The organism is Paenibacillus mesotrionivorans (assembly GCF_046098205.1).
Taxonomy (GTDB): Bacteria; Bacillota; Bacilli; order Paenibacillales; family NBRC-103111; genus Paenibacillus_AR; species Paenibacillus_AR mesotrionivorans.
This window is the reverse complement of sequence record NZ_JBJURJ010000016.1, coordinates 173,015-215,107: the sequence shown is the minus strand read 5'-3', so window position 1 is coordinate 215,107 and position 42,093 is coordinate 173,015. Positions and strand designations below refer to the sequence as shown.

Annotated in this window: 41 protein-coding genes (1 of these 41 running past the window's edge); 28 read left to right on the top strand and 13 right to left on the bottom strand. The window is 55.1% G+C overall.

The genetic code is table 11. The features are described 5' to 3' along the window. Positions 1–77: 77 nt before the first annotated feature. From ACI1P1_RS22875 to ACI1P1_RS22855, 5 genes are all read right to left on the bottom strand, one after another. Positions 78–788 carry an ABC transporter ATP-binding protein gene (locus ACI1P1_RS22875; RefSeq protein WP_416218761.1) on the bottom strand — a complete coding sequence of 237 codons (711 nt, stop codon included), beginning with the start codon at positions 786–788 and terminating at the stop codon, positions 78–80. After that, a complete protein-coding gene (locus ACI1P1_RS22870) occupies positions 785–1,900 on the bottom strand; it encodes an ABC transporter permease (RefSeq protein WP_416218760.1) in 1,116 nt (371 codons plus the stop codon). Before ACI1P1_RS22870 ends, ACI1P1_RS22875 begins: the two co-directional genes overlap by 4 nt. Before the next feature lie 77 nt (positions 1,901–1,977). Continuing rightward, positions 1,978–3,357, bottom strand: coding sequence for a sensor histidine kinase (locus ACI1P1_RS22865; protein ID WP_416218759.1), 1,380 nt, complete (start codon positions 3,355–3,357; stop codon positions 1,978–1,980). Beyond that, complete coding sequence (locus ACI1P1_RS22860) at positions 3,354–4,034, bottom strand: response regulator transcription factor (RefSeq protein ID WP_416218758.1); 681 nt, start codon at positions 4,032–4,034, stop codon at positions 3,354–3,356. The genes ACI1P1_RS22865 and ACI1P1_RS22860 overlap by 4 nt, the downstream gene beginning before the upstream one ends. Positions 4,035–4,085: 51 nt before the next feature. After that, a complete protein-coding gene (locus ACI1P1_RS22855; protein ID WP_416218757.1) occupies positions 4,086–4,934 on the bottom strand; it encodes an AraC family transcriptional regulator in 849 nt (282 codons plus the stop codon). Between the two features lie 173 nt (positions 4,935–5,107). On the opposite strand from ACI1P1_RS22855, the gene ACI1P1_RS22850 reads away from it, so the two are divergent. The 4 genes from ACI1P1_RS22850 to thrS all read left to right on the top strand — a co-directional run bounded on the left by ACI1P1_RS22850 (position 5,108) and on the right by thrS (position 9,022). Further along, entirely contained in the window at positions 5,108–5,794 is a 687-nt protein-coding gene (locus tag ACI1P1_RS22850) for a ThuA domain-containing protein (protein WP_416218774.1), read from the top strand. After that, on the top strand, positions 5,782–6,891 hold the full coding sequence (locus ACI1P1_RS22845) for a Gfo/Idh/MocA family protein (protein WP_416218756.1): 1,110 nt from the start codon (positions 5,782–5,784) through the stop codon (positions 6,889–6,891). The genes ACI1P1_RS22850 and ACI1P1_RS22845 overlap by 13 nt, the downstream gene beginning before the upstream one ends. Positions 6,892–6,936: 45 nt before the next feature. Further along, positions 6,937–7,182, top strand: a complete 246-nt coding sequence (locus ACI1P1_RS22840; protein WP_416218755.1) for a hypothetical protein — start codon at positions 6,937–6,939, stop codon at positions 7,180–7,182. 112 nt (positions 7,183–7,294) lie between these two features. Next, positions 7,295–9,022 (top strand): threonine--tRNA ligase, encoded by a 1,728-nt coding sequence (gene thrS / locus ACI1P1_RS22835; RefSeq protein WP_416218754.1) that lies wholly within the window; start codon positions 7,295–7,297, stop codon positions 9,020–9,022. 106 nt (positions 9,023–9,128) lie between these two features. Here the strand turns inward: thrS and ACI1P1_RS22830 are convergent, their stop codons facing one another. Then, positions 9,129–9,815, bottom strand: a complete 687-nt coding sequence (locus tag ACI1P1_RS22830; protein ID WP_416218753.1) for an NAD(P)-dependent oxidoreductase — start codon at positions 9,813–9,815, stop codon at positions 9,129–9,131. Between the two features lie 175 nt (positions 9,816–9,990). Between ACI1P1_RS22830 and ACI1P1_RS22825 the strand changes: the two genes are divergently transcribed. After that, positions 9,991–10,548 (top strand): TetR/AcrR family transcriptional regulator, encoded by a 558-nt coding sequence (locus tag ACI1P1_RS22825; protein WP_416218752.1) that lies wholly within the window; start codon positions 9,991–9,993, stop codon positions 10,546–10,548. Positions 10,549–10,653: 105 nt separating this feature from the next. Here ACI1P1_RS22825 and ACI1P1_RS22820 read toward each other — a convergent pair whose 3' ends face one another. From ACI1P1_RS22820 to ACI1P1_RS22810, 3 genes are all read right to left on the bottom strand, one after another. Then, a complete protein-coding gene (locus ACI1P1_RS22820; RefSeq protein ID WP_416218751.1) occupies positions 10,654–11,814 on the bottom strand; it encodes an ABC transporter substrate-binding protein in 1,161 nt (386 codons plus the stop codon). Positions 11,815–12,341: 527 nt separating this feature from the next. Further along, positions 12,342–13,169: an ABC transporter ATP-binding protein gene (locus tag ACI1P1_RS22815; protein ID WP_416218750.1), complete on the bottom strand. Its 828-nt coding sequence runs from the start codon at positions 13,167–13,169 to the stop codon at positions 12,342–12,344. Further along, complete coding sequence (locus tag ACI1P1_RS22810) at positions 13,166–14,185, bottom strand: FecCD family ABC transporter permease (RefSeq protein ID WP_416218749.1); 1,020 nt, start codon at positions 14,183–14,185, stop codon at positions 13,166–13,168. Before ACI1P1_RS22810 ends, ACI1P1_RS22815 begins: the two co-directional genes overlap by 4 nt. Before the next feature lie 202 nt (positions 14,186–14,387). On the opposite strand from ACI1P1_RS22810, the gene ACI1P1_RS22805 reads away from it, so the two are divergent. Genes ACI1P1_RS22805 through ACI1P1_RS22785 form a run of 5 tightly spaced genes read left to right on the top strand, consistent with a single transcriptional unit; the run spans position 14,388 to position 18,153 of the window. Further along, positions 14,388–15,083, top strand: a complete 696-nt coding sequence (locus ACI1P1_RS22805; protein WP_416218748.1) for a GTP-binding protein — start codon at positions 14,388–14,390, stop codon at positions 15,081–15,083. Next, positions 15,080–16,096: an ATP-binding cassette domain-containing protein gene (locus tag ACI1P1_RS22800; RefSeq protein WP_416218747.1), complete on the top strand. Its 1,017-nt coding sequence runs from the start codon at positions 15,080–15,082 to the stop codon at positions 16,094–16,096. Before ACI1P1_RS22805 ends, ACI1P1_RS22800 begins: the two co-directional genes overlap by 4 nt. Next, the gene (locus ACI1P1_RS22795; protein WP_416218746.1) at positions 16,097–16,876 is read left to right on the top strand and encodes a Rossmann-like domain-containing protein; all 780 of its coding nucleotides are present in this window, start codon (positions 16,097–16,099) and stop codon (positions 16,874–16,876) included. Between the two features lie 12 nt (positions 16,877–16,888). After that, positions 16,889–17,608: a class I SAM-dependent methyltransferase gene (locus ACI1P1_RS22790; protein WP_416218745.1), complete on the top strand. Its 720-nt coding sequence runs from the start codon at positions 16,889–16,891 to the stop codon at positions 17,606–17,608. After that, complete coding sequence (locus tag ACI1P1_RS22785) at positions 17,593–18,153, top strand: nucleoside-triphosphatase (protein WP_416218744.1); 561 nt, start codon at positions 17,593–17,595, stop codon at positions 18,151–18,153. The genes ACI1P1_RS22790 and ACI1P1_RS22785 overlap by 16 nt, the downstream gene beginning before the upstream one ends. Here the strand turns inward: ACI1P1_RS22785 and ACI1P1_RS22780 are convergent. Continuing rightward, positions 18,119–18,679 carry a helix-turn-helix domain-containing protein gene (locus ACI1P1_RS22780; protein ID WP_416218743.1) on the bottom strand — a complete coding sequence of 187 codons (561 nt, stop codon included), beginning with the start codon at positions 18,677–18,679 and terminating at the stop codon, positions 18,119–18,121. The two genes, ACI1P1_RS22785 and ACI1P1_RS22780, sit on opposite strands and share 35 nt — an antisense overlap. Positions 18,680–18,787: 108 nt before the next feature. On the opposite strand from ACI1P1_RS22780, the gene ACI1P1_RS22775 reads away from it, so the two are divergent. Next, positions 18,788–19,366, top strand: a complete 579-nt coding sequence (locus tag ACI1P1_RS22775; protein WP_416218742.1) for a LysE family transporter — start codon at positions 18,788–18,790, stop codon at positions 19,364–19,366. On the opposite strand, the gene ACI1P1_RS22770 is transcribed toward ACI1P1_RS22775, so the two are convergent. Next, on the bottom strand, positions 19,357–20,064 hold the full coding sequence (locus tag ACI1P1_RS22770) for a Crp/Fnr family transcriptional regulator (RefSeq protein ID WP_416218741.1): 708 nt from the start codon (positions 20,062–20,064) through the stop codon (positions 19,357–19,359). The two genes, ACI1P1_RS22775 and ACI1P1_RS22770, sit on opposite strands and share 10 nt — an antisense overlap. 171 nt (positions 20,065–20,235) lie before the next feature. Between ACI1P1_RS22770 and ACI1P1_RS22765 the strand changes: the two genes are divergently transcribed. The 6 genes from ACI1P1_RS22765 to ACI1P1_RS22740 all read left to right on the top strand — a co-directional run bounded on the left by ACI1P1_RS22765 (position 20,236) and on the right by ACI1P1_RS22740 (position 25,688). Beyond that, a complete protein-coding gene (locus tag ACI1P1_RS22765) occupies positions 20,236–20,682 on the top strand; it encodes a V4R domain-containing protein (RefSeq protein WP_416218740.1) in 447 nt (148 codons plus the stop codon). 246 nt (positions 20,683–20,928) lie between these two features. Next, complete coding sequence (locus ACI1P1_RS22760) at positions 20,929–21,495, top strand: MarR family winged helix-turn-helix transcriptional regulator (protein ID WP_416218739.1); 567 nt, start codon at positions 20,929–20,931, stop codon at positions 21,493–21,495. A gap of 37 nt (positions 21,496–21,532) precedes the next feature. Beyond that, the gene (locus ACI1P1_RS22755; protein ID WP_416218738.1) at positions 21,533–22,978 is read left to right on the top strand and encodes an aryl-sulfate sulfotransferase; all 1,446 of its coding nucleotides are present in this window, start codon (positions 21,533–21,535) and stop codon (positions 22,976–22,978) included. After that, positions 22,978–24,072, top strand: a complete 1,095-nt coding sequence (locus ACI1P1_RS22750) for an ABC transporter substrate-binding protein (RefSeq protein WP_416218737.1) — start codon at positions 22,978–22,980, stop codon at positions 24,070–24,072. Before ACI1P1_RS22755 ends, ACI1P1_RS22750 begins: the two co-directional genes overlap by 1 nt. Positions 24,073–24,093: 21 nt before the next feature. After that, on the top strand, positions 24,094–24,870 hold the full coding sequence (locus tag ACI1P1_RS22745) for an ABC transporter ATP-binding protein (protein WP_416218736.1): 777 nt from the start codon (positions 24,094–24,096) through the stop codon (positions 24,868–24,870). Between the two features lie 26 nt (positions 24,871–24,896). Then, on the top strand, positions 24,897–25,688 hold the full coding sequence (locus tag ACI1P1_RS22740; protein WP_416218735.1) for an ABC transporter permease: 792 nt from the start codon (positions 24,897–24,899) through the stop codon (positions 25,686–25,688). A gap of 68 nt (positions 25,689–25,756) precedes the next feature. On the opposite strand, the gene ACI1P1_RS22735 is transcribed toward ACI1P1_RS22740, so the two are convergent. After that, positions 25,757–26,290: a type 1 glutamine amidotransferase domain-containing protein gene (locus tag ACI1P1_RS22735; RefSeq protein WP_416218734.1), complete on the bottom strand. Its 534-nt coding sequence runs from the start codon at positions 26,288–26,290 to the stop codon at positions 25,757–25,759. 203 nt (positions 26,291–26,493) lie between these two features. On the opposite strand from ACI1P1_RS22735, the gene ACI1P1_RS22730 reads away from it, so the two are divergent. Genes ACI1P1_RS22730 through ACI1P1_RS22720 form a run of 3 tightly spaced genes read left to right on the top strand, consistent with a single transcriptional unit; the run spans position 26,494 to position 28,187 of the window. Further along, complete coding sequence (locus ACI1P1_RS22730) at positions 26,494–26,925, top strand: DMT family transporter (protein ID WP_416218733.1); 432 nt, start codon at positions 26,494–26,496, stop codon at positions 26,923–26,925. A gap of 51 nt (positions 26,926–26,976) precedes the next feature. Then, the gene (locus tag ACI1P1_RS22725; protein WP_416218732.1) at positions 26,977–27,684 is read left to right on the top strand and encodes a Crp/Fnr family transcriptional regulator; all 708 of its coding nucleotides are present in this window, start codon (positions 26,977–26,979) and stop codon (positions 27,682–27,684) included. 5 nt (positions 27,685–27,689) lie between these two features. Next, positions 27,690–28,187 carry a DMT family transporter gene (locus tag ACI1P1_RS22720; protein ID WP_416218731.1) on the top strand — a complete coding sequence of 166 codons (498 nt, stop codon included), beginning with the start codon at positions 27,690–27,692 and terminating at the stop codon, positions 28,185–28,187. 261 nt (positions 28,188–28,448) lie between these two features. On the opposite strand, the gene ACI1P1_RS22715 is transcribed toward ACI1P1_RS22720, so the two are convergent. Further along, entirely contained in the window at positions 28,449–28,607 is a 159-nt protein-coding gene (locus ACI1P1_RS22715; protein WP_416218730.1) for a hypothetical protein, read from the bottom strand. A 269-nt stretch (positions 28,608–28,876) separates the two neighbouring features. On the opposite strand from ACI1P1_RS22715, the gene ACI1P1_RS22710 reads away from it, so the two are divergent. The 8 genes from ACI1P1_RS22710 to ACI1P1_RS22675 form a co-directional block, all read left to right on the top strand. Continuing rightward, complete coding sequence (locus ACI1P1_RS22710; protein ID WP_416218729.1) at positions 28,877–30,652, top strand: hypothetical protein; 1,776 nt, start codon at positions 28,877–28,879, stop codon at positions 30,650–30,652. After that, positions 30,649–31,776: a glycoside hydrolase family 88 protein gene (locus ACI1P1_RS22705; protein ID WP_416218728.1), complete on the top strand. Its 1,128-nt coding sequence runs from the start codon at positions 30,649–30,651 to the stop codon at positions 31,774–31,776. Before ACI1P1_RS22710 ends, ACI1P1_RS22705 begins: the two co-directional genes overlap by 4 nt. A gap of 211 nt (positions 31,777–31,987) precedes the next feature. Beyond that, on the top strand, positions 31,988–32,896 hold the full coding sequence (locus ACI1P1_RS22700) for an ABC transporter permease (protein WP_416218773.1): 909 nt from the start codon (positions 31,988–31,990) through the stop codon (positions 32,894–32,896). Between the two features lie 16 nt (positions 32,897–32,912). Further along, complete coding sequence (locus tag ACI1P1_RS22695; RefSeq protein ID WP_416218727.1) at positions 32,913–33,788, top strand: carbohydrate ABC transporter permease; 876 nt, start codon at positions 32,913–32,915, stop codon at positions 33,786–33,788. A 34-nt stretch (positions 33,789–33,822) separates the two neighbouring features. Beyond that, positions 33,823–35,376, top strand: coding sequence for an extracellular solute-binding protein (locus ACI1P1_RS22690; RefSeq protein ID WP_416218726.1), 1,554 nt, complete (start codon positions 33,823–33,825; stop codon positions 35,374–35,376). Between the two features lie 119 nt (positions 35,377–35,495). Then, positions 35,496–37,775, top strand: a complete 2,280-nt coding sequence (locus ACI1P1_RS22685) for a helix-turn-helix domain-containing protein (protein WP_416218725.1) — start codon at positions 35,496–35,498, stop codon at positions 37,773–37,775. A gap of 273 nt (positions 37,776–38,048) precedes the next feature. Next, positions 38,049–41,177, top strand: a complete 3,129-nt coding sequence (locus ACI1P1_RS22680; RefSeq protein ID WP_416218724.1) for a sugar-binding protein — start codon at positions 38,049–38,051, stop codon at positions 41,175–41,177. Between the two features lie 115 nt (positions 41,178–41,292). After that, on the top strand, positions 41,293–42,093 hold the 5' portion of the coding sequence (locus ACI1P1_RS22675) for a glycosyl hydrolase family 28-related protein (protein WP_416218723.1). Its footprint extends 657 nt past the window's final position; only the first 801 of its 1,458 coding nucleotides appear in the window; the start codon lies at positions 41,293–41,295; its stop codon lies off the right edge, out of view.

The following is a 42,093-nucleotide window of genomic DNA, read 5'->3' as shown; positions in this document are numbered from 1 at the left end:
AGCAACAACCTGGAAAACACAAAAAAACTGCCATCCGTCACCGGACAGGCAGTTTTTGTTTTTGAGCCGAAGACATTTTATCCGAGCTGTCGTTTCTCCCGCTGTACAGGGGGAATCTCCGTCAGCTTCCCGTTTTCAAGACGCAGCACACGGTCGCACAAAGGCAGCATCCGTTGGTCATGAGTGACCAGCACGGCACTTTTGCCTGCGGCCTTCACTTGCTCGGCCATCAGGCTGACCACCTCATAGCCCCGTTCGGCGTCCAAGCTGGCTGTAGGCTCATCCGCCAGGAGAACAGAAGGATCATTCATCAGTGCCCGTGCAATGGCAGCCCGCTGGCGTTCGCCGCCGGAGAGCTTCTCCGGGTAAGCCTGGCTCCGGTGGGCAAGACCGAGAGTGCGAAGAAGGGTATCCGCCCGTTTCGCCGCCTGGTTTTTGTCCTGTCCTGCCAGCTTGGCCACCAGCAGCAGCTGTTCTCTAACCTTCAGATAAGGAACCAGATGGGCACTCTGGAAGATAAAGCCCAGCTTGTGCAGGCGCAAGGCGGCCAGCTCCCGTTCGGTTTGGTTGCGGATGGCCTGGCCCTCCACCAGCACCTGGCCGCTGGTGGGTGCCAGCAAGGCGCCTGCAATGGACAGGAAGGTGCTTTTCCCTGAGCCGGAAGGACCCGTAACAGCCACCAGTTCGCCTTTTGCCACCTGAAGATTCAGCCGGTCTAAGATATGCCGTTCCGCACCGCCGTCCTGAAAGGTACGGGTAATGTTTTGAAGCTCTAATTGAATGTTCATGCCGCAGCCCTCCCAATGGCGTCCAACGCGTCGATTTTGGCAACCTTCCATACGGAAACCAGTGATCCAGCCAGGGAAATAACCAGAAAGGCCAAGCAAGTCAACACCAGGGTGGAGGTATTCAGCAGGAAAGGCATGGACCCAGGCAAAGCGGCTTCAAACAGTTTAACCAAAGCAGTACTGATAACAAGGCTTCCTGCGGACAGCACAAGGACCTGGAGGGCCACGCTTTGAGCCAAGTACCGGGTCCTGGCGCCCACAGCCTTCAGGATGCCGAATTGAACGGTTTTTTGGATGGTAATGACATAGAAGAAAACCGCCAGCACAAACGCCGAAATGATATACAGGAAGGCAATCATCATCAAGAGGGAGCCCTGCTCCTCCTTATACCCCGGAATCGCGGATACGGCATCGCTTTTGGTGATGACATCCGTCCCGGGCAAAGCCTGGGCCAGCTTCTCCGCCGTTGCTCCCGACCCTTGAATGGCAATGGCGTTATATGACCCATCCTTAGCCGTCATAACGCCTGCAGACCGGGCATTCAGCTCCGTCCAAGCTGCTGTGGGCAGGAAAACAACCGGCGTATGGCTGAAGGATTCATGCTTCACAAACCCGCGTACCGTCCAAGTGAGGCCGGAGGCCTGGTCCCTGAGCACCGATCCCAGCTGTACACCCGATTCCTTCAAGCTGTCATCGGCTATAATCCCACCCGCAGACAAGGCAGCAGGGGAGAGCCCCTCTGTGGTGTCAGGCGCCAGCCAGCCGTTCAGATCCACAGCAAACAGCGTAACATCAAGCTTGACGGAATCGCCCTCCGGAACCAGTGTCGTCATTCTGAGGCTTAGCGGGGTGGAATTCCCGGTTCCGGCAATCTGCCGCGCCGTTTCCAGTGCCTCGTCCCCGATCTGTGACCGGGTGAACCGGTTATCCGAATGCTCCTCCAGTATAAAATGCGTGGCTTTCATATTCTTGACAGCGGCAGCGCTGTCGTAGGCCAACCCCTGGGCCAGTCCGGTGACGAACAGCACCAGAAACGCCACCAGCACCATAATAACGGCGATCAGGGCATAGCGGGCCTTGGCGTGCCGGAGCTCACGTATCGCTAAAAACATCTCGCTTCCCTCCTCGTCATGAATCAGATCATGAACCCAGTATAGGAAGCCAAAATGAACGCCGTGTGAACGCCGGATTACAAATTGGGCAGAGTGATCGTGAACAAGGTTCCTTCCGGACTGCTGGAGACCTCAATGGTCCCGTTGTGGAGGCGTACGATCTTAGCGGCTATGGACAGCCCAAGCCCCGTCCCGCCAGAATCGCGTTCACGGGCGGCGTCGGCTTTATAGAAGCGGTCGAACAAAAAGGGAAGATGCTCCGGAGCAATTCCGTCCCCGTTATCCCGAATCAATACCCGGCACCCGCCGCCGGCCATTTGCTCTGCACGGATATCCACGGTGCTCCCTGCAGGAATATACTTGACCGCATTGCCGATCAGATTGGTCCAAACCTGCATAAACAGCACTTCGTCCCCGTGCAGATGGACCGCCTCCGGTACCGACAGCTTAACAAGCAGCGCCTTTTCTTCAATTTGCCATTGGAATACCTGGACGGCTTGGCGGATTTGGGTTTTGAGGGAAAAGAGATTCCGCTGCAGCGCCTCCCGGCCCTGCTCCAGAGTGGAGAGCAGCAGCAGCTGCTTGCCCAGAACCGACAGGCGGCGGCTTTCGTCACCAATAATGCCTGCATAATGGGCTCTTTCGTCAGGGGAAAGCTCCTGCTCGGACAGTATTTTGGCAAAACCCTGAATAAGAGTGAGAGGGGACTGAAATTCATGGGAGACATTGGCCACAAACTGGCGCCGGCCTTCATCCACCCGCTCCAGCTCCTTGCCCATCAGCCGGAAATTACGCGACAGCTCCCCGATTTCATCCCTCCGTGAAACGGGAAGCTCCATCTGGTAATGCCCCTGGGCGATCCTTCTTGTCGCTGCAGACAGCCGGGTGATGGGCTTCACCACGTAGCGGGTGCTCACCAGGAAGAGCAGAATGCTGATGGCGACAGCGAATACACCCATCAGACCGAAGAAAATACGCAGCTCCCCAAACTGCAGAATTACGTCCGGCCGCAGAAACAGGGCATATTGCCGTTCCTGAAAGCGGAGGGGGACACCCACCGAATTGCTCAGCGCATTCTCAAAAAATCCGGAGATAAACGCCTGATTGGGATAATCCGCAACGCCATGATAAGGAGTACCCTCCAAAACCTGCTCCTTGATGCTGCTGTCCAGCTCCCGCTCCCGGAATTCCCTCCCGTAATAACGGTCATCCCCGCGGTTGTCCGTCAGATAAATCTGGTACCCCAGCGCGGCGGCATTATGCAGGTAGCTGTCCACATCCGTGCCCTCCCGCTCCGCATACGACTGGAGCTGCTCTGCGATACCGATCAGCTTCGTATCATTATAAGGCTTCAGCTTGGTATGGTAGTAGATATTGGACCCGAGAAAACCCAGGATGCAGCTTAGGAGGATTACTCCCAGCGCAACCAGACACACCCGAGAATATAAGGATTTCATCCGTTGCCCCCCAGTTCCAGTTTGTAGCCGATGCCGCGGACTGTCTTGATGTTGAAATCTGCGGTGTAGTCTGCAAAACGCTGCCGCAGCCGCTTGATATGCACATCCACGGTCCGGTCATCCCCCTGGTAATCCGCTCCCCACACCAGCGTAATCAGCTCGTCGCGGGAGAAGAGGCGTCCGGGGAACTGGGCCAGCTGGGACAGGAGTTCGAACTCCTTCAACGGCAGGAAAAATTCCGTTTCGCCGTCGGTCACCTCCACATTCTGCCGGTCGATGACAATCCGGTTCAGCCGGAGCCGGTCACTGGCCGTACGGGTATAACGCCTGAATAACGCCTTCACCCGGAACACCAGCTCCGCAGGCTCGAAGGGTTTGGTCAAATAGTCGTCGGTCCCCCGGTCATAGCCCTTTTCCTTATCCTCCAGCTGGTCCCGGGCGGTAAGCATAATCACCGGAATATCCGCATGCTGCCGGATCCAGCCGCACAGCTCATAACCGTCCGTGCCCGGCATCATAATATCGATAACGGCCAAGTCCACGGCGGTTTCCTCCAGCAGCCGGATAGCCTCCAAGCCGTCGCGGGCTTCAAGGACCCGGTAACCTTCCTTGGTCAATACATACCGGAGCAGCGTCCGGATATTGGCGTCGTCATCCGCCACAAGCAGATTTTTCATGAGAGGTAACCTCCGTATGAATGAAGTAAAGCGATGCTGTTGCATTCCGGTTCAGCCTTGCCGCAGCCGGGTGGGCGGGATGCCATGGAACTGGCGGAACACGCGGTTAAAGGTTCGCACATTGCTGAAGCCGCATTCCAGTGCAATGTCCAGCATCGTCCGGTTGGTGTTGCGGATCAATTCCTCCGCCCGACTGACGCGGATGGAGTTCAGATAGGCGGGAAAGCTCATGCCCGTCATCCCCCGGAAGAACCGGGAGAAATAGAAGGGGCTCATCTGCGCGGCTTGGGCCGCCTGCTCCATGGTAATATCCCCGGCATAACCCTGCTCCAGGAAATCCAGCACCCGCTGCATCACCCGCATATTGGCCACCCGCCGTTTGGCATTGCCCTCATCCGCCGGCTCCAGCTCCATATGGCGAACGGCATAACCGCACATTTCGTGCAGGATGCCGGTAATGATCTGCTCATGGCAGGGACCTGCCTGCTGCCATTCCTCCTGGGCACGGTTCATAAACGACTCTATGGAAGGGGCAAGGGTGCAATAATCCTCAGGTGAACGGGCCCCGGAGCTTCTGGTCAAAAAAGGGGAAACGAGCCGCACATCCTGGGGCCAGCCTCCCGGCAATCCGATGAGTCCGGGATGAAAGATCTGGATAAGAAGGGCGGAGGGTTCCTCCTTGCTGTCATAGAAATGGATGTCCCCGCTTGCGCAAAAGGCAAAATCCCCTTGCTCCAGCCTGCGCACCTCGCGGTTTATGCCCATCCAGATGGCGCCTTCCTTGACATAAACCAACTCGACCTCTTGATGCCAATGAGCCAGAAAATGGATATTGCGTGTCACAAAGGATTGGAAGCGGAGATTGGTCCGGTACTGCCTGTTCTCGTGAAAGGCTCTCATGCTGTTGCCCCTTTGCCTGGTTTCATGTTAACTCGCTAATGTGATAAATATAGCAAAAAATGTCCATATCCTCAATGAAAATGGCGAGAAAACCAACCGGCTGGGGCGTACAATGAAAGCGAATCAACTGATCTGCACGAGGCAGAAAGGATGGCGAACTGAGGATGACACAGATAAAGCAGGCGTTAATTGTAAAAGGTGGCTGGGACGGGCATGAGCCTGATCAGGTTTCCCGGATTTTTGCGGATATATTGGAGCAGGAAGGATTCCAGGTGGAGATTTCCGATACACTGGACAGCTTCCTTGACCAGGAAAAGCTGCTGGGTCTGGATTTGATTGTACCCGTCTGGACCATGGGTGAAATCAAAAAGGAGCAGCTGGAGCCGGTGATGAAGGCAGTGGAATCCGGCGTGGGTCTGGCAGGCTGCCACGGCGGGATGTGTGACGCCTTCCGCTCCAGCACAGAATGGCAATTTATGACCGGGTCCCAATGGGTAGCCCATCCGTTGAACGACGGAGTGGAATACCGGGTGAACATAGTGGCTTCCTCCTCCAGCCCGATTGTAGAGGGTATCAAGGATTTTACAGTCGTATCCGAGCAATATTACCTGCATGTGGACCCGGCGGTACAGGTGCTGGCTACCACTACGTTTCCGGTAACGGAGGGGGCCCATTCCGCCAATGGCAGCATAGTGATGCCGGTGGTATATACCAAACGTTGGGGCAAGGGCAAGGTTTTCTACAATGCCTTGGGTCACCATGCGGATGTGTTTGATATTCCCGAAGCCAGGGAATTCATGCGCCGCGGCTTCTTGTGGGCAGCCCGGAGGGGGGAAGGAGAGCAAGCATGGACAAGATAAACATCGGTATTATTGGCTGCGGCAACATCAGCGGCATCTATCTCACAAACTTGACCCAAATCTTCGCCAATACCCGGGTGGTGGCTTGCTCCGACCTGGATTTGGACAGGGCTGCCGCCGCCGCGGAGCAGTATGGCATTCCCCATGTACTTGGCACCAGCGAGTTGCTGGCCCGGGAGGATATCCAAATCGTGGTCAATCTGACCACGCCCAAGCAACATTACGAGGTGTCCAAACAGGCGCTTCTGGCCGGCAAGCATGTATACGTGGAGAAGCCGCTTACTCTGTCTCTTGAGGAAGGGAAGGCTTTGGTGCAGCTGGCCAAGGAGAAGGGGCTGATGCTGGGCTGCGCTCCGGATACCTTCCTGGGCGCCGGACTGCAGCTCTGTCGCAAGCTCATCGACGACGGATACATCGGCAGACCGGTGGCGGCAACGGCCTTTATGGCCTGCCACGGCCATGAGAGCTGGCATCCTGCGCCAGAGTTCTATTACCAGGGCGGCGGCGGTCCGATGTTCGATATGGGACCGTATTATCTGACAGCGCTGGCTTCTTTGTTGGGACCGGCGAAGACCGTTTGCGGCATGACCGCCTCAGCGTATGAAGAGCGGACCATTACAAGTGCGCCTAAGTTTGGCCAAAAGATCCCGGTGGAGGTCCCTACCCATGTAGCTGGAACCATCCTCTACCAAAACGGTGCCGTTGCCACCATGATTACCAGCTTTGACGTCTGGAGCAGCAAGCTCCCGCGGATCGAAATTTACGGAACGGGAGGCACCCTGTACGTTCCCGATCCCAATACCTTCGGCGGACCTGTTCTGCTGCAGCCTGCCGGACGCAAGGAGGCGCTGGAGATTCCGATGATTCATGCCTATGATGAGAACAGCAGAGGGATTGCCGTAGCGGATATGGCCCGGTCCCTCATCACCGGGGATACCCACCGTGCCAATGGAGAGCTGGCCTTGCATGTGCTGGAGCTGATGCATGCTTTCCATACAAGCGCCGATAGCGCACAGTACGTGCAGCTGCAAACCTCCTGCGACCGTCCGGCGCCGCTTGCTCCTGGGCTGGTGAAGGGATATCTGGACCCGGCTTAATTGGGGGAGAGTGCCTCTTGACTTTTGGTGTCGGGCGCTGGTAATATGAGTTCAATTCATATTGCAATGCGCTTGACCAAAGACATGACCGCCATTGACGGGCCGTTCAGAGAGAGAAGCCACCGGCTGAAAGCTTCTCCGGCTAACGGATGTGCAGGTTACCCCTTTGGAGCAGTACCGGTGAACCCCGGGCCTCTGTGGCTGCGGCAGTATCCGGTACCGGCCGGTCTTCCGTTAACGGACTCCTTCAAGGACCTGAATTCTGCTCCGGCTTCCCCGTATGGAAGCTGACGCGGGCCAGGTTGAACCAGGGTGGAACCACGAGCTGAACGCACTCGTCCCTTTTAGGGACAGTGCGTTTTTTTGATTTTTCATCCACTAAGAAAAATTGGAGGAGTCCAAAATGGAAAATAATAACATGTTGTCAATCATACGCCAAACTGCCGCTTATGTACTGGCCCAGGCTGTTAAGCAGCTGTACGGGGCGGAGCAGGTGAAATTAGGTGTTGGCTCGGTTACCGAGGATGGTTTTTATTACGATTTTGATGTGGAAAAACCCTTTGTTGTCGAGGATCTTGCTGCATTGGAGAAGGAAATGGAGCGGATTATCCGGGAGGACCGCCCCATTGCCAGCCGGCTGGTCAGCCGGGAGGATGCGGCCCTGCTGCTCCGCCGGGAGCCGTATAAGCTGGAGCTGTTGGCAGGTTTGCCTCTGCAGGAGGACGGCAAGCTTTCCCTTTATGCCCAGGGGGAATTTCTGGATTTTCAGGAGGGGGCAATGCTTTCGTCCACTGGCGGCATTAAGGCGGTAAAGCTGCTTCATGCGGCAGGCGCTTATTGGCAGGGGGATGCCGGCAACCGGATGCTGCAGCGGGTGTACGGGACTGCCTTCGCCAAGAAGGCCCACCTGAAGGAGCATCTGCATCTGCTGGAGGAAGCGCAGAAGCGGGACCACCGGAAGCTGGGCAGGGAGCTGGAGCTGTTTATGTTTTCCGAGGAAGCGCCGGGAATGCCCTTTTATCTGCCTAATGGGTTTGTGGTCCGTTCGGAACTGGAAAACTTCCTGCGTGATGTCCAGAGCCGCCAGGGCTACCGGGAGGTGCGCTCTCCCTTAATGATGAACCGGCGTTTGTGGGAGCATTCCGGCCATTGGGACCACTACAAGGACAACATGTATTTCACTCAGGTGGATGAGGATGCGTTTGCTTTGAAGCCCATGAATTGCCCCGGCCATATGCTGGTGTTTAAAAACAGCCAGCATTCCTACCGGGAGCTGCCCATACGGCTGGCCGAGTTCGGCCAGGTGCACCGCCATGAATTTTCCGGCGCCTTAAACGGGATGATGCGGGTCCGCACCTTCTGCCAGGATGACGCTCATCTGTTTGTGCGGCCGGAGCAAATCGAAGAGGAGATTGCCCGGGTGATTGCATTGATCGGGCAGGTGTATGGCGTGTTCGGCTTCTCCTACCAGGTGGAGCTGTCCACCAGACCGGAGGATTCCATGGGATCGCCGGAGCTGTGGGAGGCGGCGGAGAACGCGCTGCGCAATGTTCTGGAGAAGGAAGGGCTACCGTACCGGACTAATGAAGGGGATGGAGCCTTTTACGGACCGAAAATCGACTTCCACATCCGGGATGCGCTGAAAAGGAGCTGGCAGTGCGGCACCATTCAGCTGGATTTTCAGATGCCGCAGAAGTTCGGACTGTCCTATGTAGGGGAGGATGGCGGCAAACATTGTCCGGTGGTGATCCACCGTGCGGTGTACGGCTCCATCGACCGGTTTATGGGCATCCTGACCGAACATTACGCAGGAGCATTCCCGGCTTGGCTGGCCCCGGTGCAGGTGAAGGTATTGGCGGTGTCGGATGCCCATGTGGATTATGCGCTGTCGGTGCGCGATGCTCTCCAGCAGGAGGGGATCCGGGTAGAGGCGGATCTGCGCCGGGAGAAGCTGGGCTACAAAATCCGCCAGGCTCAAATGGAAAAGGTCCCGTACATGCTGGTGGTGGGGGACGCGGAGGCGGAAGGGGCCGTGGTTGCCGTCCGCAAGCGGGAAGCCGGGGATTTGGGGAGCATGGCCTTGGAGGAATTGCTCGGACTGGTCCGGCAGGATATCGCAGGCAGGAAATAAGTTTAGCCGCAAAAAAGCAGTCCCTACCGTTGATGGCGGCGGGGACTGCTTTTTGCATCTCCATTTTTGTTCATTTGCCTTAGTACAGATTTTGGGAGTGTTATCGTTACCGGCCCACATTCACAATCTTCCTCACCCATGTCGGTTCACTGGCAGCCGCCCGAACAAGACTGTCGGCGCAGTCCGCGAAGGAAATCTGCTGGAATGCAGCGATCCGTGCCCATGGTCCTGCGGTGTAGGTTCGTGTCGCGGGGCCTTCTTTCATACCCGGTGGTCGTACGATGACCCATTCCAGACTACTCCTTTGCACCTCACTCTCCGCAATTGCCTTATCCTTGACCGCCTTCGTGAAGATGCGGCGGTGCACGCTTAACGTCAATCGGTTACTGAAAGATAATTCCTTCCCGTCGCTCAGACCAATTCCGCTTTGCATCACTAACCGTTTCACTCCGGCGCGTTGACAGGCTGCTAATACATTTGGAATCCCTAAGGACATAACGCTACCAGGGGAGAGGTTCGCTGCAACGGCATTCAGGACTCCCTTCGAATTGCCGGCACCCTGGGCGAAGGTGCTGGTTGGGCCGATGCAGGTGATGACTGCCTCTGCACCGGCAATGGCTTTGGCCACACTATCAATGTTCATGACATCGCCCTTCCGGGAGGTAAGGCGTGCTGCAGCTGAAATGAGCTCCGGCCGGCGGGCCACAGCTATAACCTCATGTCCCAATTCAAGTGCCCGTTCTACCACTTTCGTTCCTGTTGCACCGGTTGCACCTATTACCGCAATTTTCATAAAATCCTACCCTTCATTTTTGAATATAATGCACACTAGTATAATAAGAAACATCTATGTATAATTGTAAGCAGACAATTGAAAATCTACAATTATTAAAAAAGATGATTCCGTGTATTAGTTCACACATATTGGATTATTGTGAAATAGCTAAGGGGAAGCGGGTGATATACACGTGCTGAAGCTCGATCGAAGGATACGCAAATCGCAGCATGCTATAAAAACGGCAGTTATTGAATTGATGATGGAAAAGGATTTTGATCAGATTACGATACAAGACATCTCGGAAAGGGCAGACGTGAGCCGAAGAACAATCTATCTTCATTATATGGATAAGTTTGATCTTCTGGATAAGCTCATCGAAGAACATATTCATGAGATGCAGGAGCTCTGTTATCTGGCCGAGGATAAGATGGATTATAGGAGTATGGGGGGACTATGGTTCGAATATTTGGAGAGTCATTCTTTGTTTTTTTCTGCCATATTGACGAGTAAAGGAGGGCCTTTTTTCCGCAATCGGCTCCTGGAATTTTTCCTCGAGAAGCTAACAATGAAAGAAAACGATATTTCTTTGGGGGGGAAATCAGGATTACCGGAGGGTGAAGAGGTCGATATTCAATTTTTGGGAGCGGCTATCGTAGGAGTAGTGGAATGGTGGATCAAAAATGGACGACCACACCCACCTGATTTTATGGCTCAACGAGTAGGAGCATTGCTGGAGAAGAATCTTTGAGGTGCACTGTCACTACCGGCAAGAGCGTAGGCTCAAGGGTTAACACAAGCAGCCCATTCCGTCTACGGCGGAAAGGACTGCTTTTTGAGTTGGCACAAAAGCTGCCTATTTGCGAATGGCCCTTCCGGTTAAACTTGTGTACTGCTCGTCTGTCAACGGCTTGCTGTGGTAGAAGAGGGTATAGAAACGGCTGACTTCTTTTTTCATATCATAAGAAAAGGCATCCGGGTACAATAGCTCCGATAGCCAAACCATGCCCATATATCGGTTTATGGAGGGAGGGGAGCCCAGCCAATTGAAGGGATTGGCGGGAACCTCGTAGAATTTGCCGCCGGAGATGGCCTTCATGGTTTTCCAGGTGGGGTCGGAGGAGGCTTTGCCGTACATGCTGTTGGGGGCGAACAATATCACATCGGGCTTCCATTGGACAATCTGTTCCAGGGACACCTCGTTGCCCGTGCCTTTGCCGGAGGGATTATCCACCACTGCCGCATTGTCAGCCATCAGATCCAGGACCTCGGAATGGAAGGAGCCCTTGGCAATCACATTGGTGCCTGTGTCTCCCAGGCTGTACAGAACCTTGACTTTTTTATCACCGATTTTCTTCATGGTGTCGGTGGTGGTGGTGTATATTTCCTTGGTGTAATCGGAGAGTGTTTTGGCTTCCTGAGGCATTCCGAGTATCTTGCCCAAGGTATCATAAGCAGTGGACATGGTCGAAAGTGTGGCCTCTACAAAAATAGTGGGGATGCCCAACTGCTTCTGCACTCCGTCCATGTCCTCCACAATGCTGCTCTTTTTCTCGCCGATGTCGATAATCACCTGGGGTTTGGCGGCGGCCAGCGCTTCCTTGTTCAGATTGGCGGAGCCGTAGAACTGGCCGAACACCGGCAGCTTGAGATATTTGTCATCCATAAAAGCCCCTGCATCGCCGTTCCACTTGTTGGACAACCCCACCAGCTTGTCCGGTGCCAGGGCAAACAGCACCATTTGGGCCAACTGACCGGAGGGCGCAATCCGTTCAATAGAGCTGGGAAGCTCTACCTTCCGCCCAGCTGAGTCGGTGAAGGTTACAGTGGCAGGAGCGGCAGGGGATGGCTGGGCACTAACGGCAGCTGTTGCGGCGGCAGAAGGGGATACTGTTGGAGCGGCTTGCGGCGTTTCCTTGCCGGAGGTACCGCACGCGGGCAGCCAGGTGACCAATAGCAGTGCTGCCAGACCCATTTTCGCTGAACGTAACCGATTTCCAACAAATATTGATTTCATATGATTCACTCCTTTTATATAGTTGGAGACTGTCACGAAATAAAGGCTAGGCTGACGAACTGGTGGAATCGCCGGAGGATTAACAGAACCGTCGAAATGCTAACAGCCTTGAGAAGCAAACTGTGGGAGAGCTAATGGAACTCAGAAGCGAACCGCCAGAGCGTTAACGGAACTGAGAAGCGCTTAGCGTACGAAAAAGAACCAATTTGATTTGTAACGGAATTCAGGGACTCTTAGCGCCCATTCTGCACCCAATTTTGCCTGAAAAAGCAGGCTAAGCGTCGATAAGTTCCGTTAGCGCGCCGAAATATTGGATTCTGGCTGCTAAGCGTCGTATAGTTCCGTTAGCGCGTCGAGGTCGCGGAATCCATCCTCCGAGTGTCGCTGAGTTCCGTTAGCCTACCGAGTGCCTGTCGTGGTAGCGGAATCCGGTGGCTGAGCGTCGCTTAGTTCCGTTAGCGCGCCAAGGCAACGGTTTCCAGCCACTGAATGTAGCTAAGTTCCGTTAGTACCCTCAGGCAGCGGACCTAGCCGCTGACACCCGCTAATTTCCGTTTTCCGTCACCCACAGCTCCTGCCGGGACGGCAAATCCCGGGATACAGACGGAAACCGCTCCGCCGTACAGCTGCTCCAAGGCAATATCCACGCCGTACAGCTCCTTCAGGAGTTCCCCGTTCATCACCTCCCCGGGTGTTCCCCATGCGAATACCCGGCCATCCTTCATGGCCAGCACCCGGTCGGCAAACAGCAGCACTTGGTCGGGGTTATGGGTGGACTGGATTACCGTATACCCGCCCCGGGTCAGCTCCTTCACCCTCTGGAGCACCCGGAGCTGGTTGCCGTAATCCAGGTTGGCCGTGGGTTCATCCATGAAGAGGATCCGCGCCTGCTGGGCCAAAGCCCGGGCGATGAGCACCAATTGACGCTCACCCCCGCTTAATTCCAGGAAGCTGCGCTCCCGCAGATGGAGAATCCCTAGCCGCTCCATAGCTTCGTCCGCCAGCCCCCGCTCCTTCCGCCCGGGAGAGGACATGAGCGAAAAGTGCGAGGCGGTGCCCATCAGCACCATGTCCTGCACCGAATAGCTGAAGGCCGGAGAATGGGATTGGGGCACATACGCCACCAGCCGGGCCAGCTGCGCCGGAGCAAGCTTACGGATATGATGCCCCTCCGCCGTAATGCTCCCCGAATATCCCGTAAGTAACCCCAGCATACAGCGGAACAGGGTGCTTTTGCCTACCCCGTTGGGCCCTAACAGACATAACAGGGAGGGCTCCTCCACGGAAAAGGTAATGTCCGTTAACACCTGCTTGCTCCGGTAGGAGAAGTGAAGCCGGTCCACCTGAATGCTCATCCGCTGTTCCCTCCGTTTTTCAGAATCAGGCTCAAAAAGAAGGGAGCTCCGATCAATGCCGTCAGGATGCCGATCGGCACCTCGCTCACCCATACATTCCGGGACACATTGTCCACGATCAAAAGGAAGATCGCCCCGGCCAGCATGGCTGCAGGCAGAAGCCGGCTGTAATTAGGACCGGCCAGCTTCCGGGCCAAATGTGGAATTACAAGCCCCACCCAGCCGATCATACCGCTGACGGCGACACTGGAGGCCGTGATCAAAGTTGCCGACAGGATCACTGTCATTCGGATCGCCCCCGTATGTACGCCCATCGCCCGGGCCTCCTCCTCGCCCAGAGTCAGCACATTGATCCGCCACCGCAAGAGATATAGCGGGAGCATCCCCAGCAGCATGGGAACCATAATGAACTTCACGTCCGAGGGCTGGGCTCCGGCTAAACTCCCCATCAGCCAATAGGTGATGGCTGGAAGCTGGTCGTTGGGGTCCGCCACCAGCTTCACAAACGAGGTGCAGGCGGAGAAGAGGGAACCGATCATGATGCCGGATAAGATCAGAACCAGCACCTGTCTGCCTTTGCCCCGGCGCCCGATAAACAGCACCAAACCGACGGAGAGGAGGCTGAACAGAAAGGCGCTGGCGGTAATATCCCGCTTGGAGCCCTCCAGCAGAATGGCCAAAGCGGCGCCGAAGGCTGCTCCGGCGGATGCCCCCAGCACATCGGGAGCAGCCATGGGATTATGGAATATCCCCTGGTACGCCGCTCCGGCGGCGGACAAGCAGCAGCCTACCAGACAAGCCAGCACAATCCGGGGGAGCCGCACCTGGAAGAAGATTGCCTGCATTTGCCCATCCGTTGTTGGCAGGCCCAAGCTATTGCCGAGATCCGGGAGCAGCATATGAAGCACCTGACCCGGCGTAATGGGATAACGGCCCATATTCAGCGACAGCACCACCAGGACAAGGAGCAGCAAACCAAGTCCGGCTAAAAGCGGGATCATTCTGCGGCTGGACAACTGTATCCCTCCCTATTTTTTCGACAATTGTAGCAGGCTGGGGAAAACTCTGTCAATGATTAAAATATATTTAGTTATAATTAAATATATTTAATTTGTGAAAGTTATAAAATATAGGTTGATTATTCTGAAAATAACCGGTAGATTATGTTTCATTACTATATCTAGATATGTTTAGTGTGATTGAAGAAAGGGTGAGAACATGAAGCTTGTCACAGTAGCAGGGCCTCCGTCATCCGGGAAAACCTCGGTGATTCTCCAGCTGGCTGAATCTCTCAAGGAGAAAGGCTGGACCTTGGGTGTAGTCAAATTCGACTGTCTAACCTCCTTTGACCAGCACCGGTACCGGGAAGCGGGTATCCAGGTCCAGGTAGGGTATTCCGGGAAAGTGTGCCCCGATCATTTCTATGTGAGCAATATTGAGGATGCGATGGACTGGGGGCGGAGAATGGGGCTGGATCTGCTGATTACCGAAAGCGCCGGCTTATGCAACCGCTGCTCCCCCCATATCCGCGGCATTCTGGCGGTGTGTGTCATCGACAGTCTGTCGGGCATTCATACGCCCCGGAAAATCGGGCCGATGCTCAAGCTGGCGGATCTGGCTGTGATCACCAAGGGGGATATTGTATCCCAGGCGGAGCGGGAGGTGTTCCGGTTTAATGTGCGGCAGGTTAACAGCCGGGCGTCCATCCTGCATGTGAATGGCATCACGGGCCAGGGGGCGTTTATGCTGGGCAAACATGTGGCGGCGGCACCGGAAACCCTCACGCTTCGGGATATGCGGCTCCGTTTTACCACACCGGCCTCTGTCTGCTCCTATTGCACGGGGGAAACCAGAATCGGGGAGGGCTACCAGATGGGGATGCTGAAAAAAATGGACTTCGGGTATGCGCCATGACCTACCCGGAGCTGATTCATTCCCACACTATCCGGCAATTGGAGCAGCTTTATCCGGTTACCCGTGATTTTCTGCTGAACTTGAATCTGGAGGGGCTGCCGGACCATCTTCCGCTGCATCAAGCGCTGGAGCATGCCAATGCGGAGCGGCTGGCAGAGTTCGGATATACACCCGTTGAGGTGCTGGGGCAGCTGGAGGAGTTTCTGGAGTCGGTACTTGCCAACCCGTCGGTGGAGGACATCCATACCCTGACCATTCTCGGCGGCCAAGACAAAACCGGCAGGGCGGAGGATATACAGCTAACCATCTGCAAGGGGGAGATTGTGAGCATTGTTGGCCCTACCGGGTCCGGCAAAAGCAGACTCCTGGGTGATATCGAATGTGTAGCCCAGGGGGACACCCCTACAGGGCGGCGGATTCTCGTGAACGGAGCCGCGGCGGACGATGAGTTCCGCTTTGCCATGGAAGGCAGGTTGGTGGCGCAGCTGTCGCAGAACATGAATTTTGTGGTGGACCTGAGCGTGGCGGAGTTTCTGACCATGCATGCCCGGAGCAGGCTATGTGTGGACCCGGAGGCTGTGGTCTGGCAGTGCTTCTCCTGCGCCAACGGGCTGGCGGGGGAGAAATTCAACCTGGATACCAAGGTGACACAGCTCTCCGGCGGCCAATCCCGTGCTCTCATGATTGCGGATACGGCATATATGAGTGCATCCCCCATCGTGCTTATCGATGAGATCGAGAATGCGGGCATCGACCGCAGGGAGGCAGTTCATCTGTTGGCCGGCCAGGACAAAATGGTGCTGATGTCCACCCATGATCCGGTGCTGGCCTTAAGCGCCGATAAGCGGATTGTGATCCGCAACGGCGGGATAGCCGCCATTCTGGAGGGTTCGGATGAGGAGCGGGAGAGCCTGGCCCTTCTGGAGGATTTGGACAGGCAGATGATGGAGGTCCGCCACCGGCTGCGCCGGGGGGAACGTATCAAGCCTGGAGTTTGGAAGGAGGAGCTTTAAATGTGGGGTTTATATGACGCTATGATAGAAGGGATACCGGAGGATTGTCTGGTGAAGGATCTGGTATGCGGCCATGGCCGGGTCCTGGTGGAAAGCGAGCTGGGGTTTGGCTTCAGTGGAATTGTGACCGGACGGACCCGGCCTGTGACGCTTTTGTCCAAACCTCCGGGTATGAAGCTGAAGGAGCTGGCCCAATGTGTGAAGTCCTGGAATCTGGAGGAAGCCAGCGTGGGTCAGGCAGCGATCAACGCCTATTACAACGCCTTGCCGGTGGCAACAGCTAATGGTGTACCCGTCTCCCATGTGCGGTTTGCGGAGGACCGGATCCACGACCCGTTTATTTCCTACCAGAATGTGATCCGGGGCAAAAAAGTAGTTGTGGTAGGGCACTTCCACTATCTGGACCCATTGTTCCGCCCGGTATGCGATTTGTCCGTGCTGGAGTTTATCCCGCAGGAGGGAGATTATCCGGAGTGGGCGGCGGAGGCGCTGCTGCCGGAGGCGGAGTTTGTGGTGATAACGGCGACGGCACTGGTGAATAAGGCGCTGCCCCGGTTTTTGAAATTGATTCGAGGGGCCAAGGTTGTGGTGGTGGGGCCGTCTACGCCCATGGCACCGATGCTGCAGGAATTCGGCATCTCGGATTTGTCCGGTATTGTGATCAAGGATGGGGCCAAGGCCCGCCGGATCTGCTCCGGGCAGGAACATCTCAAAATATATACCAGCGGCCAGAAGGTCAGCCTGAGGTTTGAATCATCTCAAGTTGAATCATCACAATAGGAGGGAACCCGTATGCATTTTGCATGGAATGAGGAAACCATAGCTTGGTTTAAAGCGGCCAGCGCCTATACGGACTTCCACCGGAAGCTGGCGGACCGGCTGCGAAAGACGGTGAGCGGGGCGGAGCTGATGTACGACATTGGCTGCGGTTTGGGACTGCTCTCCCAGGAGCTGGCTGGGGAGGTGGGGCGGATTGTCGGGGTGGATATGAACCGGGAGGCCCTGGCCTCTTTGGAGGCGGATGCTGCTGCCCGTGGGATCGGCAACATCTCCACGATGCATGGGGATTGTTACCAAACGGAGCCAGTTTGTGATGTCATTCTGATGTCGTATTTCGGCAGCAGCACGCTGGAGTTCTTCCTGCCGTTCTGCAAACAGCTGATCTCTATAGTGGACCTCAATGAAGGCAGCAGCATGGGGGGTAAGGGACTGTCCGGAAGCAAACGAAAGCGGCAAACGGCGGACAAGGTGGAGCGGCAGCTGAAGGAGGCAGGCCGGGGCTACACACTGGAGCCGGTATCTTTGGAATTCGGCCAGCCCTTTGTATCCAAGCCGGATGCCATGCGTTTCCTGCAGGTGTATTACGGCAGCACCCCAGAGGAAACAGAAGCCTGTATGGCCCGACGGCTGGTCCAAGCAGAGCAGGCTCCGTACGCCTATTACCTGCCCTACACCAAACATATGGGTGTGTTCCGTATTGAAGGAGGTAGGGCGGTATGCATGTGTTCCTGACAGGGGAAATTGGTGTGGGGAAAAGCACCGTGATTGGCAAGGTGCTGGCAGAGCTGAACATCCGCCCGGGGGGCTTCGTCACCGGCTTCGGACCGGAGAGAGCCAGCCCGGACCGCAGGCTGTATCTGAATCCAGCCTGGGAGGAGCCGGCTTACGATGAAGCACATGCCGTAGCCCGGTTCGGGGGCGGGCTGCCGCCGCGGCCGGATTTCCTTGCCGATTCCGTTGCCTTTGATCAATTGGGCAGTGGTTATCTGGACGCCTGCCGGACATGGGCAAGGCTCCTGCTGATGGATGAGCTGGGTCCCTTGGAGCGGGATGCCCGTTTTTTCCAGAGAGCGGTGCTGCTGGCCATTAACGGAGTCATTCCCATCCTGGGGGTGCTAAAGCAGTCAGGTCATCCCTGGATGGACGCCATTATCCGGCATCCGGCGGTAACGGTGCTTCCCGTAACAGCAGCTAACCGGGACGGTCTGCCGATGCGGCTGGCGGAGGAGTTCCGCACAAAGCTTAGCCTCCATTCGGATAATGAATCACCATGCTGAGCCGGACCATATCATGTCCGGAATTGTGGTAGGAGTGGGACCTGTCCGCCAGAAAGCGGATGGCGTCCCCTTTTTTGACGGTATATTCCTCTTGGTTAACCCGGATGGTCAGCTCCCCCTCGAATATAGTGACCGACTCTTCCGTACCCTCCCGGTGTGGCTCCGAGCTCAGATATCCCCCTTTGTCCATTTCAATGGTATACATCTCAAAACGTCTTTTTTCGTCAAAGGGAAAATAGGCATAATACCGGCATTTCCCGTTATCCTCTACCAGGACCTGCACCTGTCCGGAGGTAATAACCGCGGCATCCGGCACAGGCTCGTTGATGAGGGAGGTAAAGCTGGTTTTCAGGCCGTTGGCGATTTTCCACACGGTATTGATCGTCGGATTGGATTCACCCCGTTCGATTTGACCCAGCATGGTTTTGCTGACCCCGCTGAGCTCCGCCACCTTGTCCAGGCTTAACCGGTGCCGGTCCCGAAGATTCTTCAGGTTTTTCGCTAACACCACATTAATGTCGTCCATTTTACTGCCCCCTATTGTGCTATATAACGACCATAATATATAATATGACGTACACGGACGTTATTGCGTTCATTTTGTGTATTATAACATATCCATGGGGTGGTAAAAATGTTTTCGACCGGCTTTTTTATGTATGTATTCGTTTCTTCCTTTACACCTGGGCCTAATAATATGATGAGTATGCACAATGCCAGCAAATTCGGCTTTGTCCGCACCGTCCGGTTTGTATTGGGGGCGGCCTCCGGTTTTTTCCTGATTTCACTTCTGTGCGGTTTATTCAACGTGGTCCTCCGGCAATATCTGCCGTCAATAACCGGGGTTATGAATGCTCTAGGATGTTTGTATATGCTTTTTTTGGCCTATGCCATAGCCATCAGCAAACCCGGCAGGGAAGGGGAAACCAGGGAGCTGAACAGCTTCCGGGCAGGTGTGGCCCTTCAATTTTTGAATGCCAAGGGAATACTCTACGCGCTATCGGCTATATCCACCTTTGTGATGCCCTTCGATGACTCATGGCGGACGCTGCTACTCACCGCTCTGATTCTTGGGGGGACTGCGGTCCTCTCGGCAGGCTCATGGGCTCTGTTCGGCGGGATATTCAGCCGGTTTTTGGGCAAATACCACCGGCCTTTCCAGGCGGTTATGGCCTTGATGCTGGTATATGGTGCGATATCCGTTTATTTGTAGCCTCTGGACAGCTGCACCAGACGGTCCTGATCCAGCACCCGGATGGTTCTGTGGCGCATACTGATGATGCCGCCCTCTACCCAGTTGGACAGCTTCCGGCTAAGAGTTTCCGGGGAGGTGCCCAAAAGAGCGGACAGGTCCTTTTTGGCGGCGGGAAGCTCCATCTCCTGGGTAAGGCGTGACCCGCGTTTGTCCCGGCAATGGATCAAAAGCCTGGCCAATCGCTGCTCCACATCCAGCACATTCATGGCGTCAGCCCATTCGTCAGCCTGCTGGAGCTGTTCGGCCGCCGCCTGCAGGAAGCGGTAGGCCAGCTGGGGCTTGCGTTCCAGAAGGGACAGGAAATGACCTCCGGAAATCCGGCAGATCACGGAGGGAGCCACCGCCTCGGCAGTCGTATAATACGGCTTCTCCTGCAGGAGTGCGAACTGGCCGAAGGCATCGCCCGGGTACAATAGCCTTAAGATGTGCTCCTTGCCCGTATTGGAATTCCGGCTCAGCTTTACCAGACCGTCTACCAGAATATAGAGTGCATCCGCACGTCCGCCTTCCAGGAAAACCGCCTCGCCCTTGTCCGGAAAGCGGAAGGCTGCATATGGGGATAAAAGCTGCAGCTCCTCCAGTGTGAGGGATTGAAATACCGGTACTCTCCGCAAAAAGCTGGTTAAGCCTGTGCTGCACCGTTCACATTGTTGCACGTCTAGTCACTCCCGGCATGATGTCGTTTGACTATAGGCTACACGGACAGGCATAAGCCTATTGTGATGAGGGTCACATTTACCGGGTGCAAAATTGATCTGGATCAAGGCAGCCCCCGCCAAATTGTGGCATGATAGGCCTGTAAACAACCAGCAAGGGAGAGAAGAGCAATGAATGCTTTTACGTTTTCAGATATGGGCTCCATCACCAGAACGCAGCTGGGGGATCAGGTGCCGCTGGAGCTGTTCCGGACCATCCGGCTGATCGGAATGTATCAAGGCCTGCCCATGGGCGGCAAAGGCACAACCCTGACCGTGGGACGGAAAATCGGGGAAAGCCTGCCCGTGAACAGTCTGGAGGAGCTGCTGCAGCTGATCCAGGACCTGAAGATCGGAATCCCCCGGGTTCTCTCCAGGGAAGAGGGGACGGTACGCGTTGCCATGGATGATTGCTTTTGTAAGGGCCTGCCGGTCATGGACGAAAAGATGGTCTGTGATCTGGAGGGAGCGATCATGGAAGGAGCGTTAAGCCGGATTTGGGGGAAACGGGTAAACGTCCGGGAAACCAAGTGCAATGTGAGCGGCCATGAGCATTGCGAATACGAGATCCGGTTTTGACCTGGAGTATGGTTCCAACTACAAATAAAAAGTATTGACGGATAACATGGGAAATGCTAGTATACGGATAACCGATTAAACACATAGGAATTAATGACTAAGTTGACCGGACCACCGGAAACACAGCTGACGCCTCCTGCGTAACCTACGCGGATGCTCCTGTGTTTTTTCTTTTTTTCGGCCTAATCCTTCACCGTTAAAATAATGAACGCTGAAGGAAGTTAAGGAAATGCGGGGTTAGATGGAATGGAGGATACAAGCAAAACGTCCATGGAGGAAACGGATTGGCTGTTCCGCAGAATGGTGCGCAAATTCGTCAAGGAACGGGACAAGATTCTGGTGGAGGGGGTGACCCTGCCTGGAATGATGATTCTCCGTAAGCTGGCTGATCAGGGGGAGCAGCGGCTGGGGGAGCTTGCGGGTGAAATGGATTTAACCTCAGGCGCCATTACCGCTATATGCGACAGGCTGGAGGAGTTGGATTATGCCGTCCGAAGCCGGCCTAAGGAAGACAGACGGGCGGTGGTGCTGTCCCTTACGGAGAAAGGCAGGGACATGTTTGAGCGTAACCGGAATATCGGGGGACGGTGCATCAGTATCCTCTTCGACTGCTTCACTGAGGAGGAATTGCGGCAGCAGACGGAATTCTATCGGACCCTCTACAAGAAGCTGGAGCATTTCTCCGAGACCATACTCCTATTGGCGGAATCCAATGCGGCCGGGCAAATGAAACTCCTTCCAGCAGCGGAGAAGAAGAAAACAACGGGGAAATTGGAGAGGAATCCGCAGCAAAGCAATTATTTAAGTTATTAATCTTTAATGTCATAAAGAACCATTAGGAGGCGATATTATGGGACATCCCACCATTTATCCAACAGGAACAACGGTTTACGCCCCGGACAAAGCGTGGAGCGGCTATACCCTTTATCAGGCTGCCGATGTGGGGGCGCTGCTGATTGATATGAGCGGCAGAGAGGTACATCTTTGGAAGGGGCTGCGGGGTTTTCCAAACAAGCTGCTGCCCGGAGGTTATGTTTTCGGCAGCACAGGCCTGCGGGATCCCAACTACGGATTCCAGGATGAGGTGGATGTGGTGCAGGTGGATTGGGAGGGCAATGTGGTCTGGAGATTCGACCGTTATCAGTGGATCGAAGACCCGGACCATGAGCCCCGCTGGATGGCCAGAGCCCACCATGATTTCCAGCGGGAGGGGAATCCCGTGGGGTATTACGCTCCCGGCTTGAAGCCCCAGGTTCATGGCGGCCGCACCCTGATCCTGGCTCATAAGGATGTCCATAATCCAGCCATCTCGGATAAACCACTTTTGGATGATGTGATTCTGGAGGTGGACTGGGAGGGCCGCATTCTGTGGGAATGGGCCTGCAATGAGCATTTTGAGGAGCTGGGGTTTGACGAAAGCGCCCGGAATGTACTGTTCCGCGATCCCAACGGCAGAGCCTTCGGCAACAGCGGAGGCGGGGATTGGATGCATATTAACTCCGTCTCCTATGTAGGACCCAATAAGTTTTATGACCAGGGAGACCTGCGCTTTCATCCGGACAATATTATCTGGGACGGACGGGAAACCAACATTATCGCGATCATCGACAGGGAAACAGGAAGGATCGTCTGGCACCTCGGACCGGATTATTCCTTGCCGGAGCTGAAGGAAATCGGCTGGATCATCGGCCAGCATCATGCCCATATCATTCCCAAGGGACTGCCCGGTGAAGGGAATCTGCTGGTATTCGACAACGGCGGCTGGGCCGGGTATGGCCTTCCTAATCCGTCGTCGCCCTATGGGCAGAAGAATGCGCTGCGGGACCACTCCCGGATTCTGGAGATCAACCCGGTGACGCTTGCGGTCGAATGGCAATACACGCCTACAGAGGCCGGGTTCCAGGCTCCATTGGATTCCTACCGCTTCTATAGCCCCTACATTAGCTCTGCCCAAAGACTGCCCAACGGCAACACTCTGATTACAGAAGGGGCAGACGGGAGAGTATTCGAGGTGACCCGGGAGCATGAGCTGGTTTGGGAATACATATCCCCTTACAAAAATAAACGCAATTCCAATATGGTGTACCGCGCTTACCGGGTTCCCTATGACTGGGTACCCCAACTGGAGAAGCCGGAGGAAGCGGCCATTCTTCCCTTGGACCCGGCGGACTTCCGGGTTCCGGGAGCCGCCCCCAAAGGGGCTGCCTCCGTTGCCCAGGTGAACGTCTCCGCTTCTTATGGAGAAGGGGCACTATGCGTTGCCCGGATTGATGAGGACAATAGGAGGCTAAAATAATGAATAAATCTCATTCTTCCCTAGGTTTGGTCCGTTGGGCAGGCGCCGGATTGCTGGTTTACTCCCTGGCGGTTTTTGCTTCCTCTTGCGGTACCAAAGCAGACGGAGCCACTCCCGGCAGCCCGGCCGCCTCCGGCGGAGCATCATCAGCCGCAACCCAGACCCAAGCAGCGTTCGCCGTTAAACCCGTCAAAATCCGCTTCGGCCTGGATACGGCGGCGGGGGGTTCCCTGCAATTCCGGCAGGCCCAGGAGCAGGGGTTCTTCAAGAAGTTTGCCGTGGAGGCGGAAATCAGCAACTTCGCTTATGGCATCGACACCATTAATGCGCTATTGGTGCAGCGTACGGATACCGCTACGGCTGCGGATTATGCGCTGCTTAACTCCCTGGGCAAGGGCGACATGAAGATCGTAAGCACCCTGACTCGGGCTACGGAGGCTTCCTCCCGAACCACGGTGCTGCTGGTGAAGGGGGACATTACCAAACCCGAGGAGCTGAGAGGCAAGAAGCTGGGCGTTGCCCGGGGAACGGTCTATGAATATGTCTGGGCGAAATTTCTGGAGAAGCTCAACATCGATGAAAAAGACGTCAAGATGGTATATTACAGCACACCCGATGAAGCCATCGTGGCTTTGACCAAAGGGGAAATGGACGCCGTATGGAGCGGAGGGGCCCTGCTGGAGAAGTTCCTCAAGGTGGACGGCATCAAAAGCCTGGGGGACATGAACCAGACTGATGTGAAAATCAGCTCCTTTCAGGTTGTCGATGCCGGGTACCTGAAGACCAAAGCCCAGACCGTCACCAATTATTTGAAGGCGGTGAAGGAGGGGATCGACTACATAGCGGCCCATAAGGAGCAAACCGCAGAGTTGGCTTTCCGGGATATCAAGCTGCCCAAGGAAGGGGTTCTGAAAGATCTCGACACCCAGAATTATGTGCTGGGCTTCACCAAGGAAGACTACCAGCATCTGGAGAGCATGAAGGCTTGGCTGGAGCAACGGGGCATTCTCAAGGACAAATATGAGCTGAAGGATAAAATTGATGTGGAGGCCCTAAAAGCCGCCTTTCCCGAATCGGTGACCTACACTAAATAAATCCCGGAAGGAGGGAGCGCCATGTCATTGGCGGTTAAAACCAATACCATATTCATTGAGCGTTTGCGCAAAAGCTTCTCGGCTGGTACGGCTGCAGAGCCCCATTACATCATTAAGGATGTAGATTTGGTGGTCAAAGGCGGTGAATTTTTTATCCTCTTGGGTCCCAGCGGCTGCGGCAAGTCCACTCTCCTGAGCATGATTGCCGGCTTCGTCGGCAAAACAGAGGGGCGGCTCTCGGTGGATGGGGAGGAAATACGCAAACCCGGCAGAGACAGAGCCATGGTTTTCCAGCAGGCGGACGCCTCCTTGTTCCCCTGGCTGACTGTCCGGGAGAATGTAGAATTTGGACTTCGTATGAAGCATATTCCCCGCAAAGAGCGCAGGGAAAGCTCTGACCGCTTCATCCGGCTGGTGGGGCTGGAGGGCCACGAGGACAAATTTCCCGACGCTCTCTCCGGTGGAATGAAGCAGCGGGTGCAGCTGGCCCGGGTGCTGGCCAACGATCCGGCGATTCTGCTCATGGATGAACCCTTCGGCGCTCTGGACGCCATGACCCGGAGGACTATGCAGAACGAGCTGATCCGGATATGGCAGGAAACAAGGAAAACCGTTATTTTTGTTACCCACGACATTCAAGAGGCCATTCTGTTGGGCCAAAGGGTGGGGATTATGTCTGTCGGCCCCGCCTCCCGGATCACGGATATCTACGAGGTGCCGCTGTCCTATCCCCGGACCATTACCGATTCCGCCTTTAATGCCCATTACAGCTCCATCCAGAGGCACTTCGGGGAATGAAAAGAGAAGATTAGGAGGTTGCCACAATGCTCTGGATTCTGCGCAAAAGCTATCAAACGGGGATATTTACCTGGATCATCGGACTCCTGATCTGGGAAGCTGCCGCCTCCGTATCCAATCCGGACTTTCTGCCCGGACCGTACCGGACTCTGCAGGGGGCCCTGGAGCTGTCCCAGGACGGGTCCTTGTTCCGGTATATCGGCATCAGCTTCCTGCGGGTGCTGACGGGGTGGGTACTGGGCAGTGCTATTGCCATCCCGCTGGGTATTATCATGGGACGCTTCAAATCGTTCCGGGCGGTAACGGAGCCGTTCCTCAATTTTATCCGGTTTATCCCGCCGCTGGCCTTCATCACCTTATTCATGCTTTGGTTCGGCATCGGAGAGAAGTCGAAGATTATGCTGATTTTGTATTCCACTCTGTTCATCGTTCTTCTGAATACCATGAGCGGCGCCTTGGCTGTAGAGGAGGATAAGGTCCGTTCGGCCCGGAGTATGGGTGCGTCCGAGTGGCAGATCTTGCTCCATGTGATCGTGCCCGACACTGTCCCGTATATGTTCACCGGCATCCGCCTGGCCATGGGCTCCTCCTTTATGGCGATTATCGGGGCGGAGATGGTGGCCGCCAATAGCGGTGTGGGGTTTATGATCTGGAATTCGCGTCTGTACTTCAAAACGGACTGGATCTTCGTGGGGCTTCTGTCCTTGGGGATTATGGGCTTTGCAGCCGACCGGGCGCTGGGATTGCTGGGCGGACTGACTCTGCGGCGTTATGGTATAGCGGGGAAGGGCAGGACTGTGCAGGCAAGAGGGAAATGAGTGTAAAGCACGAAAAAAAGCCGGAGAACCGGCTTTTTTTGCTTTTAACGGGCTCTTTTACCCGAAGATCAGTAAGCGGTAACGCCCAGCTTGTTGATAATTTCTTCAATAAAGACCGACTCATCCTCCGGTGTGCGGGAAGTAATCAGATTGCCGTCCACCTTCACCGGCTGGTCCAGATAGCTGCCGCCCGCGGCGATGACCTCTTGGGCGATGCCGGGGTATGACGTAAGGGTTTTCCCCTTCAGCAAATCGGCCTCCGCCAGCAGCTGGGGTCCATGGCAGATGGCGGCGATGGTGATGCCTGCTTTGTCCGCTTCCTGGACAAACTTGATCATATACGGATCATGCTTCAGCTTCTCCGGTGATGTGCCGCCGGGAATAATGACAGCTTCATAATCGGTAGCATAGGCTTCCTTGGCGGATAAATGGGATGTATACGTAATGGTGCCTTTTTTGCCATGGAGCTCTTCATTGGCATTCAAGCTGATGATGACGGCGTCATTGCCGTTTTTGGTAATGGCTTCATACGGATTCTTCATTTCGGAATCCTCGAATCCGTCCGCCAGCAGAAATGCAACCTTCTTGGTCATTTGTTTCATTGTGCACAACTCCTTTTTGGGATGGATGGCGAAAGACTCTCCTCTATAGTATTACCCCGGATGGCGGGGAAGATAAACAAAAAGTCCAAGATATCACTGCTTGCACATTCATGACCTGCAACAGGACATATGTCCTAACGGCTGATTCGGCGGTTATCGTTTAATGATGGAAGACGAATTTTGCAGTAAGGGGAGAGGAATATATGAAGGGATTTGCTTATGCCTTTTTGGGCGGGGCACTCATTACCCTCCAGGGAGTGGCCAATTCCCGTATCGGCACGGATATGGGGACCTGGCAGGCGGCTGCGCTTACCCAATTCACCGGTTTTGTAGCGGCGCTGGTCCTGATGTTGGCCGTCACCGGAGGGAAACCCGGATTGGGCCCGCTCCGGCAAGTAAAGCCTCTGTATCTGGGCGGCGGAGCGTTGGCCTCCGTAATTATTTTCAGCAATATTACGGCCATCCATCATGTGGGAGCTACCTTGTCGGTATCCGCGGTGCTCATCGCCCAGTTGGGCATGACGTTTCTTGTGGACAGCAAAGGCTGGTTCGGGATTGAAAAGAAGGAGATGCATCTTCCCCAGTTTGTCGGTTTATCGCTGATGATTGCAGGTGTGGTGATTCTTGGATTATGATGGGCATGATTATGATCCGATAGAACCAACATGCGAAACGGAGTTGGCAGTATGAAGGAATGGAAGGATAGCGCATTTTTGAACCGGGCGGTGGCAGAGCACGGGCTGGAGGATGTGATCCCGCCGGGTCTCCGGCTTCATATGACGTTATGCTCTTATGAGGAAGGGGAGCTGGTCTGCTCCCAGGGCGATCCCGGCCAGACCTTATATTTCCTGATTGCGGGCAAGCTGAAAATCTTCACCACCTCCGAGGAGGGTAAAACATTAATTCTCAGCTTCAAAACGCCCCTGGAGCTGATCGGGGATATCGAATATATCCGCGGAACGGATATTATGAACACGGTAGAGGCGATGACCCGAGTCACGATGCTGGCTGTTCCGTACCGGCTTCTCCGCCAATATGGGGATCATCCGCCGCTGCTCCATTTTCTGCTGCAGATGATTACGGAGAAGTTCTTCGTGAAATCCGCCTCCTTGAGCTTTAATCTCCTCTATCCGGTGGAGGTGCGGCTGGCTAGTTATTTATTGTCGGTATCAGAAGAGAGCGGAGAGGGCGGGGGACAGTCCCGTTCCAAACGTCCGGTTAATCTGACGGATGCCGCTCATCTGATCGGCACCAGCTACCGCCATGTGAACCGGGTGATCCGGCAGTTCGACCGGGACGGACTGGTGGAGCGCAGCCGGAAGGGGATTACGGTGGCCGACCGGAGCAAGCTGCAGGCTCTGGCCAAGCATAATATATATGAAAAGGAGCAGTGATCGCCATGCTAATCGGCATTATAATGGCGAGCCTTGCAGGCGCGCTTGTGGGCCTGCAAAATATCTTTAACAACCGGGTCCATGTGAAGGCGGGTCTGTGGATAACAACAACATTGGTGCTGGGCATGGGGTTTTTGGCATCCTTTATCATCGGCTTCGCCTCGGAGGGAATGGCCATGTTCCGGCCTGAGCATGTGGAGCCGTGGTATTTCTTCAGCGGCCTGATCGGCGTAGGAGTGGTCATCTGTATGGTGCGGGGGACCCATCTGCTGGGGGCAACCTATGCCGCGGCAGTAGCGATGATCTCGCAATTGGGTTTTGCCGTCGTCTGGGATACGCTCGGCTGGTTCGGTCTTGAGAAGGTGCCTTTTACCGGGACGCAGCTGCTTGGTGTATTGGTCATCGCAGCGGGAATCGTTGTGTTTAAGCTGGGCGGGCGGAAGACGGTGGCGGGGAACAAGAAGCTGAAACGGGTGCCGGCGTATGAACGGTTGGAATCTTGAGATCTGAGGTTTTGGGACCAGGGCGGCCGCATTGGTGCGGTAACGGAACTGAGAAGCTCTTAAAGGCGTTAAATCACTATTCCGGTTTTCTTACGGAACGGAGAGACTCTTAGCGTAGTTAAATTCCCCTTAATCGGAGGATTGCAGCTTCTAAGGGGCGGATAGTTCCGTTACAGTCTCCAGCACTTATAAAACAAAAACCGCGCATTGCGCGGTTTTTGCTTTTTACGGATGGCTCTGTGCGTCAAGCCCCAATATTTCTTATATCCTCTCCAAACGCTGATACTCCATTGCGCCTCGGTCCTGCTTCTTCATCATATCGTTAGCCAGCATCACCGGCTGGTGTCCGAAGAAAAAGGTAATGACGGTTCCTGCCGGAATGATAAATAACACTTTGATCATATCCTTCAATAGTTTCATAAGGTTCCTCCTCAGGATAATGGTTTGGATTGTTTACGTGCGGGTTCGGCTAATGGTTCCAATAATCTCTATTATATACCAGGAAAAACCAAACGACTACCGGGAAAAGAACGAGAAGGATGACAGGTCATAATCATCTTTTCCTATCTGTGGCCATTAATGTGATCCGTACAGGAACTGAGGAAATGAATATAGACGGTCAATCCAAGCCGGCCGTATAGTGGCGTTGTGAAAGGGTTCAATGCCATAGGAAATGAGGAGTGCCGGTAATGAACAACCGTTATACAACCATTATCTTTCGCAGCCGGATTGTGGAGGTGGAGCCGTTCCGGCGGTTTGCCGAGCAGGCTGCCGCGTTGGGGGCGACTCACGTGAATGTGGATTCGCTTCCTTACAACCGGTGGCGCTGGGAGAAGGACCGCCAGGATCCGTATCCCAATTGGAGCATCATCCGGTTCAGCCTGTTCGATGCGGCAGTGCCGGAGCTCCTGGCTCCGTGGTTTCCGGCAGATCATGCGGAGCGGAGTCTGGAGATCATTGCCCGCAAGGGGGAAATCCTCCGGGAGCTGGGTTTAAAGGGGAGCGTCTGGGGATGCGAGCCCATGTGGCTGCCAGAGGAGGTGTATCTGGCTCATCCGGAGTGGCGCGGCCCAAGATGCGAGCATCCGCTCCGTGCCCGCAAGCCATACTATGCTCCCTGCATCGACCATCCGGAGGTGCTGGCCATGTACCGGGAATCGGCTGCCCGGATCTGCGGGCTGGCCCCGGTAGACCGCTTCACGTTCCTCACCAATGATTCCGGTGGCGGAATCTGCTGGAGCGAGGGTTTGTACCCGGGGCGCAACGGTCCAGCCCATTGTGAACACCGCCCGCTGGCCGAACGGATATCCGGCTGGATGTCCGCGGTGCAGGCAGGGGCGGCCGAAGCAGGCCTGGAAGCACAGATTCAGCTTATCGGCACCATCCCGCAGACAGAGGTCGGCTCTGTGGAGCGCCAGTTGATCAAAGGTCAGGGGATCGGCGGAGGGGGAACGGCTATTGCCGGCTCCACCAATTATTTGTACGGGTCCTTCCTGTACCCGGTGAAGGAGCTGCCCCAGACGGCGGATTTTGCGGAGCAGCTGGAACGGGCCTTCAAGAGCAAGGCACAGACGCTGCTGGTGAATTTCCCGTCGGAGGCTTCTGTGGAGCTGATGGAGGTGTACCGCCGCTTCGGCGAGCGCCCCACTGACGGTATTTACGCCCGAGCTGGTCTGCTGAAAACAGCGGCCGATGCCGTTGCCGCAACCGGCAGCGAGGATAAACTCCTGGAGCTGTGGGAGCATATCCGCCGGGCGGTGGAGGCAGTCAAGCCTATGGAAAACGGCGGGCCAGTGCTCCTGCTGGGTGTCACCGCCCAGCGTTGGCTGACGCGTCCGTTGGTGCCTTACCCTATGGAGCTGCCGCAGGAGACCAAGGCGTATTACCGCCCATTCCAGTTCCAAGCCCGGACGGAGGAGCACGCGGCGGATCTGATGGACTGCCAAGCGGCCAAGCTGATTCAAGGCAAACATGGCACCTGGCTGGCGGGCAAGCTTCTGGACACGGCCTTGGGGCACGTGGCCCAAGCCATCAGGGTGGCGGAGAGTCTTGCAACGGACGGGAATCAGGTGCTGCACCGCTTGCGGGTGCTCCGGTGTCTGCTCCGTACGGTGCGGCACACCAGCCGTTATCAGGATTTGTTGGAACGGGCAGCTGTCAGCACCACCGAACGGGAGGTAGACAGGGGCGGGACGGCTCGGGTGCTGCCGGTGGAGATGCAGTTTGTGGTGCGGGCGGAAACGGATAATGTGCAAGAGCTGATCCGGCTGCTGGAGCAGGCTGCTATCCCGCCCATCATCACTGCCGGCTGCCCGGAGGAGGAAAGCGTCTTCGAGCTGGCGCCCATACCGGAGCTCATCGGCCAATTGAAGATGAAGACCGCGCTTATGCTGAAGCATGAGCCGGATCATAAACGGCTTCTGGCGGCAGCAGAGTCTGGCAGAAGCGGAGGGGTAGGAGGATGAGCCAACAACAGGATCAACAACAGCCTTACCAGCACAAACAGCACCAGCAGAACAACGCGGTACAACCCGTGGAGATTGAGGCTGGGGCGAAGCGCATTCTGGAGACGATGCTCGCCCAGAAATCGGACGCCTGGAATCTGAGCCTGAGCCATTGGGATTGGAGCCAAGGGGTGGGTTTGTACGGCATCAGCCGGATGTATGATCGGACCCGGGACGAAGCTTATCTCTGCTTCCTCCGGGATTGGTTCCGGCAGCATGCAGGACTCCGGGAATTCGGTTCGGTCAACTACGTGTGTTTGGCCAACTCTGCGCTAATGCTTCTTAAGTTGGAGAAGGAATTGCAGGAGCAGGAGGCCGTACTCTACCGGAGCATCTGCGAGGAGTTCGCGGATTGGTGCCTAAACAAGGCCCTGCTTACAGCCAACGGCGGGTTTGCCCATGTATGGGGCAAGGGCGGTCTCGACGATTACAAGAACCAGCTGTGGATTGATACGGTGTTTATGGCGGGTATATTTATGATTGATTATGGTCTGCACGCCGGGCGGCCGGAGCTGGTGGAAGAAGGAATCCGGCAATATGAAATTCATGCGGGCTGTTTATATAACCCGGAGACCGGCCTCTTTTACCATGGATATCATTCCCTGCACCATAAGCAGTTGGGCGAACACTGGGGACGGGGCAACGGCTGGATGGCGGCAGCTTTGGCGGAGCTGCTCCGGCTCCTGCAGGGAACCCGGTACGACACAGGCATGTTCAGCAGTATGTTCCTGTCCTTCATGGAAAGCGCATACCGGCTCCGGAATGAAGACGGGATGCTGCATACGGTCCTCAACCTGAAATCTTCCTATACGGAAACAACCGCCACTGCACTTTTCGGCTATGCGGCGCTGCTTGGAGCGGAGCTGGGGATATTGCCTGAGACCATTAAGGAATGGGGCCATCAAGCGTCACAGCAGGTGCTTCGGAGAATCACGCTCCTTGGAGAGGTGGAAGGGGCCTCCGGCGGTACGGATTGCCAGGAGCTGGAGGGTTACCTCCATATTCCTTTTATCCAATCCTTATATACGTACGGAACCGTCCTAATGATGCTTGCGGCGGAGCTCCATAGCCCTAATTCCCGATAAACCGGGACCTGCGGCAGGAATTTCATGGCCAAAACCGGCCAGGTGAAGAAATGAATATGGACTGTCAAAGCCGTTGGCCCCTAGAATAGGGGAGAAAGCAAGCGGTTGCGCGGGACCAGTGTTGAAGGTTAGGAGTGATGAATCCATGGCTGAAGCGAATCAGCTGTCCGAGATTCCCCGGCAGACGGAGAGCAGCACAAGAGGCTGGCTCATGAGAAAAAGAACGATCCGCAAAATGCTCATGGACCGGTGGCTCTATTTTATGCTGACACCCGGCATTATTTACTTTCTGGTATTTAAGTATGCCCCCATGTGGGGGATTGTCATTGCCTTTCAGGATTATTCCCCTTACCAGGGGATAACAGGCAGTCCGTGGGTGGGTGTGAAGCATTTTTCCCGATTGTTCGGCGACCCCACCTTCCTGATGCTGCTGAAGAATACTTTGTCCCTGTCTCTGATGAACCTGCTTCTGGTCTTTCCCATGCCCATCGTGGCAGCGTTAATGCTGAACGAACTGCGCAACCAACGCTTCAAGAAGGTCATCCAAACCATGATTTATATTCCTCACTTCATGTCCTGGGTAATTATTATCGGCATCTTCTTTGTGGTCTTCGAGATGCAGGATGGCTTATTTCAAAGCATGCTTGCTGCTGTCGGACTGGAGAAGTTCACCATCATGATGAACCCGGATTTATTCCGGCCGGTATATATTCTGCAGGCCATCTGGCGGGAGACGGGCTGGGGAACCATCATCTATCTGGCGGCGCTGGCGGGTGTGGACCAGCAGCTCTACGAAGCGGCGCGAATCGATGGAGCCAACCGGTTCAAACAGCTGTGGCATGTAACCCTGCCGTCCATCCGCAGCACCATTTTCATTCTTCTGATACTGAAGCTGGGGGATATTCTGGAGCTGGGCTTCGATCATGTGTTCCTCATGCTGAATTCCCTGAACAGGGAGGTGGCGGAGATTTTCGATACCTACGTCTACACCATGGGCATCATTCAGGGCTCCTTCAGCTATTCCGCCGCTGTTGGCTTGTTTAAGTCCCTGGTCGGCCTTGTGCTGGTGCTGTTGGCGAACCACTTCAGCAAAAAATTCGGCGAGGAAGGTATTATATAGAGAGGAGCTGTTCCATGTGAAAGACCGTTCTGTGGGAGGCCGGATATTCGACTCGGTCAACCTCCTGCTGCTTGTCCTGTTTGCGATGGCGACAACCCTGCCGTTCGTCCACATTGTCGGCACCTCCTTTGCCTCCGAGCATGAGGTACTGACCAAGGATTTCATTTTGTTTCCAACCCAGTTTTCCCTGGATGCGTACCGGGTGATATTTGCCAATGACCGGATTATGCATAGTCTTCTGGTAACGGTATTCATTACGGTGGCGGGGACTCTAATCAACATGATTATGACCTCGTTGATGGCGTATCCGTTGTCCAGAAAGGATCTGATCGGGCGTAAGGTTCTGATGATGATGGTGGTGTTCCCCATGCTCTTCGGCGGTGGAATGATTCCCACCTATCTGCTGATCAAATCCCTGGGGCTGCTGAACTCCTTCGGATCCCTGATGCTGCCGGGCGCCATCAATATTTTTAATCTGATCGTCTTAAAAAATTTCTTCCAGCAAATGCCCGACGGTCTGGAGGAATCGGCTAAAATTGAAGGGGCCAACGACATGGTGATTCTCATCCGGCTGGTGCTGCCCTTGTCCCTTCCCGCATTGGCTACCTTCTGCCTGTTTTATGCGGTAGGCCATTGGAATACCTTCATGGCGGCGGTGTTGTATATGAACGATGCGGACAAATGGCCCATCCAGGTGCTGCTGCGCTCTATTGTGCTGCAATCCCAGAACTGGCTGGAAAGTTCAGAGGCCATGGCCGAAACTGCCAGCGCCCAGCCGCAAACCGTCAAGATGGCGGTGATAACCGTGGCTACACTGCCTATTCTGTGTGTATACCCGTTTCTGCAGAAGCATTTTGCCAAAGGGGTTATGCTTGGATCTGTAAAAGGATAAAAAATTATTAATCCATCTCAAGGGGGCAACTTGAATGAAGAACAAAGCAGGCACTACTATTGGATTAATTTCGGTAGCGGCATCCCTGGCAGCAGTAAGCGTATTGGCTGGCTGTGGATCCGAAGAGAAAAGCGGCAGTTCCAGTTCTCCAGCGCCGGGAGCTTCGGTTCCTGTCCAATCAGCACCGGCTAAGAAGGAAGAGCCCACCAAGATCAAAATCATAACCCAAATGTCCAATGAAGCGCCCAACGACGACAATCCCGTCAAGCTGGAGCTGGAGAAGCTGACCAACACCAAGCTGGATATTACCTGGGTGCCGTCCACTGCCTATAACGACAAATTCAACGCTACACTTGCATCCAGTGAATTGCCACACGTGCTTTTGGTCAGCTCCAACCGCTCAGCCAACGTGGTGAATGCGGTGCGGGCAGGCGCCTTCTGGGAAATCGGTCCATACCTGAAGCAGTTCTCTAACCTCTCCAAGCTGAATCCTGAAGTATTGAATGGGGCCGGTTATGATGGTAAAATCTACTTGCTGCCCAGAAGCAGAGACGCCGCCCGGCATGTTGTGGCTTACCGCAAGGATTGGCTGAATAATCTGGGTCTGTCGGAGCCGAAGACACTGGATGATTTCTACAAGGTTGCCAAGGCATTTACGGAGAATGATCCGGACAAGAACGGCAAGAATGATACGGTGGGTTATGTGGAGACCAGCTCTTTGGACTCACTGACACGGGATGTAAGTATATACTTCGGTGCACCGTTTACGTACGGACTGGTGAATAACCAGGTGACTCCCAACTTCTTAACACCGGCATATTTGGAAGCGTTGCAATTTTACCGGAAAATGTACGCAGAGAAGATTATGAACCAGGATTTCGCGCTGATCAATGTCATGCAGATGAAGGACATGTTGGTTAAAGGCAAGGCGGGCATGGCCATTACAGTGGATTCTGATCTGAGTGCCGTATACAAAGACACGAAGAAGATTGATCCCAGTGCAGATTTCGGATTTGTGCAAGGGCTGACCGGCCCCAAAGGGCTGCTTGCCTCCAGCACAGGCGGTTTCCTGGGCGGCTACATGTTCTCGAAGGGTACCATCAAAACAGAAGCAGAGCTGTTGAAGATTCTGGCCTTCTTCGATAAAATCTCTACCCCCGAAGGAATGACCCTGCTGTACCGGGGCGTCAAGGATGCCGACTACGCGGTGGAAGGACAATACGCGATTCCGGATGAATCCCGCCCTGACACTGTGAAGCGGGCCAACAGTGCTTTGAATCAGCTGGCTGTCGCTCATGTTTCCGTTGCCATGCCCTTGAAGCAGGCTGATGTGGATGCCACCATTGCCGGTTTGGTTGCCCAAAACGAGAAAATAGCGATTTATAACATAAGCCGGGCACTCATTTCCAAGACCCAAACCGAGAAGGGACCAGAGCTGGAAAAAATGATTAAGGACGCTCAAGTGAAATATATCATGGCCCAATTGGACGAAGCCGGGCTCAAAAAGGCAATTGAAGACTGGCGCAAGGCCGGCGGGGACAAGGTCATCGCCGAATTGACCGAAGAGTATCATAAGACTGCTAAATAAAGCGATAGGGCGTGTTAGCAAATATGCCCTGGGAGATGGCTTCGGCCATCTCCTTCTTTTCCGTCATGGCAATGGGAATGTCCCAGAGCTAAAGCAGAGCAGCCGGGGGGTTAAACATTATGAGCCTGCGCAAGCTGACCTATGTCAATCAATTGGCCGTTTACGGAATCGTGCTGGGCATTGTGCCGCTGGCGGTTCTGGGGCTTTTCTCCTCTATCCGGGCCTCCGATACCATCCAAAGCTATGTGGAGGCGGGGAATGCCCAAATCCTCAAGCATAGCCAGTTAACTATCGAACAAAATCTGAAAACCGTGGAAACCTCCCTGGCCGCCTACTTGAATTCATCCGGCTCAGCGTATTCCTTCAATATTCCGTTAAACCAGGACTATTATGAGCCGCTGACGGAATTGCAGACGAATATGCGCCAGCTGCAGGTATTTGAATTGGGTGTGCAGGATGTGACCCTGTATAACCGGGATTACCGGTGGAAGATGGACAACGGAGGTATTGCCGCATACAAGCCAGGAACGGAGAAGGTCAGGGGGCTGGAGGAATTTCTGCGCTCCAATGCCAACTCAGTCTGGACATGGGATGAAAGTTTGGTTCAATATGTCAAAAAGAACCCGTTGTTTTCCCCTGCGCCCTCGGCCATCATTGTGGCGGAAATTCCCTTCAGCCATTTAAGCAAGCTTATGCTGCGCGCCAATCCCCTGGGCAGCACCGCCATACTGGACCGGGAGGGCAATCTGCTGATGCACCAGGATACCGGCTCCATTCAGGCAATGCTGGCGGAGCCGGACCTGCGGCAGCGGCTGAAGGCGGATGAGGCCCCGGAGGGGCAGGTGAACTGGACTTATCAAGGGAATGATTTCGGCATTACCTTCATCCGTTCGGAATATAACGGCTGGATTTACCTGGCGGCAGCGGAGCTGCAGGTGATCCAGAAGGAGTCCCATGCCATCCGCAGCTTTACTCTGTGGACCTGTGGGGTTATCGGCTTCCTGATTTTATTTGCCTCCTGGTTCGGGTCGCGTAATATGTACCGTCCCATCCGGGTGCTCCATGACAACCTTATGGAGCCGGTGGAGGGAGGGGGGGCAAAGGAGCCTGAGGAGGAGGATCATCTCCAGCGGATCGGCCACCGGGTGAGAGGGATGCTGGACAAGGAGAAGAAGATGACCAGCCAGCTGCAGATGTACCAGTCCCAGCTGAAGGCATCCTTTGTCCAACGGCTGTTGCTTGGAGATGTGACCAGACGGGAAATCGCGGAGAAGCAAGAGCGGTTCGGATTCCCCCGCAATTGGCAGCTCTTGAAGGTAATGGCGGTGGAAATTGATACGCTGGAGGGCACCCGCTATGACGATAAGGATACGGATCTTTTGCTGTTTGCCATAAGCAATATGGCAGGCGAAATGCTTCCCCAGGCCGGTCAGCTGATTCCCGTGGTGCTGAATAACCGGCAATGGAGTGTTCTCGGTACGGACGGCGGGGATGCCAAGGAATGGAATAAGGATATCCAGCAATGGGCAGAGAGCCTCCAGCACGCGGTTGCGGATTATCTGGGAGTAACCGTCAGCATCGGCATTAGCCAGCCTCTGGAGGATTGGAACGGCATTCCCAAGGGGTTGAAGCAGGCGGAAGAAACGCTGAAATACCGGTTAATGCTGGGTAATGAAGCCATCATCTACAGCGAGGATGTGCTGTCCGAGCCGGAGACGGATGTCCATTACCCTGTCAAGCTGGAGCAGGAGCTTATCTCGGACATCAAGAACGGTTATCTTCAACAAGCCGAGGAACGGCTTCGCTTCCTGCTGCAGGAGCTGGTGAAGCCACCCTTTCACTTCCAAGAATACCAGTTATCCCTGCTGCGAATCATGACGGAAATCGGCAGTCTGCTGCAGGAGGAGGGTATTCCGCTGCGGGTGATTATCCAGGGGGAGCAGCCCTTGATGGAGCAGATGTCAGCCAACCGGACAGTGGAGGAGATGGAGGGCTGGTTTATCCATAAGCTGATCCATCCCGTGATTGCCCTTCTGGAGGAACGTAGGAGCAACCAGTTCCAGACCATATCCGATGCGGTGATCGGCATGATCCATCAGGATTTCGATACGGATCTGACCCTGGAGCTGTGCGCTTCCCGGATTGACTATCATCCCCATTATGTGAGCAAGGTGTTCCGCCAGGAAACCGGTGTAAACTTCAGCGAATATTTGTTGAAGCACCGGCTTCAGATGGCCAAAAAATGGCTGACGGAAACGGACATGACCATTACCGAAATGGCTGAAAAGCTGAAATATACCAACCCCACAAATTTCATCCGCTATTTCCGCAAAATAGAGGGGATTACCCCCGGCCAATACCGGGAGCTAAACGGATCGTCTCTCCGGAGGACGGAGTAGGCATGTGCAGACCGGCCTGATTGCAGGCTGGTCTTTCTGTTGTGGCTTGCAGGTCTTGGAAGCACTTAATGTCTTGTTCTTACCAAATGATTGGTCCACCTGAAGAAGTGACAGCATCGGCGATTCCTTGCGTTTCATGAAGAAATGAATATAGACGGTCATGGAGCTTTGCCGGAGAATAAAACAGAAAGAAAGTCAGGCTGCGGAGGAGGGATGCCGGATTTTCTGGGGACGTACACATTTTATTCTGCTTAGCAGGGGAGGAATGAAAAGATGAAGCTGTTTTGGTTTAGAAGATTTACAGCTGTGATATTGACGATGGGTATACTATTAAGCATGGCAGGGCTGCCTGTTGTTTACGCAAATGAGAAAGCGGTTACAGAAGGGGCTGCTCTGGAGACGGTTACCTCGGCGGTTTATACCGCATCCGAGAATGTGCTTTTTTTCGATGATTTTGAGGATGGCAATTCCACTGGCTGGTCGGGCTCCGGCGGTTATTCGGTGGCGGCGGACGGCAGTACGATGGTTTTCAAACAAACCTATACCTCCGGCTCTACGACCCGCTATCAGGCTGCGGGCGATTCCGCATGGACCAGCTATTCGGTAGAGGCATGGGTGAAGAATTACACGGAGAATAATGTGGTGGGGGTGCTCGGCAGATACCGCAGTGCGGACAACCATTACGGGCTGCGGATTCACACCTCTAACAATACGGTTATCCTCAATAAAATGGTAAACGGCACCAGCACCACGCTGGCCTCCTTTTCCATGACCTTAAATCCCGGCATCGCTTATCTGCTGAAGCTGGAGATGGACGGCACATCCCTTACCGGCTATGTGGACGGTGTACCTGTGGTAACGGCAACCGACACCACCTTCCCATCGGGGCGGATTGCAGTAGGCGGCTACAGCAAGGGCAGCTACGCTGTGGACAATGTCCGTGTTGTTGACAAGCGGATCCCCACCCGAATGACAGCTGCTCCGCAGAATGCTGTACTGTTGAAGGATGAAAGCCGCCAGTATACGGCTACCGTTTATGACCAAAGCAATTTGGCTATGACCGGTCTGCAAAGCATCTGGACCAGTACCGATCCTTCCGTGGCCGTGGTTAGCTCCAGCGGAGTGGTGACCGGAGTAGAGGCGGGCAGCACCATGATCCAGGCCGCATACGGTTCTCTGTCGGCCACCGTTCCGGTGACAGTACAAGAGCTTGTGCCGGAACCCCCTTTGGATACGCTGCGTACGTTAAGTCCCATTGCGGCGGATGGAATACTGGATGAAGCCGTATGGCAGATCAACCGGACTGCCCGGAAAACAGTGCTGGGGACCACGGATAACTCAGTGATGTTCGGCACCCTGTATGATGGAGATTATCTGTATGTCGGTGTACAGGTTACGGATGCCCATCCGTTGAATGATTCCAAGGATGCCTACGATGATGATTCCGTGGAGGTGTTTCTTGATGCGGACTACAGCCGTGGCTCCCTCCTGGATATTCATGACTGGCATTTCCGCAAGGGGTATAATGACACGGCTTTCTTTGAACGGCTGAGCGAAACGGTTGGGGTTAAGCATGCCTCGGCAGCAGCCGGCGGAGGCTACAGCGTGGAGCTTGCCATTCCGTGGAAGAACCTCGGTTTGACTCCGGCCGCCGGTTTAAGCATGGGCTTCGATCTGGCGGTCAATGATGATGATAACGGCGGCACGCGGGAGGGCCAGCTGGTATGGTCCGGCATTGCCGACAACTACAAGAACACCATGGGCTACGGCGAGTTAGTCCTGTCCGCTGCTACGGTGGGTACACCTCCAGTTCCGCCAACAGAGCCGCTGCAGGTGGACCGTTATGTGACGCCGTCTGGAGCTGGGGCAAAGGACGGCAGCAGCTGGGCCAACGCCTTCCAAGGCGACCTGGAGGGGGGATTGCAGGCAGCCTGGGAAGCAACTGGCAAGAACAACACCCTTTATGTGGGGAGCGGCACCTATACAGTTCCCCAGACGTTGAACCTGACCGGAGGCGGGCTGGATCTTCTGCATATGAAGAAGCTGGCGGGAGTGGATACCGGCGCCGGCAAGCCGGTGTTCCAGGGGGATTATACCCTGGCTAATCAGCTGCAGCGCTCCTTGATCAACGCTCCCTTGGGCGTCAGCTATTGGCAGATTGAAAATATTGTTATCCGCAATTATTTCTACGGTATCTATGTCAACGGCCAGCATGAGGGTATCCGGGTGTTCGATGTGGATGTGCATGACATGAGCGACGGCATCTACTTCTGGGGCAGGGCCACGCGTTCCAACCCTGCAGTTGGCACACATGATATTCTCGTAAAGGGCGGGGAATATACCAACTATACGAAGAGTGCAGTCCGCTTCCGCAACGGCAATTATATGGCGGCCGTTATCGGTGTGGACGCGGATGCGGGCGGGCAGGCCAACTGGGCGCCGGGCAACTTCCCCATGGGCTTCCGGATCGGCAATTCTCCGGCGGAGTCCGACTATATTTTCGAGCATGATATTGTGTTCCAGGATGTGGTGAGCCGCAACAGCTGGCATCAGGACGATGCGGGAAGCTATTGGAACGGCGACGGCTTTACTGCTGAGCGGGCGGCCTACAACATCACCTATCTGCGCAGCAAGGCCTTCGATAACACCGACGGTGGCTGGGATGACAAGTCCCGGAATCCGGTGCTCATCGATACCGTATCCTTCGGCAACAAGCGCAATTACCGCTATTGGTCAGCGGATAAGGCTACCTTCATCCGTACGGTGAGCGGGTATTCCTTCAAGCGTGGGGGCAGCGGCGATTCCGTGGGGCTGTGGGTCGGCGGCAACGGCAGGCTGGATGCGTATTTCAGCACCTTCTTCAACAACCAGCATGCGGAAGTGATGCTGGAGGAAGCGAACCAGGTTCGGATTTATGACTCGATTATCGCCAAAACCAACGGCACAAATTTGTTTCATGTGGTCAGTGGAAGTCTGGAATCCATCCGTAACGATGAATATGTGCAGGGGGTAAAAGGCACAGACCCGCAGTTCGTGAACGGAACCAATGCGGAGTGGGAGGGCGGCAGTGCCGATTTTAACAGCCAGGCCTTCGGCAGCTCCAAGGGATACCATTATCCCGGTCCCAACACAGCTCCTTATACGGTCCAGCTTCAAGCGGCTCCGCTGAACCTGGGATTGCTGGAACAGCAAAGTCTGCTGGCGCAGGTGCTGGATGAGCAGGGCAATCCGGTAAGTGATCCGGAAGCGGTCATCTGGTACAGCGAAGACGCGTCTATCGCCAGGCTGCTGCAATCCCGTGGGGCTGGAGCGGTAGTACAAGGGTTATATGCAGGTGTTACGGAGATTGTCGCTGTCTACAAAGGTGCTGAAGCCCGGATTCAAGTAACGGTGGCGCCGTAATTCCTCTGATAGCGCTGCCATGGAACGTTGGAGGAGTATATAATGGAAAAGGGCAGCTTTCGTCTCCGGACGGAGGCTGCCGTTTGCATCATTCATAAAGGGGTGTTTTGGGCAAATGGAGACAAAGGGAATGCTGACCTCTCCTCTCTGGGGAGAGAACGGCGAGCTGTGGAAGCCGGAGGGGCGTCTGCCGGATTTTTCGTATGCCGGTTACGGCTGTGGGAACAAGGAGCTCCCCCGGCCTGCGGTAACCGCCAATGTCCGGGACTTCGGCGCTGCAGGAGACGGTGAGCAGGATGACACTGAAGCTTTTGAGCGGGCACTGGCGCAAATAGGAACGGGTGTGTTATGGATTCCTCCGGGATGCTACAAGCTCTCAGGCCGGCTCCGGCTGAATAGAAGCGGTGTAGTGCTTAGAGGAGCGGGGCAGGAGGAAACGACTCTGCATTTTACCCGCCATCTGACAGACATCAGTCCGGATTGGGGCGCCACCACCACCGGGGAACGGACCTCCAATTATTCCTGGTCCGGCGGGTTGATCACGATAGCCGGGGAGTTCCTTCGGGGGGGGGTTGTTTCAATTGTCCGGGACGCGGCTTATGGGGAGCATACGCTTTATGTGGATTCCACCGCAGGGCTGATGCCGGGAGACCGGATTGAGGTCTTCCAGGAGGACACCCCGGACAACTCCTTGGCAGCCCATCTATACAGCGGCGATCCTGGGGATATGGATAAGCTCTGGGGCAGCACCAGCGCCAGTCTTGTGGCAGAAATCGTGAGTGTGGGTGAAGACTCCATTACCATAAACCGGGCGCTGCGCTTTCACGTCAGAGCGGAATGGCAGCCCGTAATCCGGCCGTTCAGGCCAACGGTGGATGAGGTAGGGATCGAGGATTTAACACTGGAGTTTCCCGAC

Bases quoted from the DNA above. Each gene is read 5' to 3' on its own strand.
- ACI1P1_RS22875 (WP_416218761.1), bottom strand. From the start codon at position 788: ATGAACATTCAATTAGAGCTTCAAAACATTACCCGTACCTTTCAGGAC.
- ACI1P1_RS22870 (WP_416218760.1), bottom strand. From the start codon at position 1,900: ATGTTTTTAGCGATACGTGAGCTCCGGCACGCCAAGGCCCGCTATGCC.
- ACI1P1_RS22865 (WP_416218759.1), bottom strand. From the start codon at position 3,357: ATGAAATCCTTATATTCTCGGGTGTGTCTGGTTGCGCTGGGAGTAATC.
- ACI1P1_RS22860 (WP_416218758.1), bottom strand. From the start codon at position 4,034: ATGAAAAATCTGCTTGTGGCGGATGACGACGCCAATATCCGGACGCTG.
- ACI1P1_RS22855 (WP_416218757.1), bottom strand. From the start codon at position 4,934: ATGAGAGCCTTTCACGAGAACAGGCAGTACCGGACCAATCTCCGCTTC.
- ACI1P1_RS22845 (WP_416218756.1), top strand. From the start codon at position 5,782: ATGGACAAGATAAACATCGGTATTATTGGCTGCGGCAACATCAGCGGC.
- ACI1P1_RS22840 (WP_416218755.1), top strand. From the start codon at position 6,937: ATGAGTTCAATTCATATTGCAATGCGCTTGACCAAAGACATGACCGCC.
- thrS (WP_416218754.1), top strand. From the start codon at position 7,295: ATGGAAAATAATAACATGTTGTCAATCATACGCCAAACTGCCGCTTAT.
- ACI1P1_RS22830 (WP_416218753.1), bottom strand. From the start codon at position 9,815: ATGAAAATTGCGGTAATAGGTGCAACCGGTGCAACAGGAACGAAAGTG.
- ACI1P1_RS22820 (WP_416218751.1), bottom strand. From the start codon at position 11,814: ATGAAATCAATATTTGTTGGAAATCGGTTACGTTCAGCGAAAATGGGT.
- ACI1P1_RS22815 (WP_416218750.1), bottom strand. From the start codon at position 13,169: ATGAGCATTCAGGTGGACCGGCTTCACTTCTCCTACCGGAGCAAGCAG.
- ACI1P1_RS22805 (WP_416218748.1), top strand. From the start codon at position 14,388: ATGAAGCTTGTCACAGTAGCAGGGCCTCCGTCATCCGGGAAAACCTCG.
- ACI1P1_RS22800 (WP_416218747.1), top strand. From the start codon at position 15,080: ATGACCTACCCGGAGCTGATTCATTCCCACACTATCCGGCAATTGGAG.
- ACI1P1_RS22795 (WP_416218746.1), top strand. From the start codon at position 16,097: ATGTGGGGTTTATATGACGCTATGATAGAAGGGATACCGGAGGATTGT.
- ACI1P1_RS22790 (WP_416218745.1), top strand. From the start codon at position 16,889: ATGCATTTTGCATGGAATGAGGAAACCATAGCTTGGTTTAAAGCGGCC.
- ACI1P1_RS22785 (WP_416218744.1), top strand. From the start codon at position 17,593: ATGCATGTGTTCCTGACAGGGGAAATTGGTGTGGGGAAAAGCACCGTG.
- ACI1P1_RS22780 (WP_416218743.1), bottom strand. From the start codon at position 18,679: ATGGACGACATTAATGTGGTGTTAGCGAAAAACCTGAAGAATCTTCGG.
- ACI1P1_RS22775 (WP_416218742.1), top strand. From the start codon at position 18,788: ATGTTTTCGACCGGCTTTTTTATGTATGTATTCGTTTCTTCCTTTACA.
- ACI1P1_RS22765 (WP_416218740.1), top strand. From the start codon at position 20,236: ATGAATGCTTTTACGTTTTCAGATATGGGCTCCATCACCAGAACGCAG.
- ACI1P1_RS22760 (WP_416218739.1), top strand. From the start codon at position 20,929: ATGGAGGATACAAGCAAAACGTCCATGGAGGAAACGGATTGGCTGTTC.
- ACI1P1_RS22755 (WP_416218738.1), top strand. From the start codon at position 21,533: ATGGGACATCCCACCATTTATCCAACAGGAACAACGGTTTACGCCCCG.
- ACI1P1_RS22750 (WP_416218737.1), top strand. From the start codon at position 22,978: ATGAATAAATCTCATTCTTCCCTAGGTTTGGTCCGTTGGGCAGGCGCC.
- ACI1P1_RS22745 (WP_416218736.1), top strand. From the start codon at position 24,094: ATGTCATTGGCGGTTAAAACCAATACCATATTCATTGAGCGTTTGCGC.
- ACI1P1_RS22740 (WP_416218735.1), top strand. From the start codon at position 24,897: ATGCTCTGGATTCTGCGCAAAAGCTATCAAACGGGGATATTTACCTGG.
- ACI1P1_RS22735 (WP_416218734.1), bottom strand. From the start codon at position 26,290: ATGAAACAAATGACCAAGAAGGTTGCATTTCTGCTGGCGGACGGATTC.
- ACI1P1_RS22730 (WP_416218733.1), top strand. From the start codon at position 26,494: ATGAAGGGATTTGCTTATGCCTTTTTGGGCGGGGCACTCATTACCCTC.
- ACI1P1_RS22725 (WP_416218732.1), top strand. From the start codon at position 26,977: ATGAAGGAATGGAAGGATAGCGCATTTTTGAACCGGGCGGTGGCAGAG.
- ACI1P1_RS22720 (WP_416218731.1), top strand. From the start codon at position 27,690: ATGCTAATCGGCATTATAATGGCGAGCCTTGCAGGCGCGCTTGTGGGC.
- ACI1P1_RS22715 (WP_416218730.1), bottom strand. From the start codon at position 28,607: ATGAAACTATTGAAGGATATGATCAAAGTGTTATTTATCATTCCGGCA.
- ACI1P1_RS22710 (WP_416218729.1), top strand. From the start codon at position 28,877: ATGAACAACCGTTATACAACCATTATCTTTCGCAGCCGGATTGTGGAG.
- ACI1P1_RS22705 (WP_416218728.1), top strand. From the start codon at position 30,649: ATGAGCCAACAACAGGATCAACAACAGCCTTACCAGCACAAACAGCAC.
- ACI1P1_RS22700 (WP_416218773.1), top strand. From the start codon at position 31,988: ATGAGAAAAAGAACGATCCGCAAAATGCTCATGGACCGGTGGCTCTAT.
- ACI1P1_RS22690 (WP_416218726.1), top strand. From the start codon at position 33,823: ATGAAGAACAAAGCAGGCACTACTATTGGATTAATTTCGGTAGCGGCA.
- ACI1P1_RS22685 (WP_416218725.1), top strand. From the start codon at position 35,496: ATGAGCCTGCGCAAGCTGACCTATGTCAATCAATTGGCCGTTTACGGA.
- ACI1P1_RS22680 (WP_416218724.1), top strand. From the start codon at position 38,049: ATGAAGCTGTTTTGGTTTAGAAGATTTACAGCTGTGATATTGACGATG.